At 69.5% G+C, this 42,460-nt stretch carries 35 protein-coding genes and 3 tRNA genes (1 of these 38 running past the window's edge); 19 read left to right on the forward strand and 19 right to left on the reverse strand.

Going from position 1 to position 42,460, the window contains the following annotated elements:
- Positions 1-715, reverse strand: the 5' end (the start) of a protein-coding gene (locus ABZY89_RS18510; protein ID WP_355229530.1) for an NAD(P)/FAD-dependent oxidoreductase. Its footprint begins 728 nt before the window's first position; the window shows 715 of its 1,443 coding nt (coding positions 1-715); its start codon is at positions 713-715; its stop codon lies beyond the left edge, outside the window.
- 310 nt (positions 716-1,025) lie between these two features.
- Here ABZY89_RS18510 and ABZY89_RS18515 point away from each other — a divergent pair, with 310 nt between their 5' ends.
- The 3 genes from ABZY89_RS18515 to crcB are packed head-to-tail and all read left to right on the forward strand — an operon-like array spanning position 1,026 to position 2,839.
- Positions 1,026-1,967, forward strand: a complete 942-nt coding sequence (locus ABZY89_RS18515; protein WP_355229532.1) for an ATP-binding protein — start codon at positions 1,026-1,028, stop codon at positions 1,965-1,967.
- An 18-nt stretch (positions 1,968-1,985) separates the two neighbouring features.
- A complete protein-coding gene (locus ABZY89_RS18520; RefSeq protein WP_355229533.1) occupies positions 1,986-2,474 on the forward strand; it encodes a CrcB family protein in 489 nt (162 codons plus the stop codon).
- Complete coding sequence (gene crcB / locus ABZY89_RS18525) at positions 2,471-2,839, forward strand: fluoride efflux transporter CrcB (protein ID WP_355229535.1); 369 nt, start codon at positions 2,471-2,473, stop codon at positions 2,837-2,839. Before ABZY89_RS18520 ends, crcB begins: the two co-directional genes overlap by 4 nt.
- Here the strand turns inward: crcB and ABZY89_RS18530 are convergent.
- Both ABZY89_RS18530 and ABZY89_RS18535 read right to left on the reverse strand, forming a co-directional pair.
- Entirely contained in the window at positions 2,836-3,201 is a 366-nt protein-coding gene (locus tag ABZY89_RS18530; protein ID WP_355229536.1) for a metallopeptidase family protein, read from the reverse strand. The two genes, crcB and ABZY89_RS18530, sit on opposite strands and share 4 nt — an antisense overlap.
- Before the next feature lie 21 nt (positions 3,202-3,222).
- Positions 3,223-3,570 (reverse strand): WhiB family transcriptional regulator, encoded by a 348-nt coding sequence (locus ABZY89_RS18535; RefSeq protein WP_355229537.1) that lies wholly within the window; start codon positions 3,568-3,570, stop codon positions 3,223-3,225.
- A 282-nt stretch (positions 3,571-3,852) separates the two neighbouring features.
- Here ABZY89_RS18535 and ABZY89_RS18540 point away from each other — a divergent pair, with 282 nt between their 5' ends.
- A complete protein-coding gene (locus ABZY89_RS18540; protein ID WP_355229539.1) occupies positions 3,853-4,899 on the forward strand; it encodes a hypothetical protein in 1,047 nt (348 codons plus the stop codon).
- 185 nt (positions 4,900-5,084) lie between these two features.
- On the opposite strand, the gene ABZY89_RS18545 is transcribed toward ABZY89_RS18540, so the two are convergent.
- From ABZY89_RS18545 to ABZY89_RS18570, 6 genes are all read right to left on the reverse strand, one after another.
- Positions 5,085-5,819, reverse strand: coding sequence for a hypothetical protein (locus ABZY89_RS18545; protein WP_355019591.1), 735 nt, complete (start codon positions 5,817-5,819; stop codon positions 5,085-5,087).
- Positions 5,820-6,338: 519 nt separating this feature from the next.
- Positions 6,339-6,412 (reverse strand) — tRNA-Asp (locus ABZY89_RS18550).
- Between the two features lie 77 nt (positions 6,413-6,489).
- A complete protein-coding gene (locus ABZY89_RS18555; RefSeq protein WP_355229540.1) occupies positions 6,490-8,301 on the reverse strand; it encodes a hypothetical protein in 1,812 nt (603 codons plus the stop codon).
- Between the two features lie 34 nt (positions 8,302-8,335).
- A complete protein-coding gene (locus ABZY89_RS18560) occupies positions 8,336-8,977 on the reverse strand; it encodes a response regulator transcription factor (RefSeq protein WP_355229542.1) in 642 nt (213 codons plus the stop codon).
- A gap of 76 nt (positions 8,978-9,053) precedes the next feature.
- On the reverse strand, positions 9,054-10,187 hold the full coding sequence (locus ABZY89_RS18565) for a DUF5931 domain-containing protein (protein WP_355229543.1): 1,134 nt from the start codon (positions 10,185-10,187) through the stop codon (positions 9,054-9,056).
- Positions 10,188-10,295: 108 nt separating this feature from the next.
- Positions 10,296-10,368, reverse strand: a tRNA-Glu gene (locus ABZY89_RS18570).
- A gap of 115 nt (positions 10,369-10,483) precedes the next feature.
- Here ABZY89_RS18570 and ABZY89_RS18575 point away from each other — a divergent pair.
- The 3 genes from ABZY89_RS18575 (at position 10,484) to ABZY89_RS18585 (ending at position 15,449) form a co-directional block, all read left to right on the forward strand.
- A tRNA-Phe gene (locus ABZY89_RS18575) sits at positions 10,484-10,557 on the forward strand.
- A gap of 125 nt (positions 10,558-10,682) precedes the next feature.
- Positions 10,683-14,114 (forward strand): hypothetical protein, encoded by a 3,432-nt coding sequence (locus ABZY89_RS18580; protein WP_355229545.1) that lies wholly within the window; start codon positions 10,683-10,685, stop codon positions 14,112-14,114.
- Positions 14,115-14,147: 33 nt separating this feature from the next.
- The gene (locus ABZY89_RS18585; RefSeq protein WP_355229546.1) at positions 14,148-15,449 is read left to right on the forward strand and encodes a hypothetical protein; all 1,302 of its coding nucleotides are present in this window, start codon (positions 14,148-14,150) and stop codon (positions 15,447-15,449) included.
- A 42-nt stretch (positions 15,450-15,491) separates the two neighbouring features.
- Here ABZY89_RS18585 and ABZY89_RS18590 read toward each other — a convergent pair whose 3' ends face one another.
- Positions 15,492-15,683, reverse strand: a complete 192-nt coding sequence (locus tag ABZY89_RS18590) for a DUF3073 family protein (RefSeq protein ID WP_160026710.1) — start codon at positions 15,681-15,683, stop codon at positions 15,492-15,494.
- Positions 15,684-15,971: 288 nt separating this feature from the next.
- Between ABZY89_RS18590 and ABZY89_RS18595 the strand changes: the two genes are divergently transcribed.
- Positions 15,972-18,104 carry a PhoX family phosphatase gene (locus ABZY89_RS18595; protein ID WP_355229548.1) on the forward strand — a complete coding sequence of 711 codons (2,133 nt, stop codon included), beginning with the start codon at positions 15,972-15,974 and terminating at the stop codon, positions 18,102-18,104.
- Positions 18,105-18,212: 108 nt separating this feature from the next.
- Here ABZY89_RS18595 and purM read toward each other — a convergent pair whose 3' ends face one another.
- Together purM and purF are read right to left on the reverse strand one after the other, a co-directional pair.
- Entirely contained in the window at positions 18,213-19,274 is a 1,062-nt protein-coding gene (purM, locus tag ABZY89_RS18600) for a phosphoribosylformylglycinamidine cyclo-ligase (RefSeq protein ID WP_355229550.1), read from the reverse strand.
- Between the two features lie 14 nt (positions 19,275-19,288).
- Positions 19,289-20,806: an amidophosphoribosyltransferase gene (purF, locus tag ABZY89_RS18605; protein ID WP_350661121.1), complete on the reverse strand. Its 1,518-nt coding sequence runs from the start codon at positions 20,804-20,806 to the stop codon at positions 19,289-19,291.
- Between the two features lie 179 nt (positions 20,807-20,985).
- On the opposite strand from purF, the gene ABZY89_RS18610 reads away from it, so the two are divergent.
- The 3 genes from ABZY89_RS18610 (at position 20,986) to ABZY89_RS18620 (ending at position 26,707) form a co-directional block, all read left to right on the forward strand.
- Positions 20,986-22,875 carry a HAMP domain-containing sensor histidine kinase gene (locus ABZY89_RS18610; RefSeq protein WP_355229552.1) on the forward strand — a complete coding sequence of 630 codons (1,890 nt, stop codon included), beginning with the start codon at positions 20,986-20,988 and terminating at the stop codon, positions 22,873-22,875.
- 47 nt (positions 22,876-22,922) lie between these two features.
- Complete coding sequence (locus ABZY89_RS18615; RefSeq protein ID WP_355229554.1) at positions 22,923-24,764, forward strand: HAMP domain-containing sensor histidine kinase; 1,842 nt, start codon at positions 22,923-22,925, stop codon at positions 24,762-24,764.
- A gap of 173 nt (positions 24,765-24,937) precedes the next feature.
- Complete coding sequence (locus ABZY89_RS18620) at positions 24,938-26,707, forward strand: HAMP domain-containing sensor histidine kinase (protein WP_355229556.1); 1,770 nt, start codon at positions 24,938-24,940, stop codon at positions 26,705-26,707.
- On the opposite strand, the gene ABZY89_RS18625 is transcribed toward ABZY89_RS18620, so the two are convergent.
- Both ABZY89_RS18625 and ABZY89_RS18630 read right to left on the reverse strand, forming a co-directional pair.
- Positions 26,704-28,068, reverse strand: coding sequence for a dipeptidase (locus ABZY89_RS18625; protein WP_355229557.1), 1,365 nt, complete (start codon positions 28,066-28,068; stop codon positions 26,704-26,706). The genes ABZY89_RS18620 and ABZY89_RS18625 overlap by 4 nt on opposite strands.
- Positions 28,069-28,077: 9 nt before the next feature.
- Entirely contained in the window at positions 28,078-28,434 is a 357-nt protein-coding gene (locus tag ABZY89_RS18630) for a sterol carrier family protein (protein WP_355229558.1), read from the reverse strand.
- Between the two features lie 63 nt (positions 28,435-28,497).
- On the opposite strand from ABZY89_RS18630, the gene ABZY89_RS18635 reads away from it, so the two are divergent.
- From ABZY89_RS18635 to ABZY89_RS18645, 3 genes are read left to right on the forward strand one after another with little or no spacing between them, the layout of a single operon-like run.
- Positions 28,498-29,226: a hypothetical protein gene (locus ABZY89_RS18635; protein WP_355229560.1), complete on the forward strand. Its 729-nt coding sequence runs from the start codon at positions 28,498-28,500 to the stop codon at positions 29,224-29,226.
- A 9-nt stretch (positions 29,227-29,235) separates the two neighbouring features.
- The gene (locus ABZY89_RS18640) at positions 29,236-30,012 is read left to right on the forward strand and encodes a serine hydrolase (RefSeq protein WP_355229562.1); all 777 of its coding nucleotides are present in this window, start codon (positions 29,236-29,238) and stop codon (positions 30,010-30,012) included.
- A gap of 8 nt (positions 30,013-30,020) precedes the next feature.
- Positions 30,021-30,581 carry a GNAT family protein gene (locus tag ABZY89_RS18645; protein WP_355229564.1) on the forward strand — a complete coding sequence of 187 codons (561 nt, stop codon included), beginning with the start codon at positions 30,021-30,023 and terminating at the stop codon, positions 30,579-30,581.
- On the opposite strand, the gene ABZY89_RS18650 is transcribed toward ABZY89_RS18645, so the two are convergent.
- A complete protein-coding gene (locus tag ABZY89_RS18650; protein ID WP_355229566.1) occupies positions 30,561-31,517 on the reverse strand; it encodes a YafY family protein in 957 nt (318 codons plus the stop codon). The genes ABZY89_RS18645 and ABZY89_RS18650 overlap by 21 nt on opposite strands.
- Before the next feature lie 210 nt (positions 31,518-31,727).
- Between ABZY89_RS18650 and ABZY89_RS18655 the strand changes: the two genes are divergently transcribed.
- The 3 genes from ABZY89_RS18655 to ABZY89_RS18665 are packed head-to-tail and all read left to right on the forward strand — an operon-like array spanning position 31,728 to position 35,114.
- Positions 31,728-32,753 carry an ATP-binding cassette domain-containing protein gene (locus tag ABZY89_RS18655; protein ID WP_355229568.1) on the forward strand — a complete coding sequence of 342 codons (1,026 nt, stop codon included), beginning with the start codon at positions 31,728-31,730 and terminating at the stop codon, positions 32,751-32,753.
- A complete protein-coding gene (locus ABZY89_RS18660) occupies positions 32,750-33,556 on the forward strand; it encodes an ABC transporter permease (protein ID WP_355229570.1) in 807 nt (268 codons plus the stop codon). Before ABZY89_RS18655 ends, ABZY89_RS18660 begins: the two co-directional genes overlap by 4 nt.
- A gap of 55 nt (positions 33,557-33,611) precedes the next feature.
- Entirely contained in the window at positions 33,612-35,114 is a 1,503-nt protein-coding gene (locus tag ABZY89_RS18665) for a DHA2 family efflux MFS transporter permease subunit (RefSeq protein ID WP_355229572.1), read from the forward strand.
- A 3-nt stretch (positions 35,115-35,117) separates the two neighbouring features.
- Here ABZY89_RS18665 and ABZY89_RS18670 read toward each other — a convergent pair whose 3' ends face one another.
- Complete coding sequence (locus tag ABZY89_RS18670) at positions 35,118-36,158, reverse strand: CAP domain-containing protein (protein WP_355229573.1); 1,041 nt, start codon at positions 36,156-36,158, stop codon at positions 35,118-35,120.
- Between the two features lie 20 nt (positions 36,159-36,178).
- Complete coding sequence (locus tag ABZY89_RS18675; RefSeq protein WP_355229575.1) at positions 36,179-36,913, reverse strand: TetR/AcrR family transcriptional regulator; 735 nt, start codon at positions 36,911-36,913, stop codon at positions 36,179-36,181.
- 100 nt (positions 36,914-37,013) lie between these two features.
- Here ABZY89_RS18675 and ABZY89_RS18680 point away from each other — a divergent pair, with 100 nt between their 5' ends.
- Positions 37,014-37,766 (forward strand): DUF2306 domain-containing protein, encoded by a 753-nt coding sequence (locus tag ABZY89_RS18680; RefSeq protein WP_355229577.1) that lies wholly within the window; start codon positions 37,014-37,016, stop codon positions 37,764-37,766.
- Here the strand turns inward: ABZY89_RS18680 and purL are convergent.
- Both purL and ABZY89_RS18690 read right to left on the reverse strand, forming a co-directional pair.
- Complete coding sequence (purL, locus tag ABZY89_RS18685; RefSeq protein WP_355229579.1) at positions 37,685-39,973, reverse strand: phosphoribosylformylglycinamidine synthase subunit PurL; 2,289 nt, start codon at positions 39,971-39,973, stop codon at positions 37,685-37,687. The two genes, ABZY89_RS18680 and purL, sit on opposite strands and share 82 nt — an antisense overlap.
- Before the next feature lie 41 nt (positions 39,974-40,014).
- Entirely contained in the window at positions 40,015-40,659 is a 645-nt protein-coding gene (locus ABZY89_RS18690) for a hypothetical protein (RefSeq protein ID WP_355229581.1), read from the reverse strand.
- Positions 40,660-40,842: 183 nt separating this feature from the next.
- Here ABZY89_RS18690 and ABZY89_RS18695 point away from each other — a divergent pair, with 183 nt between their 5' ends.
- On the forward strand, positions 40,843-42,234 hold the full coding sequence (locus ABZY89_RS18695; RefSeq protein ID WP_355229583.1) for a sulfatase-like hydrolase/transferase: 1,392 nt from the start codon (positions 40,843-40,845) through the stop codon (positions 42,232-42,234).
- Positions 42,235-42,460 lie beyond the last annotated feature (226 nt).

Raw genomic sequence — 42,460 nt, forward strand, 5'->3', positions numbered from 1 at the left:
TGACCTCGACACCGGCCTTCTCCAGCGCCTTCTCCGCCTTGGCACCGAGCTTCTCCCCGAACGGCGGCAGCACCTGCGGCGCTGCGTCGACGAGCACGACGCGCGCCTTCTCCGAGGAGATGTGGGTGAAGTCGTTCTTCAGTACGCGGTTGGACAGCTCGGCGATCTGGCCGGCCATCTCCACACCGGTCGGGCCGGCACCCACGACCACGAAGGTGAGCAGGTCGCCGATCGGCTCGCCGCGCGAGGCGGTCAGCTCGGCGATCTCGAACGCACCGAAGATGCGCCCGCGCAGCTCGAGCGCGTCGTCGATCGACTTCATGCCGGGGGCGAACTCGGCGAAGTGGTCGTTGCCGAAGTAGGACTGCCCGGCGCCGGCGGCGACGATCAGCGAGTCGTACTCGACGCTGATCACCTGGTTGAGGACCTGTGCCGTGACCTGCTTGGCCTCGGTGTCGATCTCGGTCACCTCGCCGAGCAGCACCCTGGCGTTCTTCTGGCGGTGCAGGATGTCTCGGGTCGGCGGGGCGATCTCGCCCTGCGAGAGGATCCCGGTCGCCACCTGGTAGAGCAGCGGCTGGAACAGGTGATGGGTCGTCTTCGCGATCAAGGTGACCTCGACGTCGTCGCGGCCCTTGAACGCCTTCGCGGAGAAAAGACCCCCGAAACCGGAACCGATGATGACGACCCGGTGCTTTGCCTGGTCCGCTGACATTGACTAATCCCCTACCTCAAACGAGACCTTTTGAACGTTCCACCTCATATTCTGAACCATTCCGGCGGATCTGTTCATTCCCGGGCGCGACTACTTCGTCACAGTTGCCGGGCGGCCGCCGAGTATGCGTTTCGACCGCGTGTCCGTTGCCCGTCGGAACCACTTGACTTTAATCTGTGAGGGCGACCGGGACCTTGTGCCCTAGTGGTCCATGGCCCGGATCAGACACCTTCAAGTGCGGAAAATTCTTTCAACGAACAGCACACAACGAGACCGTGTGTCCCGACGCGCGAGATCGGAGGAGGAGAACATGCCGTTGAGCCGGCCAGCTCTCCTGCTCCGCACCGGTTCCCGCGCCGTTCAGGACGCCCGCGTCTGGGTCCGAGCGGCCTGCGAGGAGATCGAGCGCACCGACCTCGTCGACTGCGCTGAGTTCGGCGTCTCCGAGCTCGTCTCCAACGCACTCTTCCACGGCACCGCCCCGGTCACGATCCGGATGCGCGGCACCGTCGACCACCCCCGCGTCGAGATCCGTGACGGCTCGATCGAGCCGCCCCTGCTGCCGGTCCCGCTCGCCCTCGATGACGAGGACGAGGTCCTGCTGACGGTCGGTCGCGGCCTCTCGATCGTGGCCAGCGTCTCGGAGGCCTGGGGCGCCGACATCGACGCGTCCGGCAAGATCGTCTGGTTCACCCCCGCGGCCGAGATCGACGAGGGTGACGGCGTCGAGGGCGTGATCACCGGCCCTCCGGGCGCTCCTCCGAAGCCCGAGCGCCTCGGCACCGAGGCGGTCGAGGTCAGCATCCTCGGCGTACCTCTCGCCCTCTACAAGGGCTTCCAGCACCACTTCCGGGAGCTGCGGCGCGAAGTACGCCTCCTCTCGCTCGCCCACGCCAACGACTACCCGCTCGCCGCCAGCCTCTCGGCCCTGTTCGGCTCGCTCGAGCGCCAGCTCCTCGACGGCCTCGGCCACGGCCAGCTCTCCGGGGTGATCGGGTCGACCTCGGGCCGCGACCGGGAGACGGCGGACCTGCACGTACGCATGCCGCGGTCCGCGGCCGAGACGATGCGCCGCTTCCTCGACATGCTCGATCTCATCGACGAGTTCTGCCGCCAGGAGCGGCTGCTCGTCCTGGCCCGCTCGCCCGAGCAGGTCACCTTCCAGCGCTGGTTCCTCGGCGAATACCTCACCCAGGCCGCCGGCGGGCGCCCCACCAGGTGGAGCGCGGCGCAGATGACCGGGCTCCGTTAGAAGCCGTACGCTGTCGGCGTGCTGCGTGAGCATGGCGACCTGCTCGCCCCCATCGCTGCCGGCGGAGCGCTCGGCTCGTTGGCCCGCTGGGGTCTCACCACGGTCCTCCCCCACGGCGGCCACTCCTGGCCGTGGGCGACCTTCCTCACCAACGTCTCCGGCTGCCTGCTGCTGGGCGTGCTGATGGCATTCGTCCTGGGCCCGTGGTCCACTGTCCCGTTCTGGGGCCGCTACCTGCGCCCGTTCCTCGGGGTCGGCGTGCTCGGCGGCTACACCACGTTCTCGACCTACGAGCTCGAGACGTACGTCCTGGGCGGGCACGCGCCCGCGCTCGCGATGCTTTACCTGCTCGCCTCGGTGGTCGCCGGGATCGGCGCCGCCTGGCTCGGGCTGACGCTCGGCCGGGTGGTCGTGCTCGACAGCGGCCGGGAGGTCGTGGTCGACGGCATCGACCCCGACCTCGATCCCGACCCAGCCCCGGATCCGGGCCGAGGAGACGATCGGTGACCGCGCTCCTGGTCCTGCTCGGCGGCGCGATCGGCGCGCCGGCGCGCTACCTGACCGACCTCTACGTCCGGGAGTGGACCGGCACGGACTTTCCCTGGGGGACGATGGCGGTCAACGCCGTCGGCTCGCTCGTGCTCGGCCTGCTTGCCGGGGCGGCCTCCAGCGGCGTACTTCCAGGGTGGGTGCTCCCCCTGGCCGGCACCGGCTTCTGCGGGGCGCTGACGACGTTCTCGACCTTCTCCTACGAGACCGTCCGCCTGGCCGAGGACGGCCGGTGGCGGTCGGCGGCGCTGAACGTCCTCGGCTCCCTCGCCGTCGGGACCGTCGCGGTCAGCCTCGGCTGGCTGATCGGATCGACCCTCTAGGCCCAGCCGAGCTGGTGGAGCTTCTCGTCGTCGATGCCGAAGTGGTGGGCGATCTCGTGGACGACGGTGATGCGGATCTCGGCGGCCAGGTCGATCTCGTCCGCGCACATCTGCTGGAGAGGCTGGCGGAAGATGAAGATCCGGTCCGGCAGCGTGAGGCCGTAGATGTCGTTACGGTCGGTCAGCGCCACACCGTCGTAGAGACCGAGGGTGTCTTGAGGCTCGCCCTCGGGCGGCCACTCCTCGACGAGCACGACGAGGTTGTGCACCTGGGCAGCCAGCTCGTCCGGAATGGCGTCGAGCGCCTGGTCCACGAGTTCGTCGAAGCGCTCTGGGCTTATCTCAATCCCCACAGAAGACATTCTGCCGGGTGACAGTTACCGCTACGCAACTGCTTCCGAAGTATTTTTCCGAAGGTTTGCGCGAGCCTGGCGCTCCAGGTCCCGCTGATGGAGCTCTCCGTTGCGCGGACGACCGCGGGTGCGCTTGCGAGCGACGACGATTCCCTCGTAGAAGACCTCGCCTCCCCAGACGCCGTGCGGCTCCTGCCGGGCGATCGCACCCTGCAGGCAGGAGCGCTGCAGCGGACACGTATGACACAGCTCCTTGGCGCGGTCCGCGTCCACGCTGGTCGCGGCGAACCACAGATCGCCGTCCTCGATGGCGCACGGCAGCTCGCTCCAGTGCACGCCGGTCGTCTCTCTTGCCGTCGCCACAGGCGAACCAGTCATCACAGCCCCATCCCCTCGCTGATCCCCGTCGTCAGGGATACCCACTGAAGAGGGTGGTCGGATGGCCTGTCAGTTTTCTGTCAATAGGCAGGTGCTTGGAGCGGTCGCGCAGAGTTGAGATGTCATCTACATCAGGGGATTCCACAACATCGCGACCCTGCTGGTACAAACTGTCCACACTAGAGGGAGGAAGGGCTAGGGTTTGCGAACATGCGCTCAATGAGAAGGGCCTCGGCGTCCATCACCGTAGGCCACCGACCCGTGGAGGATTTCCACCGACGGATGGCGCATGATCCCAACAGTCGAGCCATCGCCTCGGAGACCCGCGACTGGCTCCTGGTGAAGTCTCTGCTGCAGCCCGGTGAGGTCCAGTGGGCCCGGGTCGCGGTCAAGTTTCCCCACGAGGGAAACGCCTCGGGTCACGCCTTCCTGACCGACCGCCGGGTGATGTTCGAGTTCCACGAGCGCGTCTTCTCCGTCAACCTGGCCGTCCTCACCTTCATCGGCGTTCCGCCGCCGCCCAGCCTGGGCGACTTCATCATCGAGGCGCTGGTCCCCGGATCGTCCTACTCCACGACGATGAAGATCCGGGACAAGGACGCCTTCCACGACTTCTTCCCGACCCTCGACTACGCCGCGCGAGCCGCCGGCGCGCAGGTGAACGTCGACGCCAGCTGGGGTGGCGAGTACGGCACCGGGAACCCCTACGGTCAGCCCTCCCCGAACAGCTACGGCGTCGCGCCGGCTCCGGGCTCCTACCCGAACCCGGGCTCCTACCCGAACACCGGCTCCTACTACCCCAACCAGGGTCCGTACGGCACCAACACCGGCTCCTACGGCCAGGCGCCGAACACGGGTGCCCAGCGCACCGTCGGCAACGGCCCGTACGTCGGACAGCAGGGAGCCCAGCAGCGTGCCCGCGAGGAGGCCGCGCTGATCGAGGCCAACCTCGCCCACGCGCTGCCCGCCTTCCTGCACGAGGGCGAGTCGATCCTCGCCGGAGCCGACATGATCCAGAACATGACCGACGTCGAGATGAAGGTGATGGCCACCGAGTCACGGCTGATCGTCGTCGAGGGCAACATCCTGTGGGCCTCCCCGCTGGAGCACACCCACGTCATCTACGCCGGTGGCGAGCGCAGCCACCTGCGGCTGCTGGCCGACCGGGTCACCGAGACCATGGCGCTGACCCCGGGACCGCCGACGGCCAACCCGTCCGACCGGCGCCGCCTCGTGCTTCGTACGCTGCGCGACGCCGCTGCCGGCGAGCAGCTGCACAACCACCTGACCACCAACGGTGGCCAGGTCTTCGACGCCTGGCCCGAGTAGTCCGCCGCGGCGTACGAGATCTGCTTCTACATACGACGAGAGCCCCAGCCACGTGGCTGGGGCTCCGTCTTTATTGCTGAGATCTCGACACGCGGGTCGCGGCTTCGCAAGCTCAGCCGCGCCGCTGCTCGATCTGCCGCTCCCGCGCCGACTCCACTCCTTCGTCGTGGAGTCGGCTGGTCGCGTCAGTCCTGCGGGTTGAAGAACAGGCCGAGCGCGACCGCCCAGACGAGGTGCCACAGGTAGACACCCAGGACGGTGCCCCACCCGAGGTTGATCGAGAAGAAGCCCGGGTCGATGCCGATGACATCCTCCGGGTGCAGGGCCGGGATCCACCAACCGCAGGAAGCGGTGGCGAGGAACATACCCATGCCGAGCGAGCGCGCGAGGTTGCTCGAGGTGGTGTGGGTCTTGCCGAGCCACGGGAAGATCACCAGAGCGTAGGCGAGCGCGAAGACCATGCCGTTGAAGTAGTGGAAGCCCATACCGGCGAACCACTGCGAGACGGCGAAGCCGGCCTCGTTGGCGGTGGCGTTCGGGGTCAGGATGACGCCGTTGAAGAACGCGAAGTCCAGCGGGCCCTCCATGATGCCGAGGCCGTAGATCCAGTAGCCGAACATCGTGGCGAGCTGGGTGGCACCGAAGCCGGCAACGAGCGCGCCGATGAGGCGGTTGTTGTTGACGAACTGCGGCCAGTGCGTTCCGGTGGTCTGCGCCATCACGGCCGGCTGCTGGATCGCCGGCTCCTGGTACTGCGGCTGGGCCTGGGACTGCTGCGGACGCTGGTCCCAACCAAGGGCGGGGGGCTGCTGCTGCGCGGGGGCGGCCGGGGTGCGGTAGGCACCGTTCGTCTGCATCCGTGACGCAAGCTCGTCCGCACTCGCCGCATGGGGCGGCCGATGCGGGTAGTACGACGACATGGTGGTGTTGCCTCCTGAATACCGAACGTCTTAGTCGTTCCCCCGTGCCCTGCCGAATTGCGACGTCGACACAAGCGGCAGAATCCTCTCACGAGAGGACAGCAGCCCGCACGTTACCGCCAAATCGGCTTATATCCCACAGGGACGAACGGCCCGAACCGGGGGTGAGATCGAGGGATCTCTGGCCCGAGACTCCTGCCGAAGCAGGACGACCACCCTCCCACGCTCGACGTCTCCCGCGCTCGCCACACCCCGGCGTGTCCCCCGCTCCGGGAACAACACCCGACCCACAAGTCACACGCGAAGAAACAAGACCCTTCAGCCACACCTACCAGAGCGCAAAGCGGTCTCGACAGCCTCTAACCGCGACAACGCGCACGACCGCACCAGAGCGAACGATCCCCCGAGAAATCTAAGGGGGTGCGGGGGATATCCCCCGCCGCGGCCGGAGGCCGCCATGTAAATAACGAAGAGGACGTGGTCGCATTTCTGCGACCACGTCCTCTCTGATTCGTTCCGCGACCCTGACGAGACTTGAACTCGCGACCTCCGCCGTGACAGGGCGGCGCGCTAACCAACTGCGCTACAGGGCCTTGTTTGTTTCCGCTGTGTGCGGCAACGGGAAAAACATAGCCCATGGGTGAGGGGGATTCACAATCGGGGAGGGGTCCTACTCCTCGAAGGGCTCTTCGCCCTTCGGTTCCTCGTCGGTGAGGCCCTCCACGAGCCGGTTCTTGACCATGTAGGCCATGGCTCGTTCGGCCGCGCGGGCCTTGCGCCGGAGGGCCTCGACACCGGGGGCCTTCTCGTCGCTGTAGGCCGCGAGCCGGGCGACCTCACGCCCGGTCTGACGCTGGATCTCGGACATCGCGAGCCACACCCCGAGGTCCTGCTCGAGACCCTCGCGGGAGCGCAGGATCGCAGCGGTGAGGAGCTGGATGACGGTGACCTCGACGTCCTCGGCGGTGGACGAGCTGGAGACGAGGGTGGCGGCGATGGTGCCGGCGCCGGTGGTGGTGATCGCACCGGCGGTGACGAGTCCGCCGACCATCCCGCCGGGACCGAAGGCGGAGAGCGCGCCGATGATGGCCGCTCCCCCGGCGAGCCCGGCGGGGGCGGCCAGGGCGAGCCCGATCGGACCAGCGACCAGCACGGCCGCGCCGATCCCGATGCCGACCCACAGCTTCCACTGGTCGACCGGGTAGACGGCCTTCGAGGCGGACTGCATCGCGATGTGCAGGTTCTCGCCGAGCCCGCCCCCGAGCCCCATCCAGACCGTCAGGTCGTGGAATGCCTGGCGGCGTACGTCGTCCGGGACGTCGATCTCATAGGGCCGCACCGGGTTGGCGGTCGCCAGCGCCACCAGGGCGAGGACGGCCTCCTCCTTGGAGAGCTGGGTCAGCGGCTTGGGCCGCGGCAGGTCTCGGTCGCTGGGAGTGTCGGGCGAGACGCGCAGGTCGAGGAGCTGTTGGGGGATGCGTACGCCGTCGGTCCGGTAGTTCTCGATCAGCCGTTCCAGGACCTCGTGCTGGACGACGCGCAGGGCGGCGCCGAAGCGCTCCTGGGTGGCGCCCTTGAGGTGGTCGCGCAGGAACTGGGCGTAGGCGAGCCACAGGGCCAGGCGGACTTCGAGCGAGTTCAGGGCGACGTCGGGGGTGCCCTCGACGATCGCGAGCTCCTTGGTGAGGGAGCCGAACAGGCCGCGCCCGATCGCGGTGGCGACCGGCTTGGACCGGAGGTAGGTGGTGGTGCGGTGGTCGAGGCCGAGGCCGACCTGGAGGTCGAGCGCCCACGGGAAGTGGCGCCAGATGCCGCGCAGGCCGGTCACCGCGTCGCCGTTGCTCCAGACGTTGACCCACCAGCCGACGTGGTCGACCGGCGCCTTCATCTCGAGGCGGTCGGAGTCCTCGTGGAGGTTCGGGTGGGCGGCCGGGCTGCCGATCGTCACCAGCCCGGTGACCGTCAGCTTGGGCGGGAGCCTGCGCAGCAGGTCGATCGCGATGATCGAGCCGAGACTGTGGCCGACGATGACGATCTCGCCCTCCTCGGGGAGCTCGTCGAGGACCATCCGCAGCGTACGTGCCCGGATGCCGGGCTTGGTCACGTAGTTGTGGGCCTGGCGGAGCACGCGCAGCACGATCGGCGCCAGCGAGTCGGTGACGCCGACCGGCGAGGCGGGCACGGGTTCGCCGAGGATCGACTCGAGCTCGGCGGTCGCGCGCTCCACCCGGCGGCGTACGTCCCGCTGGTCGGCGGCGCTCAACCTCGGCGCGGTGACCGGCGGGATCTTGATGGTCTTGTCGCCGTCGTCGGTGCGGAGCACGTCGGGATATTTCGGAGCGATCACCTCGACCTCGTCGAGCCCCGGGTAGCCGGCATCCTGCAGCGCGTTGTCCAGCGCGCGGCGCCAGGCGTCGCGGGGGTCGCCGTTGCCGACGCCGTGAAGGTAGAGAAGCGAGACCACCTCTCGATTCTCTCCCATGCCGGGTACTGCTCCGCCTATTTGGACGAGGGGGTCAGTCGGCGTCCAGGCCCTGCTCGATGGCGTAGCGGGTGAGCTCGACCCGGTTGTGCATCTGGAGCTTGCGCAAGGTGTTCTGTACGTGGTTCTGGACCGTGCGATGGGAGAGCACGAGGCGGTCGGCGATCTGGCGGTAGCTCAGCCCCTTGGCGACGAGCTTGAGGATCTCGGTCTCGCGGTCGGTGAGCGCGGGCTTGTCGCCGCGCACCTCGGTGGCAGCGCTGTGCTGGAACTCGCCCAGGACCAGACCGGCGAGGCCGGGGGTGAAGACCGGGTCGCCGGCGGCGACGCGGCGTACGGCCTCCAGGAGCTCGTCGCGGGAGGCGGACTTGACCAGGTAGCCGGTCGCGCCGGCCTTGACCGCGGCGAGCACGTCGTTCTGCTCGCCGGAGGCGGACAGGATGAGGACCTTGGCCATCGGGTGCAGAGCGATGATCTCGGTGGTGACCTGGACACCGTCGGGCTCGGGGATGTGCAGGTCGAGCACCACCACCTCCGGCCGGGCCGCGGCGAACCGCGTGATCGCCTCACGGCCGGTGCTGGCGGTGGCCACCACCTCGAAGCCCGCGCCGATCAGGTCGCGCTCGACCGCGTCACGCCACATCGGGTGGTCATCGACCACCATCACTCTGCTCATGCCGCCGCCTCCGTTCCGGAGAGCGAAGAATACGGACGCGGCGGCCTGAGGCCGATTGTCGCTCGCTGTCGCTCGCTCATGCCTGCACTCCTGTCCGGGGAACAGTGAGCTCCCACTCCGTCCCGGTTGCTCCGGTGACCAGTTCTGCCTTGCCGCCGAGGTCCTCGATCCGGCCACGGATCGACTCGCTGATGCCGAGCCTGCCCTGCTCCCCGGCCTCGATGACCCGGCCGTCCGCGATGCCCGGTCCGTCGTCACGCACCGAGACCTCGACATGGTCGGGGAACGCCTGCAGGAGCACCCAGGCACGGGCGTCCTCACCCACGTGACGGCGTACGTTGTCCAGGGCCGCGCGGGTCGCCGCGACGATCTCCTCGGCCGGGCGTGCAGACATCTCGACGGCGGTCGCGGGTCCGGAGACCGTCACGGTGCCGGTCTCGAGCTCGGCGAGAGCGGCGGCCAGGTCGACCATCCCGACGGCCGGGCCCCGGCCGGGCTGTTCGCCGCGGATCAGCGCCCGCAGCTCCCGCTCCTGCTCCCCCGCCAGCCTGCCGAGCTCGGCGGCGTCACCACCCAGCTCGCCACCGCGGCGCTGGACCAGCGCCAGGACCTGGAGCACGCCGTCGTGGACCGCCCGGGCGAGCCGTGCCCGCTCCTCCGCCCGCGCCGCGGCGCGCTCGGCCTCGTCCCGTTCCAGCGCCATCCGCTGCACCGACTCGCACATGTAGCCGACCACTGGGCCCCCGATGACCAGCAGGAACGCGTTTCCGTAGATCGACTGGTCGATCTCCTGCCGCAGCATCAGGTCGACGGTCGCCAGCGCCACCCCGGCCAGCAGCCCGCCGATCCAGCGGTAGTGGATCGCGCACGCGAGCAGCGCGCCGCTCACCCAGAACCCCGGCACGCTCGCCTGGAACCCCGGCCCCTTCACCAGCGGGGTCACGAGCAGGAGCCCGAGCGCGATCGCCAGGTCGGCGCCGACGAGCACCGCCGTGCGGCGGGCGGGTGCTGCGTACGCCCAGATGGCGAAGGCGGTCCACCCCACCATGACGAGCGCGCAGACCAGCGCGGCGGCGGGCGGGTCGAAGTTGGCGGCGCGGTAGATGGTCAGCCCGACCGCGTTGATGAGCACGACCACGCGCAACACCGCCAGCGCCCGGAAGAGCCGGCTCTCGACCTCGATCGCCGCTGGCGACGTCCACGCACTCACAGTCGGAAGTGTTGCATCCGCGTGACCCGGTGCGTCCCGGATATGAGTATCCGTGCGGATGCCGGCCGGGCTGTCGCGCCGCGAGACTCGAGACATGGAAAGACTGTGTACCCCCTACCGGATTCGAACCGGCGCTACCGCCGTGAAAGGGCGGGGTCCTGGGCCGCTAGACGAAGGGGGCCTGCCGGGACATCCTAGAGGTCTGCGTCCGAGGCCGCCAAAGCGAGGCCGTACGTCCGGTTTCGGGTCCCGATTCGGAACGTCGCGGTCGCTTCCGGTAATGTTTCACCTCGCTTGGGCAGGTAGCTCAGTTGGTACGAGCGATCGCCTGAAAAGTGATAGGTCGGCGGTTCGACCCCGCCCCTGCCCACAAGCAACAACCGGCTTCGACCTGCAGTTATGGGTCGAAGCCGGTTGTCATTCTGGATCAAGTCTCAGCGCACACCCTGCGTTTCCCGCACGCGCTTCGGCGGATCTACGCAAGGATGGTGGGCTGTGAAGTACGCCGATCCTGGTCGCTGCCCCGACTGCCGGGAGGCTTTCGAGCCCGGCACCAGCCCCTGCCCGCACTGCGGGCTGCCGCTGGAGAACGCCGTCGCGCAAGAGCTCTACGGCACCCTGCTGCGGGCCGACGTACTCATGACGCGGTTGCGCTCGATCCGGGAGGAGGCGAGCCGAGCCGCGCGCCGGACCCCGCCGCCCGCTCCACTGCTGGTCGGCGCGCCGCCCGCGGCGCCGCCGCAGCATATCCAGCCCGAGCCCGACGCCACACCGCTCGCGGACCCGGCCCCAGCCGCGACTGCCATGGCCGGACCGGCGCCCTTCCCCGGCGCCCCGGTCGCCCGGCGGGCGCCGATCACGGTGCCGCTGATCCTGGTCGGCGTCGGCGTGCTCTTCCTGCTGGTCGCGGGCGTCATCTTCCTCGCGGTCGCCTGGGCGACGATGGGCGTCGGCGGCCGCACCACGATGCTGGTCGTCTTCACCGCGCTCTTCACGATCGGTGGCGCGGTGCTGATGCACCTCGAGCTCCGCGCCGGCACCGAAGGCGTCTGGACACTCGCGCTGGGACTGCTCGCCCTCGACATAGCCGGGATGAAGTACGCCGGTTGGCTCGACGGAGTCGACTGGGACCGTGGCTTCCTGGTCATCGTCGGCGTGGTCGTCTTCCTGGCCGGCCTCGCGATGTCCCTGATCGGCGCACGCAGCGAGAAGCTCACCGCGGTGATCGGGCCACAGGTGGCGGCAGCTGCCGGCGTACTCACCGCCCTGATCGGGCTCGAGCTCATCTCCGACCTGATCTGGTTCCCGCTGATCGCAGCCGTCATCGCCCTCCTCGTGGTGATCGTGGCGAGCAAGACCGACCTGCAGGCGCTGACCCTCGGCTCGATGGTCGTGATGGCGGGCTTCTGGTTGATGCTGCTCGTCCGCGGCCTGGCCGATCCCGCCCTGACCGGTTCCGAGCTGCTGCGAGGCGGCACCCTGCCCCTGCTGCTCGGCGCCGCCGCGGTGCTGACGGTCGTGGCGCTGCTGTTCCCACTGCCCAAGGACGCGAAGGTCGCGATGGTCGGGGTGTCTCTCCTGATCGCCGCCTACACTTTCACCCAGCCCGCTCTCGATGACGGTGCGGTCACCCTGACGGTCGTGGCCGTGGTGGTCACCCTGGTCGCCGCCGGCGCGCTCGTCGCGCTCCCCCGGCCCTGGCGCTGGGCCGCCACCGCGCTGACGCCGTACGCCGTGGGCCTGGGCATCACCGTCCTCATCCTGGCGGTCTCGGCCGCCGTCCGGCTCGCGGCCGTGCCCTGGACCGAGTCCGCGTTCTCCCCGGTCACCGGCCCGGAGCCGTTGCTGCCGGGCTGGCTGACGCTGCCGTCGATGCTCGCGATCCTTGCCCTCGGCACCGCCTGGCTCTACCGATCCAACCCGCCCGCTTTCCGCACCTACCGACCCACGGTCGGCTGGATCACCTTCTCCGGCGGCGTCACCGGGTTCGCGATCACGGCCGCCTGCTACGGCGCTCCGCTGTTGTTCCCGGCGCTGCTGCTGCTCGGTGTCGCGGTCGCCCTGGCCTGGTGGGCGGAGCGCTGGCCGCGGCTCCTCGCCGCCGGCATCTTCGGGCTGGTCGCCCTCGCCGCGGCGCTGCCCAGCGACCTGCTCACCGTGGTCGTCGCGCTCGCGCTGGCGGCGGTGGCTGCGTACGCGGGTCAGGGTCTGCTCGGCGTCGACCGTGAGGTCGCCGCCAGCTACTCGGTCACGACGCTCGCCCTCGGTCTGTGGTCGCTCGCGCCGCTGATCGACGTGGAGCGGCAGTGGGCCGCGTGCGTGATCGTGACGGTCCTCGGGCTGATCACGCTCTTCCGCTTCCGCGGGTCGGGTTGGTGGGCGGCCGTGGCCTGCGCCGCGATCTCGATCGGCATCGGCGCCGTCGACGTGACCTGGGCGGCGGTCCTGCTGACCATCGCCACCATCCTCGCCGCGGCCATCGGCCTGCACCACCGCCAGCCTCCCGCACTGGCCGTGGCAGGCACCGTCGGGCTCGGCGCGGCCACGGCAGCGGTCCTCTCCAACGACGTACTCGCGCTGGTTGTGACCCTCATCCTCACGGCCCTGGGCCTCATCGTCGACCGGGTCCAGTCCGGCACGACCCGGGAGGTCGCGACCGCCTATTGGATCCTCGCCCTGACCGCCGCCGTCTGGCAGGCGGCCCGGCTGGCCGACATCGAGCGTCCCTACACCGCTGTGGTGGTCGTCGTCGCGATGGGCGTCATCGTGCTCGTACGCCGCAGCCCCGCCATCGAGGCCGCGGCCGCCACCGGTGCCGCGGTGTCGATCGGCCTGGGCGCCTTCAGCGGGGCCGAGGGCCTCGATACCGACTGGCTGGCGATCCTGCTGCTGATCGCCGGTGTCATGTGCATCGCGACGATCCTGCGCCACGAGCCGCAGCAGTCCGGACCACGGCTCACGGTCGCCGGTCTGCTCGGCCTGGGATCGCTCGGCGCCGCCTTCACCAACGAGCTGCTGGCACTGGTGGTGGCCGGGGTGCTCACCGTCGCGGCGGTTGCCGTCGACCGGCTCACCCAAGAGCTGCAGACCAAGGCCGTCACCGCGCCCTACTGGATCATCACCCTGACCGCGTTCTGCTGGATGTTCGCCAACCTCAACGACATCCCCAAGCCGTACGCCGCGGCCGGGATCATCGTCATCCTGACCGTCGTCACCATCTTCCGGCTGCTGCCCTCCGCCGAGATCACCGCCGCGGTCGCCGCGGTCGTCACGATCGTCGTCGGCACGGTCACCCTCGGCCCCGAGATCGTCCTGACCCCGGACGGGCCGACCGCGGTCGGATCGCGCGGAGTCGATCTCCCCTGGCTGAGCATCCTGTTGACCCTCGCCGGCGCCGCGGTCTCCGCGCACGCGATCGCCCACCACGAGCGACGCTGGCTGGGTTGGGCCGGCGCCAGCCTGGCCACCATCGCGCTGTGGATCCGGCTGGCCGACACCTCGGCCACGACCTGGGAGTACTACACCCTGCCGCCCGCGATCGCACTGGTCGTCTACGGCGTGGTCAAGCTCCGCCTCGACCGGGAGGTCGCCTCTCTGCCGGTTCTCGGGCCGGGTGTCTTCCTCGCGCTCATCCCGTCCGTCCCGGCAGCCCTCCAGGATCCGGTCTCGATGCGGACCGCCCTGCTCGGCATCGCCTGCCTGGTCTTCATCCTCGGCGGCGCCTGGCTGCGGTGGGCAGCACCGCTGGTCGGTGGCGCCCTGGTCGCTTCGGTCCTGGCTCTGGCGCAGATGCCGTCGGCGCAGACGCTGCAGCAGTGGTGGGTGCTCGGTGCGGCCGGACTCCTGCTGCTCTTCCTCGGCATCACCTGGGAGGCGCGGCTCCACGACCTGCGCCGAGCCACCGCCTATGTCCGGGGGCTGCGTTAGGGCAGTGCCCACGCGCCCGGAAGACTGGAGCCGATGTTCCCCGAATTCAAGATCGTACGTCGCCAGCGCCCCGTCACGATCGCGGTCGAGTCCACCACCTTCCCCCGGCCCGCGGCCAACGCGGCGATCGAGGCAGCCTGTGACGGCCCGGTCTCGCTGAGCTTCACCTCGGGTGGGGACGTGCTCACCGGGTTCTACGACGGGCGGCGGGTGTCGCTCGAGGTGACGACCGGGTCGCGACGTACCTCTCACGCGAGTCGGCGACACGGCAGGGTCGGACGCGGGGTCGGCCGGTTCGCGCTGACGCTGACCGGGACGATGCTGACCGCCCTGACCTATGAGGACGCAGCCTGGGTGGCCCGAGCGCGGGTCGATCTCACCGAGGTGGGGATCGAACCGCGTGACGAGTCATGGCTCGCCGGCCTGAGCGCCGGCCACGAGGGCTCCGCCGAGGACGTACGCAGCGGCGCGTTCGGACAGCTCGGCCTGCGTGACATCCGGGTGGTGACGTACGCCGACGGCTCGCCGTTCCGCGAGGACGACGGCACCCTGCTGCTCACCGCCACCAGCGCCGGGCCGGGCTTCTTCCCCACGGCGCACACGTCGGTGTGGGCCCTGGACCCGGTGACGTACGACCTCGTCCATCGCGGCGCGCTCTACTTCGACCGGGACGGGCTGGTCTACGGCGACCACGCCACCCACGTCGTGCGCGACGGCGACGAGTGGCTGGTCACGACGAGCACGTGGGGTGGTTTCAAGGCCCCGGACAAGACCGACCCCAGCAAGCCGTGGAGCCCGGTCGGGGTCACGATCGCCCGCTCACGAGCGGACCTGACCCGAGGCGAGCACGTCCTCGACTCGACACCGCTCGCGCTGCCGACGGACGGGCTCATGTCGGTCGGCGTCTGGGATCCCCATGTCCTATGCCGCGACGACGAGTGGCTGGTCGGCTACGTCAGCGCCAGGAAGTACTTCGACTTCCATACGGTGCTCGCCAGCGGACCGAGCCTGGACGCGCTCAGCCTCCGGGCAGCACGAACCGACCGGACAGCCACCGAGGGCACCACGCTTGTCCCGCTGGGCGGCACAGTCGTCGTCGGCGCCAGCGACGGACGCGACAACCCGCGTCGCGTCCGTGCTCGCTACCCGATCTTCGACCTGGACCTCAACGAGGTCGCAGAACTCCGATCGGCGTACGTCACGAACCTTCCGTGGCCCACTCTGATCCCGGTGGGGGACGAGTGGTTGCACGTCGCCTTCGACGGCACGCCTCACGGCGGCCGGCTACCCGGCTACGGCACTCACGGGGAGGTTGTGATCAGCCGATCAGTCTGAGGGGATGTCGACCACGACGTTGCCGCCGTTGGCCGACAGACCCTAGTCGCGCGAGGATCCCGCGTCGTAGTCCGACCAGTCGTCGTAGTCGTCCGGCTTCGGATCGGACTTCTGACTGGTGTCTTCATCACCGTGAAGTTCGCGCGCAAGGGCCCCGAAGTCCGTCTCATAGGTCCGGTACTTCAGGTCGCGTGCGACCTTCGTCTGCTTGGCTTTCGCTCGGCCGCGCCCCATAGGGTCCAGCCCCCTCGTCGCACTTGGCCGGGATAGTCCCGGGCTGTTCACAGGTTTCTCGTAGGGATAACGCTACCGGTTCATGCCAAGAATCCGCACGCCGGGGTGTCGAAAATCCGTTCGCTAGGAGCGAATGTTACTGAGGTCACACGAATCTGAGCCTGACGACTCGTCATTCGCCGTTCACCCTGACGACAGATTGAGGGGTCGGGCGGTTGTCTCGCCGCGCATAGCCTCCCTTCCGATTCTTGGGAGACCTGACAACAACGCGTCTTGAACGGAAATGCAGTGACCGAACTGAGCGACATCCAGACCGACACCGCCTGTCCCTCGTGCAGCGACGAGGCTGCGCCCGCCGTCACCGACGGCCGGCGCTCCATGTTGTCCCTGCTTCCCATGGCCGGACACACCCGCGGCAAGCGCAGCGCGGTGACCTGCGCCCTCAAGTGCGACAGCGCTTGCGCCAAGCCCGCGCCCAACACCTCCGACAACGGCTACTTCCGCGACATCGCCGGCAAGGCGCTCAGCCGCCGCCACGCGCTCGGTCTCGCCGGCGCGGGCGCGGTTGCCCTCGCGGTCGGCAGCAGCGGTCTGGCGGCCGCCGCCAGCCCCGTCCAGGCGGGTCTCGCCGCCGGGCGCGGCCACGGTGGGCGTACGAACCTGCCGTTCAAGGCGATCACCCCCGTCGCGGCCACCGAGGACACCTTCGTGGTGCCCCAGGGCTACACCTGGGAGCCGATCATCCGCTGGGGCGACCCGATCCTGCCCGGCGGCGTTCCCTTCGACGTCAACAGCCAGACCGCCGAGAAGCAGGCGCTCGCCTGGGGCTACAACAACGACTACACCGACGTCATCGTGACCAACAAGGCCGGCACCAAGGGCCTGCTCTGCTGCAACCACGAGTACGTCAACCCCGACATCATGTTCCCGCCGGACCTCGACGCCACCGAGCAGCTCGAGATCGCGATGGCCGCCCACGGCTTCGGGATCGTCGAGCTCGAGCGCTCCGCGCCGGGCAAGAAGTGGAACTACGTACCGTCGGCCCCGAAGAACCGCCGCATCACGGCCTCGACGCCGTTCGAGTTCACCGGCCCCGCGGCCGGCAGCGACCTGCTCAAGACCGCGGCCGACCCGACCGGCACCGTGGCGCTGGGCACGATCGGCAACTGCGCCGGCGGCACCACGCCCTGGGGCACGATCCTGTCGGGCGAGGAGAACTTCAACGGCTACTTCCGGGCCACCGGCACCTCGGCGGCGGAGAAGCGCTACGGCCTGACCGATGCTGCCTCGACGTACGGCTGGGAGGCCATCGAGCCGCGCTTCGACGCGCGCTCGGCCGACTACGCCAACGAGCCGAACCGGTTCGGCTACATCGTCGAGATCGACCCGACCGACCCGACCTCGACCCCGCGCAAGCACACCATGCTCGGCCGCCTCAAGCACGAGGGCGCGAACGTCGTCATCGCCGACAACGGTCACGTGGTGGCCTACACCGGCGACGACGAGCGCTTCGACTACCTCTACAAGTTCGTCTCCAAGGGGCGCTACGGCAAGCGAAACCGTCGCAACAACCTCGAGCTCCTCACCGAGGGCAACCTCTACGTGGCCCGCTTCCACGGCGACTCCCCCGCCACCGAGATCGATGGCACCGGCAAGCTGCCCAGCGACGGCAAGTTCGACGGCTACGGCCAGTGGATCCCGCTCGTGGTCAACGGCCGCAGCAAGGTCTCCGGGATGAGCGTCGAGGAGGTCCTCGTCCACACGCGCCTGGCCGCTGACAAGGCCGGCGCCACCAAGATGGACCGCTGCGAGGACGTCGAGCCCTCGCCCAAGTCCGGCAAGGTGTACGTCGCCTGCACCAACAACTCCCAGCGCGGCACCACCGGCAAGGCCGGTGTGGACGAGGCCAACCCGCGCAACACCAACCGCGACGGCCACGTCATCGAGATCACCGAGGACGACGGCGACCACACCTCGCGCGTCTTCCGGTGGAACCTCGTGATCGTCGCCGGCGACCCGTCCACCAACGCGTCCACGTACTTCGCGGGCTACCCGAAGGACAAGGTCTCGCCGATCTCCTGCCCGGACAACCTGGCCTTCGACTCCGAGGGCAATCTGTGGATCTCCACCGACGGCCAGCCGAGCTCGATCCAGAAGCTCGACGGGCTGTTCAAGGTCCCGCTGGAGGGTCGCGAGCGCGGCCACGTCCAGCAGTTCCTCGCGGTGCCTCGCGACGCCGAGACCTGCGGCCCGGTCATCCACGACCGCGACGGGTCGGTCTTCGTCGCCGTCCAGCACCCGGGCGAGGAAGGCACCTGGGACGCGCCGAACTCCCTCTTCCCCGACTACGTCGAGGGCACCGCCGGTGTGGGCGAGTTCGCCGGCCCGCGGCCGTCTGTCGTGCAGGTGCTCAAGGGCTGATCGTCCTCGTGACGGGATACCCGGTTAACCGGTGAAACCTGCACTTCTCAGGTGTTGCAATGCCAGAGAAGTGCAGGAATACCCGGTTAACCGGGTATTCCTACAAGCTCACCAGCCCGCGTACGCCCCGCTGAGCTCGACCTTGCCGCCGGGGGTGGCGGTGACCTCACCGGCGGCCCAGGCGCGGATGTCGTAGCCGGCGAGGATGCGTACGGCCTCGTCGACGTCCTCGGGGTCGATCAGCGCGACCATGCCGACGCCGCAGTTGAGGGTCATCTCCAGATCCTCCAGCGCCACGGAGCCGGTGCGACGGACGAGGTCGAAGACGGGCGCCGGGGTCCAGGTGGTGCGGTCGATGCGCGCGGAGAGCTCCGGCGGCATGACCCGCTCCAGGTTGGCGGCGAGGCCGCCCCCGGTGACGTGGGACATGGCGTGGGTGCGGGTCCCGCGGGCCAGGTCCAGGCACGCCTTGGCGTAGACGCGGGTCGGGGTGAGGAGCTCCTCGCCGAGCGTACGGCCGAACTCGGCGACCTGCGCGTCGAGCGTGTAGGCGCCGGAGTTGAGCAGCACGTGGCGGACCAGGGAGTAGCCGTTGGAGTGCAGGCCGGAGGCCTCCATGGCGAGGACGACGTCGCCTTCCTTGACCAGGTTCGCACCGAGCAGGTTGTCGGCCTCGACGACGCCTGTGGCCGCGCCGGCCACGTCGTACTCGTCGGCCGCGAGCAGCCCCGGGTGCTCCGCGGTCTCGCCGCCGACCAGCGCGCAGCCGGCCTCGACACAGGCCTCCGCGATTCCCTTGACGATCGCCGCGACCCGCTCCGGGACGACCTTTCCGGTGGCGATGTAGTCGGTCATGAACAGCGGCTCGGCGCCGCAGACGACCAGGTCGTCGACGACCATGCCGACCAGGTCGAACCCGATCGTGTCGTGCTTGTCCAGCGCCTGCGCGATCGCGACCTTGGTGCCGACACCGTCGGTCGAGGTGGCCAGCAGCGGGCGCTCGTACGCCTTCAGGGCACTCGCGTCGAAGAGACCGGCGAAGCCACCGACCCCGCCGAGCACCTCGGGGCGCCGGGACTTCTCGATCCAGACCTTCATCAGATCCACGGCGCGGTCGCCGGCGTGGATGTCGACACCTGCTGCGGCGTACGCGTTCTGGCTCTGAGTCACGTCAAGATCTCCGATCACGGGTTGTTCAGGACCGGCAGGGCCTTGCCCTCGGTCGGGGACTGCAGCGAGACCTCGAGGAGGTGCTTGCCGAGCATGCTCTCGTCGGGCAGCTCTACGGGGTATTCGCCGGTGAAGCAGGCGGTGCAGAGCGAGGTGCGCTCCTGGCGGGTCGCCGAGATCATCCCGTCGAGGGAGATGTATCCGAGCGAGTCCGCACCGACCGAGGCGGCGATCTCGTCGACGGAGAGACCGTTGGCGATCAGCTCGGCGCGGGTGGCGAAGTCGATGCCGTAGAAGCACGGCCACTTGACGGGCGGCGACGAGATCCGCACGTGGACCTCCAGGGCGCCTGCCTCACGCAGCATCCGCACCTGGGCGCGCTGGGTGTTGCCGCGCACGATCGAGTCGTCGACCACGACGACCTTCTTGCCGCGCACCATGTGCTCGAGCACGTTCAGCTTGAGCCGGATGCCGAGCTGGCGCAGGGTCTGGGAGGGCTGGATGAAGGTACGCCCCACGTAGCCGTTCTTCACGAACGCCTGGCCGAAGGGCAGGCCGCTCTCCAGCGCGTAGCCGGTCGCGGCGGGGATACCGGACTCGGGCACCGGGATGACCAGGTCGGCGTCGACCGGGAACTCGCGTGCCAGCTCGCGGCCCATCTCGACGCGGGACTCGTGGACGTTGCGGCCGGCGATGTTGGCGTCGGGGCGGGCCAGGTAGACGTACTCGAAGACGCAGCCCTTGCGGTCGGCCTCGGCGAACCGCACCGAGCGCAGACCGGACTCGTCGATGATGATCATCTCGCCGGGCTCGACCTCGCGGACGACGCTCGCGCCGACGGTGGCCAGCGCGGCGTCCTCCGACGCGATCACCCAGCCGCGGTCGAGGCGGCCGAGCACCAGCGGGCGGATGCCCTGCGGGTCACGCGCGGCGAACAGGGTGTCCTCGTTCATCCACACCAGCGAGAAGGCGCCGTTGATCGTCGGCAGCACCTCCAGCGCACGCGCCTCCAGCGAGGAGTCGGGGTGGAAGGCGAGCAGCTCGGTGAGCAGCGAGGTGTCGTTGGTCGACACCGGGGCGTGGCGGCCCTCGGAGTGCTCGGGCAGCGCCTCGACGGCCGAGCGCATCTCGGCGACGTTGATCAGGTTGCCGTTGTGGCCGAGGGCGACGGAGCCGTCCGGCGTCGGCTTGAAGATCGGCTGCGCGTTCTCCCACACCGAGGCGCCGGTGGTGGAGTAGCGGGCGTGGCCGATGGCGACGTGGCCCTTGAGCGACTCCAGGGTCGGCTCGTCGAAGACCTGGCTGACCAGGCCCATGTCCTTGTAGACCAGGATCTGGCGTCCGTTGCTGACCGCGATACCCGCCGACTCCTGGCCACGGTGCTGCAGCGCGTACAGGCCGAAGTACGTCAGCTTCGCGACGTCCTCGCCCGGCGCCCACACACCGAAGACACCGCAGTGGTCCTGGGGACCCTGGTCGTGGGGGTCGAGGGCGGCGGTGAGCCGGCCGTCGCCACCCTTGCGTCGGGACACGTGCCTACCTGAGCTGGTGAGGTTGACCACGGCATCGAGTGTAAGGGCGTACGCAGGCGATCACCGAACCCTTGACAGTCCTGTAAGGGTGGTCACATGAACGTCTCGGAATCATGAATGTAAAGAACGATCCACGTCTGCCCTACCGCCCGGGACCGACATCCCGGATAATCGATCCGATGACTTCTCCAGCGCCCAAGCCCGCCGGCGGTCACCGACTGACGGTGCCACCGGGATTCGCCCCACCACCGTTGGGCGGGAAACGCGCCAGAAGCGACCTCACCACGACGATGACCACGATCACGACCGATCTGGCCGAGATCGGTGGTCTGCTCACCCCTGGTGAGGATCTCTCCGACCTCCAGCTGATCGCCGACAGCCTGACCGCGCTGGCGGGCTTCGAGATGGCCACGATCAGCGTCGCGCGCGCCGACGGCCACCTCCACATGGTGGTCGTCTCGGGCCAGGACTCCGCCCGCGCCGACCTGCTCGGCACCGTCACCCCGATCGAACGGCTCGAGGCCGAGCTCGCCCGGGCCGACGACTGGGGCATCTTCAAGTTCGTGCCGGCGGAGCGGCTGGACCCGACCGCCGACGTGTACGGCTGGATCCCGACGATGACGACGGTCGACGCCGCCGGCGCCTGGAACCCGCTCGACCTGCTCGTCGCGCCGCTGCGCGACGACGCCGGGAAGCTCCGCGGCACCCTGATCGTCGACGTACCGACCGACGGCCTCCGCCCCAACCCGGAGAAGCGGGCCGTGCTCGGCCGCCACGCCGTGCAGGCGCAGCGCGCCATCCTGCTCGCCCTGGAGCGTGAGGAGCTCTCCGAGCAGGTACGCCTCGCCGAGGCCGCCCGGGACGTGATCCGCCGCGCCGGGCGCGAGCTGGACCCCGACGAGATCCTCAACTCGCTGAGCACCGGGCTGGTCGACGTGCTCGACCTGACCGACTTCTGGCTGCACATGTCCAAGCCGGGCGGCCGCGGCATCCGCACCAAGGTCTACCGGGAGGACTTCAAGCTCCCGATCGAGGACCTGACCAGCCCGTTCATGGTCGATTACGGGCAATACCTCTGGGACCAGCGCAGCATCACCGTGCAGACCCCCGACGGCGCCGAGCGGCTCCCGCACCCCGATCCGGAGACGCAGCAGCTGATCACCGACTGGATCCGCCACTACAAGGTCGGCTCGATCGTCGGGGTCCCGATCGGCTCGGGACAGACGTGGTACGGCGCGATGCTCCTCGGCCGCGGTCCCGACAAGCCCCACTGGAGCGAGCTCGAGCTGATCACGGCCGCCGACCTCGGCCGCGACTTCGGCCGTGTGGTCCACAACTCCAGGGCCTACCTGCGCCAGAAGGCGGCGGTCGACTCCCTGCGTGAGCTCGAGGCCCACAAGAGCCGGCTGATCGCGACGGTCGCCCACGAGCTGAAGAACCCGCTCTCCGCGTTCCGGTGGAACATCGAGTCGCTGCCCTACGCGGAGTCCGAGGAGGAGTACGCCGAGGTGCTGACCGCACTGACGCGCAACCGCGACCGCACCGAGAAGATCGTGGCCGACCTGGCGATGCTGTCGAAGGTCTCCGACCCCGACCACCTGCCGACCACGGTGCCGATCCAGGTCGCGCCCGTGCTCGAGGAGGTCTACAGCCAGCTCAGCGCCGAGACGCCGACCAGCGACGCCCACGACCTCGTCTTCGAGATGCCGTCCGACGACGTCTACGTGACCCTGGCTCCGGGCGATCTGGACCGGGTGGTGATCAACCTGGTCACCAACGCGATCAAATACAGCCCCGAGGGCGGTCAGGTCATCGTGAGCACTCGCACCAGCCCCGGCTGGTTCGAGCTCCGGGTGACCGACCACGGCCTCGGGATCTCGCCGGAGGACCAGGACCGGCTCTTCACCGAGTTCTTCCGTTCGACCAACCCCACAGCCCTCAAACAGCCAGGCACCGGACTCGGTCTGACGATCGTGTCTCGAATCGTCAGTCGACGCGGCGGACTGATATCCGTCGACTCGACCCCTGGTGTGGGAAGCACATTCCGTGTGACGCTGCCCATTGTTTAACCTTACGCACCGGTAACGGGTTGCAATTCCATCTCGGCGGAGAACTCATGACCAGTACGCCCTCAGAGGGTCCGGACGCGCCAAGCGGCGCCTCCGAGGCGTACCCGAGCCCGGATCCCGGTCTGCAGCTGATCGCGGAGGGAGTCACCGAGCTCGTCGGCTTCGGCGCCGCCGTCATCAACATCCGCCGTGGGGACGAGTTCGAGATCGTCGCGGCGTACGGCGACGAGAGCGGCCACACCGTCGAGGGCGAGATGACCGTCGCCGAGATGCTCGGGACCCGGTTCCCGGTCTCGGTGGTCACCGACCTGCTGGACATGTCCGTGGACTGGGGCGACATCAAGTTCGTCCCCCACGAGAAGAACACCATCGGCGAGGCGGAGGGCTACTGGGTCCCCGACACCGACGAGGACATCCTGAAGGACCCCCAGGACTGGCACCGGCTCGACGAGCTCCTGGCGCCCTTCTACGACGAGAACGGCGAGCTCGTCGGCGTACTCTCGATCGACCGCCCGACCAACGGCCGCCGGCCCGGCCGGCGCCAGCAGCGGATCCTCAACCGGTTCGCCCGCCAGGCGCGGCGAGCGGTGCTGCTGAGCCTGCAGCGTGAATACCTCGAGGAGCGCGCCAACAACCTGCTCGAGGCGCAGAGCTTCCTGCGCGAGGCCAACTCCCAGCTCGGTCTCACCGGGGTGCTCGAGGCCACCCAGGAGGCGATGAGCCGCGGTCTCGACGCCGACGGTCTCTATGTGCAGGCCCAGGACGGCGAGGGCGGGTCCGTGGCGTACGCCTCGCCCGGCCTGGGGTGGAACGCCACCGAGAGCAACATCGCGGCCGGTCAGGCCTACCAGAGCACTCGGCTGTGGAACGAGGGCCAGCACGCCATCGTCAACCGCGAGCTGCTCCTCCATACGCTGCATCACGGTGGTGCCGAGCGGAGGAAGTTCGCCAGGCTCGGCATCGAGTTCCTCGACGCCGTCGGGGCCGACTCGCTCCTGGTCGTGCCGATCGGCGTGGAGACGACCGCGCTGGGTCATCTCGTGCTGGTGCGTGGCTCGGGCCGGCCGCGCTGGACCGACGCCGAGGGGCGCCTCGCGATGGAGTTCGGTCGCGACTTCGGGCGCATCGTGCTCACCTCCAACGCCTACACCCAGGAGCGTGACCTCGCCCAACGGCTGGCCACCGCCGACAAGGTGCACAGCCGGCTCATCGAGGCCGTCGCGCAGGAGCTCCACAACCCGCTCACCGCGCTCACCACCGGCATCGACGCGATGCGTCACGAGGACCGCGGATCGCCGACCTGGTTCCAGCAGGTCGGCAACCTGATCAGCCGGTCCGACCAGCTGGTCGCGATGGTCGACGACCTGCTGCTGTTCTCCCGCTTCTCCGACCCCTCCTCGCGCCCGAGCCTGACCTACGTCGATCTCACCTCGCTCCTGCAGGAGATCTTCGAGCAGAGGACGTACGAGTCGGAGAAGCGTGGCATCGAGGTGAGCATCGACGTGCCCTCGCGCAGCGTCCAGGTGCTGGGCGACCGCAGCGAGATCAAGGCGGCGATCCTCCGGCTGGTCGACAACGCGCTGGTCTACACCCACCGCGGCGGCCACGTGCGGCTCTACATCGTGGAGAGCGCCAGCGAGGCAGCCATCTCGGTGACCGACAACGGCGTCGGCATCCCGGCGGCGGAGCAGATCCAGGTCTTCACCGAGTTCTACCGCGGGTCCAGCCAGGCGATCGGCGGCCGGAAGGGCGTCGGCCTCGGGCTCAGCATCGTCGACCGGGTCGCGCGCCGCCACGACGGCCGCGTCACGCTGCGCTCGGAGCCCGGCACCGGCACCCGCGTCTCGCTCGTCCTTCCGCTGGCCAACGACGCCACCTCGCTCGGTTAACCAAACGTCACAATCTGGTCGAGACGGACGCCTACGGCTGCACAGCGTGCGCGTTTCGTGCAACACTCCGTGGTGCCCAGGTCCTCAGGACTGCCACGCAGTTGCAACACCCTCCCTGACCGGCCTACCCGAGAGCAAGGATGCCCCCACCACAGTCAGTCGATGCCCTCGACGTGCCTGCGAGCACGCCGAGCAGGACGTCGCTGCCGGTGGCAGATCCCGCGCTCCAGATGATCGCCGAAGGCATCTGCGAGCTGCTCGGCTTCGGCATCGCCGCGATCAACGTCGTCCGCGGCGACGAGGTCGAGATGGTCGCGATCCACGGCTTCACCAGCGGCCTGAACGCGCGCGGACAGCGGGAGACCGCAGAGGAGATCCTCGGCGCCCGGTGGGCCCTCTCGGACGTGCAGGCCAACCTCTCCCGCGGCGAGAACTGGGGCGCTTGGCGGTTCATCCCACATGACCGGGTGCACCTCCACGACGGCAGCTGGGTCTCCACCACCAACATGATCGACGCCCCCGACGCCTGGCACCCCCACGACATGCTGCTCGCGCCGATCCTCGGTGACGACGGCTCCATCCAGGGCTGCCTCTCGGTGGACATGCCGGTCAGTGGCCGTCGCCCCGACTTCACCCAGCGCCGGGTGCTCAACCGGTTCGCGAAGCGCGCCCAGCGGGTCGTGCGCGGCTACCTCGAGCGCGAGCGGCTCTACGAGCGCGCCGCGAACCTCGAGACCGCCAAGGAGTTCCTGCGCGACGCCAGCTCCAAGCTCAGCCTCGCCGACGTGCTCGACACCAGCCACGACGCGCTGATCCGCGGCCTGGGCGCCGACGGGATCTGGATGGCGACCAAGGGCCCCCACAACGAGATGGTCGTGCACTCCACCCCGGGCCTCGACTGGGACCCCGACCCGGGCCTGGCCGCGCTGACCTCGCGGAACACGTCGCGGTACTGGGCTGAGGGCACCTACTCGATCCTGTGCCGCGGGCGGATCACGGACTCCACGGAGTGGAACGAGCAGGCCACCGTCGCCAACAAGTTCTTCGAGACCCTGGGTGCGGAGAGCGCCCTGGTCGTACCGGTCGGCGCCGACCACGAGTGGCTCGGCCACATCGTCCTGCTCCGTTCACCCGGGCGGCCCACCTGGACCGACGCAGAGGGCCGGCTGGCGATGGAGCTGGGCCGCGACTTCGGACGCATCGTGCTCACCGCCAACGCCTACACCCAGGAGCGCGACCTCGCCCAGCAGCTCGCCCGCGCCGACCGCGAACGCAACCGGCTGATCGAGGCCGTCGCCCGCGAGCTCCGGATCCCGGTGAACGCGCTCGGCACCTCGCTCAACGCGCTGGCCGGCGAGCACGCCAACACCCTGCCGTGGATCGTCCAGGTGGAGACGCTCACCGTACGCAGCGCGCAGATCGAGGGCATCGTCAGCGACCTGCTGCTCCTCTCCCGGATCCGCGACCCAGCCAACGCCCCCGGCGAGACCACGATCGAGGTCTCCGAGATGCTCGACGACGTGCTCGACGAGCTCGATCCCGACGCAGCGCAGAAGGACATCGAGTGCGTCCTGACGACCCCGACCGGACCTGCGTACGTCGTCGGTGACCCGCGCGAGCTGCGCGCGGCCTTCCTGCACCTGGTGAAGAACGCGCTGACGTACAGCTACCGCGGCTCGCGGGTGCAGGTCATGCTCTACAGCGCCGGCAGCGAGGTCACGATCATCGTCGCCGACGCCGGTGTCGGCATCGCGTACGAGGAGCAGCCGGAGGTCTTCGACCCGTTCTACCGAGGCTCCAACTCCGCGCTGGGTGGTTCGCGCGGAGCTGGGCTCGGGCTGACGCTGGTCGAGCAGATCACCAAGCGCCACCACGGGTTGGTCGAGCTCGACTCACACCCTGGTGAGGGCACCCGGGTGGCGCTGACGCTGCCTGGCAGCTAGGAGTTGCCCAGCTTCTGGAGCAGCAGCGCCTCGGCGACGACGACCCTCCGGAACTCGGCGAGGTGGAGCCCCTCGTTGGCTCCGTGGGCGCGGGTGTCGGGGTCCTCGACGCCCGTGACCAGCACGCTGGCCTGCGGGAACGCCTCGAGGAACTCCGCGATGAACGGGATCGAGCCGCCCACGCCCATGTCGATGGGGGCGGTGCCGTCCCACGCCTCGGTGAAGGCGGCACGGGCCGCGTCGTAGGCCGGGCCGGTCGCGTCCAGGGCGATCGGCTCACCGGTGTCGACGACCTTGGTGGTCAGCTCGGCGCCCCACGGGACGTGCTTCTCCAGGTGCTGGGTGAGGGCGGCGACGGCGTTCTCGCCGGTGTCGCCGGGGGCGATCCGGATGGTGACCTTGGCGCGCGCGGTCGGGGACAGCGTGTTGGAGGCGCCGTCGACCTTGGGGGCGTCCAGACCGGTGATCGTGATCGCCGGCTGCGTCCACATCCGCTCGACGGCACTGCCCTTGCCGACCCACTGCAGGCCGGTGAGTGCCCCGGACTCGGCACGGAGCCGCTCCTCGGGGTAGTCGACGTCGGCCGCCGGACCGGAGACGAGCCCTTCCACCGCGGGAGCGCCGTCCTCGTCCCAGAGGGTGTTGAGGAGGCGTACGAGGGCCATGATCGCGTCGGGAGCCAGACCGCCCCACATGCCGGAGTGGACCGCGTGACCCAGGGTGCGGAGCTCGACATCGACGCGGATCAGACCGCGCAGCGACGTGGTCAGCGCCGGGACGCCGATGTCCCAGTTGCCGGAGTCGGCGATGACGATGACGTCGGCCCGCAGCTTGTCCTGGTACTTCCCGAGCAGCTCGGGGAGCGTCGCGGAGGCGACCTCCTCCTCGCCCTCGATGAAGAGGCGCACGGTGACGGGGAGCTCACCGTTCTCGTCGAGGCTGGCAAGCGCCCGGACCGCACCGATGTGGGCCGCGATGCCGGCCTTGTCGTCGGCCGCACCGCGCCCGTAGAGCCGGTCGCCGACCTCGGTGGGCTCGAACGGCGGGGTGTCCCAATCGGCGTGGTCGTTCTCCGGCTGGACGTCGTGGTGGGCGTAGAGCAGCACCGTCGGGGCACCCTCGGGGCCCTTCTTCTCACCGACGATGGCCGGCGGAGCGCCGTCGAAGGCGCGCACGATCTCCACGTCGAAGCCCTCGGCCGCGAAGAGGTCGCGGGTCATCTCCGCGCTCTTCTCGACCTCGCTCAGGCGCTCGGGGTCCGCACTCACGGACTCGATCCGCACCAGGTCCTCGAGGTCCTTGCGGATCGCGGGGAAGAGGTCGTCTACACGGGCCTTGATGTCTTCGGTGGAGTGGCTCATAGGGCGAGATTACAAGGGCAGGTACGGCGACAGGTCGGTGCGTTCTCCTGAGGCCCTGACCCTGGCCAGATCGACGGCGTCGGACCAGGTCATCGCCCCGGTGGCGAGGGCGATCCAGGTGACCGCGTCGGTCTCGATCACCGCCGGTGGAGTGCCGCGGGTGTGCCGGACCCCTTCGACGCACTGCACCGCGGCGTACGGCGGGACGCGCACCTCGACGCTCCTGCCCGGCGCGCGCTCCTCGAGCACGGCGAGGAAGTGCTTGGTGAGGAGGCGGAGATCTGCCTTGGCGGGCTCCTCGGCGCGTACGCGATCCAGGGCATCGGCCACGTCGGCAGCGGCCGCGGGCTTGAGTCGAGCTGGCACGTCCTCACCCTATCTGCGGCAGTTGCCCACTGCGGCGGCGCGCGACCACTACGCTCCGTTGACGTGGGACTGGAGAGACTCGAGTCGGAGATGGTGCTCAAGACCGTCGAGACGCTGCACGGACGGATCGCGGCACGCTTCCCCGACCGGGGCCTGGTGAAGGTCGCCGAGGAGCTGGCCGGCCTGATCAGGGAGTCCTCGGGTGCCGGGGACCGGCTCCGGCGACGGTTGGTGTGGACGCGTGCGGTCTCCCGCGTGCTGATCCTGGCGGTCCTCGCGCTGACGCTGGTCGCCATCATCTGGGGCCTCGCGACGGCGTTCGGCGACGAGACGCTCACCGGCGTCCAGTGGCTGCCGCTGATGGAGAGCACCGTCAACGACCTCATCTTCGCCGCGGTCGCGGTCTTCTTCCTCTACACGATCCCGGAGCGGCTGCTGCGGTCGCGCGCGCTGAAGCTGCTGCACCGGCTGCGCTCGCTGGCCCACATCATCGATATGCACCAACTCACCAAGGACCCCGAGCGGCTGCGTACGGGCTTCACGACGACCCCGGCCAGCGTCGAGTTCACCCTCGACGCTGACGAGCTGATCCACTACCTGGAGTACTGCTCCGAGCTGCTCAGCCTCGTCGGCAAGACGGCCGCGCTGTGCGCTGAGGACTCCCAGGACAACGTCGTCCTGGACACGGTCAGCACCGTCGAGGGCCTCACCGTCGACCTCTCCCGCAAGATCTGGCAGAAGATCCAGGTCGTCGGCGAGCTGCGTGAGGACCAGTCCTCCTCATCTGTTTAGGTCCGTTGTATGAGTTCACGGACGGAATGGTCGATCCTCGCGGTCGACACCGGCTCCGGTGAGACCCTCGTCGAGTCCGCCCCGGACCTGCTGCTGCCGACGGCCAGCGTCGCCAAGATCTTCCTGCTGCACCACCTCGCCGAGCTGCTCGACGACGATCCGTCGCTGGGAGAGCTGATGCTGCGCAAGGACAGCATCGCGCCGGTGGCCGACAGCGGCCTGTGGCAGTACCTCGACGCCCCCGCGCTGACCATGACCGACTGCGCCCGGCTGATCGGCGCGGTCTCGGACAACCTGGCCACCAACGTGCTCCTCGACCACGTCGGACTCACTCCGGTCCAGGCCGTCGCGCGGCGGCTGGCCGCAGGCGGGTCGATGCTGAACGACTCGGTCCGGGACGTACGCAGGCCCGAGGACCCGTCGATGCTCTCCATCGGCTGTGCCGCCGACTGGGTCGCCTACTTCCGTACGCCGCACCCGACCGTCCTGTCCTGGCTGGCACCGTCCACCGACCTGTCGATGGTCTCCGCCGCCTACGGCCTGGACCCGCTGGCCCACACCGAACCGGACAAACACCTGCGGGTATGGAGCAAGACCGGCACCGACGACGGCGTCCGCGCCGAGGTCGGGCTGCTCGACGTCGGTGGCCGACAGGCGGCGTACGCGGTCATCTGCCGTTTCCAGGGTGAGGTCATCCCGGTGCTGGCTCAGATGCGGGCGTACGGCACGCTGATCCTGGATGCGTTGCAGGGCGGCTACGCTCCAGGTCCCGGTCCGGCACGGTAGGAGATCAGTTGTTCAGCATCGACCTCGGGAGCGGCGCGGAGATGGTCCTGCGTGACCGATCGACCGACTTCGCCGTCCACAAGCTCATCAACGCCAACCTCGACCACCTCCGCGAATGGGAGCCGTGGGCTCACAGCCAGCAGACCATGCTCAGCGTCGCCGGGTTCGGCACCTACCTGCTGGGCCAGTGGGTCAAGGGCGAGGCGATCCCGTGCGTCATCCGCCAGGACGGCCAGGTCGCCGGGGCCACGACCGCGCGGATCAACCTCTACGAGAAGTCGGCCACGATCGGCTACTGGCTGGGCGAGGCGTACGAGGGACGCGGCCTGATCACCCGGGCCGTCGCAGCGCTGCTGGACACCCTCTTCAACGAGTACGACATCGCCCGGGCGATCATCGACACCTCGGTTATGAACAAGCGCAGCCGTGCGGTCGCCGAGCGTCTCGGCTTCACCCACGAGGGCACCATGCGCGGTGCGCAGGCCTATCCTGGCGAGCGCCGGGACCTGGTGGTCTACGGGCTTCTGCGCGAGGAGTGGCTGGCCCGATCAGGACGTGACGGCGCCTGAGCGGACGAACCGCTCCCCCGCCCGCTTGACCAGCTCGGCCAGCTCGGCAGGCTGCTCGACCGTGAAGTCGGCCTCGACGCCGGCGAGGATCATCATCGGCCAGCTCAGATCGTCGACCTGCATCCGCAGCCGGCAGCCACCCTCGGCGGGCTCGACCTCGCCCCAGCGCCCCACCCGCCGCGCGACCACGTCGGGCTCGACGCCGAAGAGGACGCAGACGTCGAAGGCCGCCGGGCGGGCCCGGATCCCCGACTGTACGTACGTCGCCGCGTCGCCGCCCGGGATCTCGCGGGGACGGAACATCTGGCCGGTGGTCCTCGGGTCGCTGACCCGGTCGACGCGGAAGGAGCGCCAGTCCTGGCGTACCCGGTCGTAGGCGAGGAGATACCAACGGTTGCCGAGCGTCACCAGCCGGTGCGGCTCGACGCGGCGCTGGGTCGGGTCGGCCTCGGGCGCCTGATAGGTGAAGGTGAGCACCTCGTCGTCGCGGCAGGCCTGCGCCAGGATCCCGAGCACGCCGGCGTCCAGCGGCACCCGGCCACCCCAGGGGATGGAGTCGGTCTGCGAGGTGACCGCGTCCATCCGTCGCCGCAGCCGCGGCGGCATCAGCGCGACGACCTTCCCCAGCGCCTGGGCGGAGATGTCCCCCATCCCCGCGACCATGCCGGCAGCCGCGGTGCGCAGCCCGACGGCGATCGCGACCGCCTCCTCGTCGTCGAGCAGCAACGGCGGCAGCGCATTGCCGGCCCGGAGCTGGTAGCCGCCGGCCACCCCTCGAGTGGCGTCCACGTCATAGCCGAGGTCGCGCAGCCGCTCGATGTCGCGCCGCAGCGTACGGTCGCTGACCTCGAGACGTACGGACAGCTCCGTGCCGGGCCAGAAACGGTGGGTCTGCAGCAGGGAGAGGAGCTGCAGCATCCGGGCGCTCGTACTCATGGAACCGACCTTAGGCGCCATTGCGGTCAGTTCGTGGCCTGATTCCTCGGCAACCTGGAGGCCCGCGCGTCGGTCGGCTCGCCCCCTCCTCGAGCCGACCGACTCCGCGCTACCTCTCTCTTACCCATTCGCCGGACTTCTAAACCAGATCCCGGAAGAAAGTTTCGAAAGCGGACAGAAGCTGACCGGATGACTTCAGAGACTGGAGACATGACGAACCACAGCAACCACCGGCCGGTGATCCGCACTCAGGCGCTGACCAGGCACTTCACCCGAAGCAAGAAGACCGTCGAGGCCGTACGCGGGCTCGACCTCGAGATCCACCAAGGTGAGCTCGTCGCCTTCCTCGGTCCGAACGGAGCCGGCAAGTCGACCACCTTGCGGATGCTGACCACCCTCATCCCGCCCACCTCCGGCACCGCCGAGGTCGCCGGCCATGACGTCGTACGCTCGCGCGGCGCCGTCCGGCGCTCGATCGGCTACGTCGGCCAGGGCAACGCCGCCGCGTTCATCCAGCGCGGCCGCGACGAGCTGATGTCCCAGGCTCGCGCCCACGGCATCCCGCGCGACGCCGCGAAGGCGCGCATCGAGGAGCTGCTCGTGGCCTTCGACCTCCAGGAGTACGCCGACCGCCCGGTCCAGACGCTCAGCGGCGGCCAGCGGCGGCGGCTCGACATCGCGATCGGGCTGCTCAACCACCCCGAGGTGCTGTTCCTGGACGAGCCGTCGACGGGCCTCGACCCTCAGAACCGCGCCAACCTGCAGGAGCAGATCCGCCGACTCCACGAGGACGGCACCACGATCGTGCTCACCACCCACTACCTGGAGGAGGCCGACGCGCTCGCCGGACGGGTGATCGTCATCGACCACGGCGTCGTGATCGCCGACGACACCGCCACCCGGCTCAAGGAGAGGCTCGGCGACCTGGTGCTCCTCGGCTTCGGCACCGAGGCGGATGCCACGGCCGCCGCGGCTCGCGCCGAGTCGGCGCTGTCCGGTCCGACCGTCATCGAGCGTGCCGGGACGCAGGTCTCGATCCGCGCACCGCGCGGTGCCGACAGCGCGCCGGCGTTGACCATCGACCTGGCCGCCCACGGCACCCCCGCGATCCGGATGGAGGTCCACACCCCCACCCTCGACGACGTCTTCCTCGACCTGACCGGCCGCAGCCTGCGCGAGTCGGCCCAGTCCACCTCCCAGTCCGCCACCACCCAGACCGAAGGAGCAGCAGCATGACCACCCTCACCGTCCCGACCGCACAGGTCCGGAGCACCACCCGAGTGCCGAGCCGCCCGACCGGCTTCCTCACCGACACCTGGACCGTGCTGCTCCGCGAGCTCACGCCCAAGCTGCGCCAGCCCGCCTCGATGCTCTTCGCGATGATGCAGCCGCTGGTCTTCCTGGGGCTCTTCGCGCCACTCCTGCCCGCGGTCGAGAGCGGCAGCGCGCTGCAGTGGTTCGTGCCGGGCATCGTCGTCATGACCGCGCTGATGGGCGCCTCGATGACCGGCGCCGACCTGACCGCAGAGATCCGCTCCGGCTCCCACGAGCGGCTGCTCGTCTCGCCTCTCTCCCGGCCGTCCCTGCTGGTCGGGCGGGCCCTGAAGGAGGTCGTGCCGGTGCTGTTCCAGACGGTCGTCATCCTCGCCGTGGTGACCCCGTTCAGCTTCGACCTCCATCTCGGCGGGGTCCTGGTCGGAGCCGTCATCGTCTCGCTCTTCGCGATCGGACTGGGTGCGCTCAGCTTCGCCCTGGCCACCGCCGCGAAGGAGCAGGACTGGGTCTTCTGGACGGTCCAGCAGATGCTGATCTTCCCGCTGCTGCTGCTCTCCGGCGTCCTCCTCCCCCTCGACGGCGCCCCCGGCTGGCTGCGGTTCCTCAGCGACATCAACCCCATGACGTACGTCGTGGAGGCCGAGCGGGCGCTCTTCGCCGGCCAGTTCCCGGCCGATGTCGTCATCAGCGGCTTCGTCGCGGCCGCTGCCGTCGCGGTGGGCGGGGTGCTCGTCGGCGTACGGACCATGGAGAGGTCGAGCTGAGGTCGGGCCGAAACCCCCTTGACCTCAAGTTCACTTTAGCTTCCACACTGGACGCATGACACCCCGACCCCGCACGGCCCCGAGCCCGACAACGATCGTGCTCACCGTCATCGCCGGCACGGTGATGATCCCGATCGACATCACGATCGTTGCGGTCGCGATCGCCCGTCTCTCCCAGGAGACGGGCGCTTCGCTGCCGGTGATCCAGTGGGTCGCCACCGGCTACACGCTCGCCCTGGCAACGGTCATCCCGGCCGCGGCCTGGGCGATCAGCCGGTTCGGTGCCCGCCAGGTCTTCCTGACCGCGATCGGCGTCTTCACGATCGGATCCGGCCTGGTCGCGGTGTCGTGGAACGTCGAGTCGCTGATCGCGTTCCGGGTGCTGCAGGGGCTCGGCGGCGGCTTCGTCATGCCAGCCGCGATGACCCTGACGCTGCGCTCGGCGCCGCCCGAGGAGCGTGGCCGGCTGATGGCCCTGATGGGCCTGCCGGTGCTGGTCGGTCCCGTCTTCGGACCGGTGCTCGGCGGCTGGCTGCTCGACACGATGTCGTGGCGGTGGATGTTCCTGATCAACCTGCCGCTGGGCCTGATCGGCCTCGTCCTCGGAATGCGCAACCTGCCGCGTCTGGAGCGCGGCCCGAGCGCCCGCCTGGACGTACGCGGCCTGCTCCTGCTTCCGCCCGCGATGGCGCTCCTCGTGCTGGGCACCTCGTTCGCGGAGGGCACGCTGTTCGAGGCTCAGGTGCTGGTCCCGGTCGGGGCCGGGATCGTCCTGGTGGCGCTCTTCGTCCGGCATGCGCTCCGCGCCGCCGCTCCCCTGCTGGACATCCGGCTCCTCGCCCGGCCACTGACCGGCGGCAGCGCCGCGCTGCTGGTCTGCTTCGCCGGCGGCTACTTCGGCTCGATGATCCTGGTGCCGCTCTACTGGCAGGTCGTACGCGGCGAGTCGGCGACCACCGCAGGACTACTGATGGCTCCCGCCGGCATCGCGGCCGGGATCATGATCCAGGTCTCCGGCCGCCTCATCGACCGCTTCCCGCCGCTGCCGGTGATCGGCTCGGGCATCGTGATCTCCACCCTGGGCTTCGGCGCCCTGGCGCTCCAGCTGAGCGCGGACGCGCCGATGCTGGCCCTGGCCATGACCCACGCCATCGCGACCGCGGGCGCCGGGTTCGTGATGCTGCCGACGATGACCATCGCCACCCGCTACCTCGAGGACATCGCCATTCCGGCAGGCTCGACGATGATCAACGTGCTGAACCAGGTCGCCACCGCCCTGTGCACCGCCGGCGTCTCGGTACTCCTGGCCGCGGCGCTCTCGTCCCGCCTTCCCGGACTGGGCAGCGATGGCATCGGAGCGCTCAGCTCCCTCGCTCCCACCGAGCGAGCAGCCGTCGCGCCGCTGGCCGCCGAGGCCCTGCAGGTCGCGTTCTGGCTGCCGGTCACGATGATGGCGATCTCGGGCGTGGTCGCGTTCCTCGTCTTCCGGCGTACGCCGTCGGCTCGGAACGTCTCCATCGACAGCCCGCGGCCTGTCGCCGCGGCGGTCGCCGACTAGGTCCTACCAGGGGCGGCGGTCGCCGGGATACTGCCTGGGGCCGCCCGGGTTGGGGCGACCAGGGTTCGGGTAACCCGGGTTGGGGTGGCCGGGACCGGGTCCTGCGGGATGGACCTGGCCCCGATAGACCGGCCCGCCGCCGGGGTACGGCCCGACGGGCCGGACGTGCCGAGGGCCCTGCTGGTCAGGCCGGGGTGGTTCGCGGCGCCGGCGTCGGGCCAGGAGCAGAGCGATGAGCAACCCCAGCCCCGACAGCGCGAGCAGCCCGACGGCGATCTCGACGAAGCCGATCCCGAACAGCCCGCTCGAGCCAGGAGTCGGGCCGCCCGAGGCGTCGGTGAACGTCACCGGGCCTGCGGTCTCCGAGTCACCCACGGGCGGGACCGAGGCAGACTCCGACTCGGAGGGTGACGCCGAGGGCGACGTCGACGGCGACGCGGAGACGGACGCGGAGGGCGTACGCGACGGGGTCGGCGAAGCCGTCGCCGACTTCTTGGGCTTCGCGGTCTGCCGGGGAGTCGGGGCCTTGGTCTCCGCTGGGGCGGTCGGCGCCGGCGCGCTGGTGGCCTTCGGCTTCTCGGTCGGCCGCACGCCCGGCGGGTACTTCGCGAAGACCTGGACGCCCCAGGTGGTGTTGTCGACCTCCACGAAGGAGATCCCGATGTGGGTGTAGTCGCCCAGGATGTTGGCCCGGTGCCCGTCGGAGTTCATCCAGCCGCGGTGCATCTCCGCGCCGGTCCGGTAGCCCATGGCGACGTTCTCCCCGACCCCCTGCCACCCCTCCGGCACCTGCTCGGCGAGGTCGGGGTTGTGCGAGAGCGCCCTGTCGGCGGCGATCTTGTAGGCCCACTTCCGCGCCAGACCGTCGAGGGCGGAGTCGCGCGTCAGCGGGTCCAGGCCCGCGTCGGCACGGGCGGAGTTCGCGAGCCGCTTGATCGTTCCGCCCTCCCCCGCGGAGGCCGGACCAGCGCTGACGAGCAGCGCGGCAGCCGCCAGCAAAAGGGCGAGGACATAGGACACGGGGCGATGCAGGTGGGGGAACATCCCCGCCAGGGTATCGACCTTTACTTCGGAGTGCTGCGCCCGAGGTGGCGCTCGATGTGGGCAGCGATCCCGTCAAGAAGCAGCCGCTGCCCGAACGCCGAGGGATCGTCCGACTCGGACGCTTCGCCAGGCCCGGCGGGCCGCCAGGTGGCCATTGACGTCATCAGGTTCGGAAAACGCTCCGGATCTGCGTACGTCATGAGCATCTGCTCGAACGAGGCATAGGGGTTCTCCTCCTTGGACAGCGCAGACTCGATCTCGATCTTCGCCTCGCCCACGACGTACTGCGAGATGATGCCCACGATCGCCATCTTCTCCTCGGCCGGCAGCGGCACGTCGCGCAGGTAGTAGAACCCAAGATCGATCCAGGCCAGACGGTTCGGTCCCGGGAGCATGTTCGCGAGCGGCAGGTCCAGAAACCACGGCTTGCTGACCGCCAAGTCGACCTGCGCGCGCATCCACGCCGCCAGGCCATCTCTCCAGCCCAGGTCCGGCGAGGGCGCAGGCAGGTCCGCGCAGAGCCGGTCGGCGAGCAGGATGAGCAGCTCGTCCTTGTTCTTCACGTGCCGATACAGCGCCATCGGCGAGCAGCCCGCCGTCTCGGCGACCCGAGCCATCGAGACGGCGGCAAGACCGTGCTCATCGGCGATGACGTACGCAGCCTCGACGATCTGGGCGACGCTCAGCGCCGGCTTGGGGCCGCGCCGGCCGGCCGGCGCCTTGCCCCAGAGGCGAGGGATCAGATCGGAACTCATCACGTCCATCATGCCCTGCTCCCTCCAGAAACGGGTTGACCGCCGTCTTCTGCGTACTCTATAAACAGTTAATCCCATACGCTATTAGATCGGATGGCTCATGAGCACTACGACAAGAAGACCTCTGGTGCGCCAGTGGTGGGTCTTCCCGCTGGCCGCGGCGACGGTGACCTTTCTGGTGACGGCGCTGCCGCGGTACGTCGGCCTGGACCCGTCGCAGTCGCTCGTCGAGACCGACCGCGGGCCGGTCTTCTACCCGGCGCTGGTGACGCACATCTTCTTCGGCTCGGTGATGCTCTGCTGCGGCGTACTCCAGCTGTGGCCGTGGCTGCGCGCCAACCATCCGAAGGTGCACCGCTGGACCGGGCGCACCTATGTCGTCACCGCGATCCCCACCGGCGTGGGGGCGCTGGTCACCAGCCAGTTCCCCGCTGCCGGCCCGTCCCAGCAGGTCGGCAACACCTTCCTGGCCGTGCTGTTCCTGCTGTTCACCGTGCAGGGGTACCGCGCCGCGCGGCAACGTCGTTTCAAGGACCACCGCGAATGGATGTACCGCAGCTATGCGATGGCGTTCTCGATCGTCGCCAACCGCTTCTGGAATGTGGTCCTGCTCATGATCTACGTTCCCGAAGCCATGACCGGCAACGACATCGGCCTCGATGACCCCACCCTTGCCAGCGCCGCCTCGGCCTCAGCCTGGGTCAGCTGGATCGTGAACCTGCTGATCGCCGAGTGGATCATCCACCGAAAGCCGCGCCGGCGACGCACCGATCAGGCCAGTGCGTCCCGCAGGGTCGAGCGCCAGACGCCGGTGAGCTCCTCGAGCGGGATCTCGACGCTGCCGCCGTCATAGGAGATCGAGTACGCCGCACCACCCGTCACACCGAGCTGCGTCGCCGCAACCCCGTGGCGCTCGGCCAGCGAGGTGAGCCGCTCGACGTCGGCGGCCTTCACGGTGACGACCGCGCGGGCGACCGACTCCGAGAAGAGCGCGACGAACGGGTCGCCGGCGAGGGTGACCGAGACGCCGATCCCCGACGACATCGCCGGCTCGGCCAGCGCCTGCATCAGGCCGCCGTCGGAGAGGTCGTGGGCGGAGGTGACGAACCGCGCCTCCAGCAGCAGCTCGGCGAGCGCCTTCTCGGCAGCCAGGTTCACCTTGGGCGGCAGCCCGCCGAGGTGGCCGTGCACGACGTGGGCCCACTCCGAGCCGGAGAGCTCCTCGTGGGTCTCGCCGAGCAGGACGACGACCTCGTCGGCCGCCTGGAAGTCCGAAGGCGTACGCGTGGTGACGTCCTCGATCACACCGAGCGTCGCGACCACCGGCGTGGGGTGGATGGCGGTCTCGCCGGTCTGGTTGTAGAGGGAGACGTTGCCGCCGGTGACCGGGATGCCGAGCTCGAGGCAGGCGTCCTTCAGGCCCCGGGTCGCCTCGGCGAACTGCCACATCACGTCGGGGTCCTCCGGGGAGCCGAAGTTGAGGCAGTCGGAGATGGCCAGCGGCTTGGCGCCGACGGAGGCCACGTTGCGGTAGGACTCCGACAGCGCGAGCTGGGCACCGGCGTACGGGTCCAGCTTCGCGAAGCGCCCGTTGGCGTCGGTGGCGAGCGCGACCCCGAGGTTGGTCGACTCATCGACGCGGATCATGCCGCCGTCGGCGGGCTGGGAGAGGACGGTGTTGCCGCGCACGTAGCGGTCGTACTGCTCGGTGATCCAGGACTTGTCGCACAGGTTCTCCGAGGCGACCAGCTGGAGGACGGTCGAGCGGAGCTCATCGGCCGAGGCCGCGCGGGGCAGCTTCTCGGCCACGTCGGCCTGCAGCGCGTCCTGCCACGACGGGCGGGCGTAGGGGCGCTCGTAGACGGGGCCGTCGTGGGCCACGGTGGTCGGGTCGACGTCGACGATGGTCTCGCCGTGCCAGTCGACGCGCAGCCGGCCCTCGCCGGTCACGGTGCCGATCACGGCCGCCTCGACGTCCCACTTGGCGCAGATGTCCATGAAGGTCGCCTCGTCCTCGGGCGCGATGACCGCCATCATCCGCTCCTGCGACTCGCTCATCAGGATCTCCTCCGGAGCGAGCGTCGAGTCGCGCAGCGGCACCCGCTCGAGGTGCACGTGCATGCCGCCGTCACCGGCAGCGGCGAGCTCGGAGGTGGCGCACGAGATGCCGGCCGCACCGAAGTCCTGGATGCCGCGGACGATGCCGGCGGCGAAGAGCTCGAGGGTGCACTCGATCAGCAGCTTCTCCATGAACGGGTCGCCGACCTGCACGCTCGGGCGCTTGGCCGGACCGTCCTCGTCGAACTCGACGCTCGCGAGGATCGAGGCGCCGCCGATGCCGTCGCCACCGGTGCGCGCGCCGTACATGATCACCAGGTTGCCAGCGCCCGACGCCTTGGCGAGGTGGAGGTCCTCGTGACGCAGTACGCCGACGCAGAGCGCGTTGACCAGCGGGTTGCCGAGGTAGGAGGCGTCGAAGACGGCCTCACCACCGATGTTGGGCAGACCCAGGCAGTTGCCGTAGTGACCGATGCCGGACACGATCCCGGGCAGCACCCGGTGGGTGTCCTCCTCGGACAGCGGTCCGAAGCGGAGCGGGTCCATGACGGCGACCGGCCGCGCGCCCATCGCGAGGATGTCGCGGACGATGCCGCCGACGCCGGTCGCGGCGCCCTGGTGGGGCTCGACATAGGAGGGGTGGTTGTGGGACTCGACCTTGAAGGTGACCGCGTAGCCCTGCCCGACGTCGAGCACGCCCGCGTTCTCACCGATGCCGGCGAGCATCTTGCCGGCCGGGGTCTCCTGCGGGATCTCGCCGAACTGCTTCAGGTGCACCTTGGAGGACTTGTAGGAGCAGTGCTCCGACCACATCACCGAGTACATCGCCAGCTCCGCACCGGTCGGCCGGCGGCCGAGGATGCTCTTGATCTCGGCGTACTCGTCCTCCTTCAGGCCGAGCTCGGCCCAGGGCTGCTCTCGGTCGGGGTCACCGGCAGCGTGGTGCACGGTGTCCAGGAGCGGAAGATCGGACGCAACGGCAGCGGACGAAGTCTCGGTCACGGGCAGAAATCTACGTCAGAAGTGCCCAATCCCCTTAGTCGTCAGCGGGGCAGCCCGCGCCACTCCCGCAGGTCGCGGATCTCACCGAACTCGTCGAGCGCCTGCCGAGCCACCTCGCCGTCCCCGGCGTAGGCGGCGACGCTCCAGCCGTGACCCTCCACCATCTCGGCGGTGACCCAGGAGGCCTCGCCGTGCGGGGTCGGCAACCGGCGCGGGCGCCAGGAGAGCGACATCGCGCCGTCGAGGCGCTGCTCGATCCTCGGGGTCGAGCCGGTGGCGGCGTACTTCCTCTGGCCGGTCTGCCACTCGCTCCAATAGGCGTAGTGGAGGTAGACCTGACTGCCGCGCCAAGACATCGAGCACTCGACGAAGAGATCGCGCGGGCCGGTCTCACCAGGGGCGCACTCAGCGCTCCGGGCAGCGTTCTCGTAGCCGGGGAAGACCCACTTCATGCCGTCCGTGCCACGCGGGTCCGGGCACCGCGTCAGGGAGCCGGAGCCGTTGCCGTCCCAGCAGACGTAGGGCGTGTTGACCTGCTTGGTGGTCGAGCTGACCTGGTCGGCGACCGCGAAGGGCCCGATCACCTCGCCACCGTGAGCGACATGGATGATCCCGGCGACCGTCAGCGCGAGCATGACCGTGATCGCGAAGAGGACCGGCGTCACCCGATCGCGTCGCTGCTGCACAGGCCCCCACCCCCTCGGCGAAACCATTCCTTTACCAAGGTAACGCCGCCAGGCGGGTTTGGTTAGGGCCCATATGTACCGGGACCAACGTCCCGTCGCGTCCGCCGACCGAGACCGCTGCCCGCGGACTGGACCGACGCCTAGTCTTCTATTCGTAGTTATTCACTAAAGAAAGGCCATACGGTGCCCTCCCCCAGCACGTTCAGCCGACGCAGCCTGCTCGCCACCGGGGCCGGCGCAGTCGCCGCCACCGGCCTCGCCACCCCCGCCAACGCAGCCGCCGAGGTCCCGTTCAAGGCCCGTAAGGTCAACCGGCCCAAGCGCAAGCCCAACCTCCTGGTCGTCCTGGGCGACGACCTCGGCTGGGCCGATCTGTCCGCCTACGGCTCCCCCGACATCAAGACGCCCAACCTGGACCGGCTCGCGGCCTCGGGCGTGCGGTTCACCGATGCGTACTCCGCCTCCTCGGTCTGCTCCCCCACCCGCTTCGGCCTCTACACCGGGCGCTACCCCGGTCGCCTCGCCGGCGGCCTGCCGGAGCCGATCGCGTCCCCCAACGAGCTGCACGGGATCCCGCTCGACCACCCGACACTGGCCTCGCTGCTCAAGGACCAGGGCTACGCGACAGCGCTCTTCGGCAAATGGCACTGCGGCTTCCTGCCCTGGTACAGCCCGACCCGGGTCGGCTGGGACGAGTTCTTCGGCAACTTCTCCGGCGGGATCGACTACTTCTCGAAGTTCAGCCACAACGGGGCGTACGACCTCTACGAGGACGAGGTGGAGGTCGAGGACCTTCGCTACTACACCGAGATCGTCACCGAGAAGGCCGTCAGCTTCATCGAGCGCGACCACGACGTCCCGTGGCTCCTCAACCTCAACTTCACCACCCCGCACTGGCCCTGGGAGGGCCCCGAGGACAAGGCGGTGAGCGATGAGCTGACGGCTCGGATCGAGGCCGGCGAGAAGGGCGTGCTGTTCCACAACGACGGCGGCTCGCTGGCGACGTACAAGACCATGGTCGAGGACCTCGACCAGTCGATCGGCCAGGTCATCCGGGCTCTCGAGCGCACCGGCCAGCTCCGCGACACCGTCGTCTTCTTCGCCAGCGACAACGGCGGTGAGCGGTTCTCCAACGTGTGGCCGTTCACCGGAGCGAAGTCGAGCCTCAACGAGGGCGGCATCCGGGTTCCTACCATCCTGAGCTGGCCCGGCACCCTGCCCGGCCGCCAGGTCAGCGACGAGCCAGCCGTCACGACCGACTGGACCGCGACCTTCCTGGAGCTCGCCGGCGCGACGCCGTCGCCGGACTACCCGCTGGACGGCACCAGCCTGGTCCCGCTCCTCTTCGGCGGCCGGCCGCGCGAGACCCAGGACCTCTTCTGGCGCATGCGGGGACAGCGGGCGCTGCGCCGTGGCTCGCTGAAGTACCTGCAGCTCGACGGCACCGACCACCTCTACGACCTGAGCGAGGACGTACGCGAGCAGGCCGACCTGGCCCGGAAGCGACCCGAGGACCTGGCGGAGCTCCGGGCGGCCTGGGAGAAGATCGACGCGACGCTGCTGGCGTACTCCTAACCCGCGGCTGGGCGAGTCCACTGGTAACTAAGTGACGGTTGTGACTACCGTGACGAAATATGGGGGACTTCACCAGGCTCAAGTACGTCAGACGGGCACTCGGCGCGGGCTTGATCTCGGGCGTCGTCGGCGTCGCGGGGCTGGCTTGGCGTACGGCCTTGATCGAGACGCCGTGCTCGGAGAAGGCGGTCGCGACGGCGGCGAGCACGCCGGCCTTGTCGGCCAC

Source organism: Nocardioides sp. NPDC006303, from assembly GCF_040613175.1.
Lineage (GTDB): Bacteria > Actinomycetota > Actinomycetes > Propionibacteriales > Nocardioidaceae > Nocardioides.

Excerpts from the sequence above, each read along its gene's own strand:
- ABZY89_RS18615 (WP_355229554.1), top strand. The coding sequence starts at position 22,923 with ATGACCAGTACGCCCTCAGAGGGTCCGGACGCGCCAAGCGGCGCCTCC.
- ABZY89_RS18530 (WP_355229536.1), bottom strand. The coding sequence starts at position 3,201 with ATGTCTTCTGTGGGGATTGAGATAAGCCCAGAGCGCTTCGACGAACTC.
- ABZY89_RS18545 (WP_355019591.1), bottom strand. The coding sequence starts at position 5,819 with ATGTCGTCGTACTACCCGCATCGGCCGCCCCATGCGGCGAGTGCGGAC.
- ABZY89_RS18560 (WP_355229542.1), bottom strand. The coding sequence starts at position 8,977 with ATGAGCAGAGTGATGGTGGTCGATGACCACCCGATGTGGCGTGACGCG.
- ABZY89_RS18515 (WP_355229532.1), top strand. The coding sequence starts at position 1,026 with ATGCCGTTGAGCCGGCCAGCTCTCCTGCTCCGCACCGGTTCCCGCGCC.
- ABZY89_RS18640 (WP_355229562.1), top strand. The coding sequence starts at position 29,236 with ATGAGTTCACGGACGGAATGGTCGATCCTCGCGGTCGACACCGGCTCC.
- ABZY89_RS18535 (WP_355229537.1), bottom strand. The coding sequence starts at position 3,570 with ATGACTGGTTCGCCTGTGGCGACGGCAAGAGAGACGACCGGCGTGCAC.
- ABZY89_RS18590 (WP_160026710.1), bottom strand. The coding sequence starts at position 15,683 with ATGGGGCGCGGCCGAGCGAAAGCCAAGCAGACGAAGGTCGCACGCGAC.
- ABZY89_RS18680 (WP_355229577.1), top strand. The coding sequence starts at position 37,014 with ATGAGCACTACGACAAGAAGACCTCTGGTGCGCCAGTGGTGGGTCTTC.
- ABZY89_RS18555 (WP_355229540.1), bottom strand. The coding sequence starts at position 8,301 with ATGGGAGAGAATCGAGAGGTGGTCTCGCTTCTCTACCTTCACGGCGTC.
- ABZY89_RS18650 (WP_355229566.1), bottom strand. The coding sequence starts at position 31,517 with ATGAGTACGAGCGCCCGGATGCTGCAGCTCCTCTCCCTGCTGCAGACC.
- ABZY89_RS18625 (WP_355229557.1), bottom strand. The coding sequence starts at position 28,068 with ATGAGCCACTCCACCGAAGACATCAAGGCCCGTGTAGACGACCTCTTC.
- ABZY89_RS18655 (WP_355229568.1), top strand. The coding sequence starts at position 31,728 with ATGACGAACCACAGCAACCACCGGCCGGTGATCCGCACTCAGGCGCTG.
- ABZY89_RS18665 (WP_355229572.1), top strand. The coding sequence starts at position 33,612 with ATGACACCCCGACCCCGCACGGCCCCGAGCCCGACAACGATCGTGCTC.
- ABZY89_RS18660 (WP_355229570.1), top strand. The coding sequence starts at position 32,750 with ATGACCACCCTCACCGTCCCGACCGCACAGGTCCGGAGCACCACCCGA.
- ABZY89_RS18675 (WP_355229575.1), bottom strand. The coding sequence starts at position 36,913 with ATGAGTTCCGATCTGATCCCTCGCCTCTGGGGCAAGGCGCCGGCCGGC.
- ABZY89_RS18585 (WP_355229546.1), top strand. The coding sequence starts at position 14,148 with ATGTTCCCCGAATTCAAGATCGTACGTCGCCAGCGCCCCGTCACGATC.
- ABZY89_RS18610 (WP_355229552.1), top strand. The coding sequence starts at position 20,986 with ATGACTTCTCCAGCGCCCAAGCCCGCCGGCGGTCACCGACTGACGGTG.
- ABZY89_RS18670 (WP_355229573.1), bottom strand. The coding sequence starts at position 36,158 with ATGTTCCCCCACCTGCATCGCCCCGTGTCCTATGTCCTCGCCCTTTTG.
- ABZY89_RS18540 (WP_355229539.1), top strand. The coding sequence starts at position 3,853 with ATGGCGCATGATCCCAACAGTCGAGCCATCGCCTCGGAGACCCGCGAC.